The following is a 57,671-nucleotide window of genomic DNA, read 5'->3' on the forward strand; positions in this document are numbered from 1 at the left end:
AAAAGAGAAGGCGTTTATTACCAGTACTATAAAATTGCCAACTTAAAATCTACAACAATCAAAGTAGCCATTTTGAGTAAAATTCCATTTGTATATACACATGAAATTGCTGTCACCTCTTCCCATAGATATAGAAATATTTTAGAAGTGAAATTCAAAATAAACAATGAAGATTTGTATATTCTAATTAATCATTGGAAATCAAAAGCAGGTCCGGAAAGTATGCGTATCGTCTCTGCAAAAAAACTCAGAAAAAGAATTGAGGAACTGGGAAAAAACAAAAATATCATCGCACTTGGTGATTTTAATTCTGATTATGAAGAGTATGAAATTTTTAAAAGAAAAAGAAAACATAATGACACAGATGGAATAACAGGTATCAATCATATACTGGGTACTATCAAGTATCAGAATTCATCACAAAATATACATCTGGCACCTTATGATTTTTACAACTTATGGTATGACACTGAATTAGAAAAAAGATACAGCTATATCTATAGAGGTAAAAAAGAAGCAATGGACAGTATCTTAGTCACAGCTGCACTTCTTGATAAAAAAGGCATTGATTATAAACCACACAGTATTGCTGCTTTTGAAAAGCCCTATTTGTTTAAAGGAAAAGCAATTTACAGATGGCAAACAACAAGGAGCAGATTAAGACGTCATAAAGGCAAAGGCTATTCAGATCATCTGCCTGTCATAGCAGAGTTTGTTCTACACTGAGACACCATGCAACAGGCTTTTTCTTATGTTTGATCAAATACTCATTTGCTCTGGAAAAAGGCTTTGAATGAAAAAAACCTCTGTATGCCGAGAGCGGAGAAGGATGAGGAGATTTAATAATACAATGTTTTGTTGTATCAATTAGAAACTCTTTTTTTTGTGACGGGCCGCCCCATAATATAAAGACCAAATGTTCTTTTTCATCAGAGAGTTTTTTAATAACGGCATCAGTAAACTTTTGCCAGCCAAAATCTTTATGGGAGTTTGCCTTCCCCTGTTCAACAGTTAAAACAGCATTTATCAACAAAACTCCCTCTTTTGCCCATTGTGTCAAATCCCCGTTTTTCGGATATTTACAACCTATATCATCGACTAACTCTTTGTATATATTTTTTAATGAAGGTGGAATATTACATTTTGGACAAACAGAAAATGCAAGTCCGGTAGCCTGATTGAGACCATGATAAGGGTCTTGTCCTATAATTACAACTTTTACTTCAGAAGGGTTTACTAAATTAAAGGCTCTAAATATATTTTCAGAATTGGGAAACACAGTTTTTGATTTATATTCCAAAGATACTTTTTTCAAAAGTTTGATAAAATATTCTTTATAAATTTCATCATTGAGAAAATTTTTCCATTCGTTTTCTAATAACATTCTCTTTCCATTTTTTTATAATTATATAGAAATAATACTATGGATAAGGTTAGTGGTTACATGTAAAGAGTGTTAATGATTGTAAAATAGTTGGGGTGTGAATAAAAAATCTGATCAACTAGGCAGCGACCTACATTCCCACAAGTGAAACCTGCAGTATTATCAGCGATGAGAGGCTTAGCTTCTGGGTTCGGAATGGGGGCCAGGCGTTTCCCTCTCTCTATAGCCACCTAGACAAGATCAGATATAAAGACATGAGTTACATGTATTTATATCTAATCTCATAAGGATCAGTTGAGTGAGTAATGAGTAAAAACTCATTAAGTTAAAATTGGTAAAATCAACAACAGTTAAATTAAATAACCTGACAAATCTTTCTCTTATTTAATGTGTTTATTAATCTGCTTCGTAAGAAGCTAGCTTTAGTCGCCTCAGCGGCGCAAGCGAGTAAAAGGGACAAGTTCCTTTTACGGACTAACAAATATATACACTAAATAAGGTAGTGAAGCAATTGTGTTCACTTAAGAACTTGGTAAAAAGACAAACGTACTATTAGTACTGGTCAGCTAAACACATTACTGTGCGTACACATCCAGCCTATCAAGCTTGTAGTCTTCAAGCGTACTTCAGGGAACGTTCATCTTGGAGTTGGCTTCCCGCTTAGATGCTTTCAGCGGTTATCTCATCCGTGCGTAGCTACCCAGCTATGCCCTTGGCAGGACAACTGGTGCACCAGTGGCACGTCCAACCCGGTCCTCTCGTACTAGGGTCAGCTCTCCTCAACGTTCCTACGCCCACGGAAGATAGGGACCGAACTGTCTCACGACGTTCTGAACCCAGCTCGCGTACCGCTTTAAATGGCGAACAGCCATACCCTTGGGACCTGCTCCAGCCCCAGGATGCGATGAGCCGACATCGAGGTGCCAAACCTCCCCGTCGATGTGAGCTCTTGGGGGAGATCAGCCTGTTATCCCCGGCGTACCTTTTATCCTTTGAGCGATGGCCCTTCCACACAGAACCACCGGATCACTATGACCGTCTTTCGACTCTGCTCGACTTGTATGTCTCACAGTCAGTCCGGCTTATGCCATTATACTCTACGAAGGATTTCCAACCCTTCTGAGCCGAACTTTGTAAGCCTCCGTTACTTTTTAGGAGGCGACCGCCCCAGTCAAACTACCCACCAGACATTGTCCTCGCACGGGATAACCGTACGGAGTTAGCTATCAGAATATTCAAGGGTGGTATCTCAAGGATGCCTCCCCTGGAACTGGCGTCCCAGGTTCAACGGCTCCCACCTATCCTGCACATGAATATCCCAATAGCAGTGTCAAGCTATAGTAAAGGTGCACGGGGTCTTTCCGTCTTTCCGCGGGTAGGAGGAATTTTCACCTCCACTACAATTTCACTGGATCCCTTGTTGAGACAGCTCCCATCTCGTTACGCCATTCATGCAGGTCGGTATTTAACCGACAAGGAATTTCGCTACCTTAGGACCGTTATAGTTACGGCCGCCGTTTACTCGGGCTTCAATTCATGCCTTCGCTAATGCTAAGCAATCCTTTTAACCTTCGAGCACCGGGCAGGCGTCACACCCTATACATCCACTTACGTGTTAGCAGAGTGCTGTGTTTTTGGTAAACAGTCGGGAGGGACTCTTTGCTGCGACCTATAAGTGCTTTGAGAAGCAAGTTCTCTAACACTACAGGCACACCTTATACCGAAGATACGGTGCTAGTTTGCAGAGTTCCTTAACAAGGGTTCATCCACGCGCCTTAGAATACTCATCTCACCCACCTGTGTCGGTTTACGGTACGGGCAACATTACATCTCGTTTAGAGGCTTTTCTCGGCACGACAGTATCAAGGGTTCTGGTCGCTCTCCGAAAGATTGACCAGCCTGTCAGATCTCGGTCGCTTGACACACGGATTTGCCTATGTGTCGACCTACGTCCTTCGAGCCACAATTTCCATCAGTGACCCCCTTTAACTCTATGCGTCCCCCCATCACTCAAACGATGTAATGTCGGTATCGGAATATTAACCGATTTGCCATCGTCTACCCCTTTCGGACTCGACTTAGGTCCCGACTAACCCTACGATGACGAGCATCGCGTAGGAAACCTTGGGTTTACGGCGAAGAAGATTCTCACTTCTTTTCTCGCTACTCATGCCTGCATGCTCACTTCCATCCGCTCCAGTACTCCTTACCGGTATACCTTCAGCGCTGAATGGAACGCTCTCCTACCACTTACAGTAAACTGTAAATCTAAAGCTTCGGTGTTTATCTTAGCCCCGTTATATTTTCGGCGCAGAATCGCTAGACCAGTGAGCTGTTACGCTTTCTTTAAAGGATGGCTGCTTCTAAGCCAACCTCCTGGTTGTCACAGCAACTCCACATCCTTTTCCACTTAGATAAAACTTTGGGACCTTAGCTGTTAGTCTGGGTTGTTCCCCTCTCGACATAGGATTTTATCACCCTACGCCTGACTCCCGAGGTTACACGTATAGTATTCGGAGTTTGATAGGGTTTGGTACCGCGGTAAGCAGCCCTAGCCCTGTCAGTGCTCTACCCCTATACGCTAATGCTCGAGGCTATACCTAAATATATTTCGGAGAGAACCAGCTATCACTGAGTTTGATTGGCCTTTCACCCCTATCCACAAGTCATCCCAAGAATTTTCAACTTCTACGGGTTCGGTCCTCCACTGGCTCTTACACCAGCTTCAACCTGCTCATGGATAGATCACTCAGTTTCGGGTCTGCAGCATCTGACTATGTCGCCCTATTAAGACTCGCTTTCGCTACGGCTTCTCGTTCGATTAACCTTGCCAGATACCACAACTCGCAGGCTCATTATGCAAAAGGCAGTCCGTCACACTTATTTAATAGTGCTCCGAATGATTGTAAGCCATAGGTTTCAGGTTCTATTTCACTCCGCTCACCGCGGTCCTTTTCACCTTTCCCTCACGGTACTTGTTCGCTATCGGTCTAGTAGTAGTATTTAGGGTTGGAGGGTGGTCCCCCCATATTCAGTCAAGATAACACGTGTCCCGACCTACTCGTTCCATACCTTAGTTCCACACATATGTTTTCGCTTACGGGAGTATCACCCTCTATGCTCATCCTTTCCAGAATGTTCTGCTAACAAATGTGCTAAATGTATGCGCCCTATTCCAATTTCGCTCGCCGCTACTCTCGGAATCTCGTTTGATTTCTCTTCCTCTAGGTACTGAGATGTTTCACTTCCCTAGGTTCGCCCCACCCGAAGGTGGTAACGTGATTCGCACCACGTTGGGTCGCCCCATTCAGAAATTCCCGGATCAAAGCTTCTTGGCAGCTCCCCGAGACTTTTCGCAGCCTAGTACGTCTTTCATCGCCTCTACTAGCCAAGGCATCCACCTATGGCCCTTAATATCTTTTTATGTTATTAGCACGCAATCTGAACAAAGTCCAGATTACTACGTTAGACACTAGGTCACTAAAGTACAAAAAAGCTTTCGGCTTTTTCATAAAAAAGTTCTCTAATCTCCAACTAACTAATTATTCTATGTTGCGTTCACTACCTTATTTAATGTACTAATACACTAAACAAGATGAATGATCTGTTATTGTAGTTATTTAATTTATAATAAATCTCTTTATTATAGTTGTTGACTTTAACAATTGTAATTTAATGAACAAGACTAATATAAATAAAAGTCTAATTTAAATTCTAAACACTTAGAACTTAAATTAAATTTTTACTTTTAGTAATGGTGGGCCTAGGAGGACTTGAACCTCCGACCTCACCCTTATCAGGGGTGCACTCTAACCAGCTGAGCTATAGGCCCTTTCTGGTGCTTTTAACTTTATTCTGCGTCAGAACCTTTACTTCAGTTGTCACGTACATTTGTACGCTCCGCCTTCAGCAAAGAACCTTTCTTGACTAAAGCTAAAATCCCTCAGAAAGCAAAGCCCTCTCAAGGTTACACCTTTGACATAATCGTAATTCAAATGAACACAGATCACTGAAAACTAAGCAAGTAAGATTACTTGAAATAACTAATGTCTCTTGTGAGATTTTCTTGTGTTGAGCCAATCAAACGAATGATTGCTCTTTACTCTAGAAAGGAGGTGATCCAACCGCAGGTTCTCCTACGGTTACCTTGTTACGACTTCACCCCAGTCGCTAATTCCACCGTAAGCGGTAGCCCCCCGAAGGTTGGCTTCCCGATTTCGGGTGAAATCAACTCCCATGGTGTGACGGGCGGTGAGTACAAGACCCGGGAACGTATTCACCGTAGCATTGCTGATCTACGATTACTAGTGATTCCAGCTTCATGGAGTCGAGTTGCAGACTCCAATCCGAACTGAGAGACGCTTTAAGTGATTAGCTCCACCTCGCGGTATCGCAACACTCTGTACGCCCCATTGTAGCACGTGTGTAGCCCTAGCCATAAGGGCCATGATGACTTGACGTCGTCCTCACCTTCCTCCTCCTTACGAAGGCAGTCTCCTTAGAGTGCTCAGCTTAACCTGCTAGCAACTAAGGACGAGGGTTGCGCTCGTTGCGGGACTTAACCCAACATCTCACGACACGAGCTGACGACAGCCGTGCAGCACCTGTTTTCGAGCTCCCCGAAGGGCACCCCGCCATCTCTGGCAGGTTCTCTCAATGTCAAGGCTAGGTAAGGTTCTTCGCGTATCTTCGAATTAAACCACATGCTCCACCACTTGTGCGGGTCCCCGTCTATTCCTTTGAGTTTTAATCTTGCGACCGTACTCCCCAGGCGGTTCACTTAATCTGTTAAGTGCATCACCGCCCTGACTAGCAGAGCGACGACTAGTGAACATCGTTTAGGGCGTGGACTACCAGGGTATCTAATCCTGTTTGCTCCCCACGCTTTCACGCCTTAGCGTCAGTTATGTTCCAGGAGATCGCCTTCGCTTTCGGTATTCCTAGTGATATCTACGGATTTTACCCCTACACCACTAATTCCATCTCCCCCTCCCATACTCTAGGTCGGCAGTTTCAAATGCAGTTCTACAGTTAAGCTGTAGGATTTCACATCTGACTTGCCAACCCGCCTACGCGTCCTTTACGCCCAGTGATTCCGAATAACGCTTGCACCCTCCGTATTACCGCGGCTGCTGGCACGGAGTTAGCCGGTGCTTATTCATATGCTACCGTCATTTTCTTGACATATAAAAGGAGTTTACACACCGAAATGCGTCATCCTCCACGCGGCGTTGCTGCATCAGGGTTTCCCCCATTGTGCAATATTCCTCACTGCTGCCTCCCGTAGGAGTCTGGTCCGTGTCTCAGTACCAGTGTGGCGGATCATCCTCTCAAACCCGCTACCCGTCATCGTCTTGGTAGTCTCTTACACTACCAACTAACTGATGGGATATAGACCGATCCCTTGGCGGAATCCATTTCCCGACTACTCTTATGAGCAGAAGGAGTATCCGGTATTAATCATCGTTTCCAATGGCTATCCCGGTCCAAGGGGCACATTATCTATATATTACTCACCCGTGCGCCACTCGTCAGCATAGTAGCAAGCTACTATCTGTTACCGTTCGACTTGCATGTGTTAAGCACGCCGCCAGCGTTCATTCTGAGCCAGGATCAAACTCTCCATAATTGGTCGGTGTCGGAAGTAATTCCGTCACCTACGCTAACGCTTGGTTTCGCTCAGCGCGAGGCTCGAAGCACTGCTGCTTCTTGTCTTTTGCTTATTGAACTCTACTTTACTATTAACTTTTATGAAAAGATAAGTAAACTTATTACTGATCTTTTGCCCAAGATTATTAAATCATTGGCTTTGTTATTTTAAGTCTTAATAAAACTGCTTAAGGTTTTATTACTAGACTGTATAGTTATCTATTACTATTAAGGGAACCATTCAGGTAAACCTGTATGGATTTCAAAATAGAATAGACGGTTGTTGTTTATTAGTTATTTCTAAGTAATTTATCTCTTTAACTCTAAAGTCAAAAAGTCTCTTACTTGCTTAGTTTTCAATGATCTCAAACATATTCAGCGGCTTCAACTCGAAGTCTCTTTAGGCCTTTTAAACAAGGTCTCTCTGTTTGTGGATGGGAATTATAGGAGAGTCTTGCTTAGAAAGCGCTTAATGTTTGGTGGGTTTTTGAAAAAGTTTTTGAAACTGATTTTAATCAATATTTTTTCACTGTATATCTACAAGATATGTGCATATCCTGTTTCCGGTTCTATTTTAATTACTATCTCATTCTTATTGTTGGCACTTTTTTTTGGATTAATACAAATGTCTGTACACAGTTTTATATAAACTGCTGAAGTTGTAATTCTATCTCCAGCAGAATTTAAAGCAGCTGCTGAAGTTGAACTTGTATTTCCTCTATAGGGTCTTCCCATATGATCAAATAAAATTCTTCTTGCACTTGACCCTGTACTGCCACCGCTGACAGTAATATTTTTAACAGCATATTTTTTACCGATATTTAATTCATTTGAAAGTTTTTTTGTTGCAGAATTGTCAAAAGAACCAAAAGGCACACCAATTAGATATTTATTTTTTTTGAGAGGATTGCCTGCAACTTCTACATCCGTATATGTACTATTTGCACCAGGATTTCCATCATAGGCTCCACCGACTGTAGCAGGAGAATCCGAAAATATCATGTAGGAGTTTGTTCCGGCAGCCGTAGAAAATGCCAATTGCCATTTTTGCCGAAACCAATATGGTTCATTCCGATCAAACTTATCACCGATAGTTGCCAAGTGTTGTGTATACCTTATATGAGAAACCAACTGTATTGCAGCTTCCTGTAAAGGATTGGATCTTGTTTTTGGAATTATGACTGCTGCTAGTATACCAATCATTACTACAACAAAAACAAGTTCTAAAAGTGTAAATGCTTTTTTCATACTTAGAGTATATCAAAATAATTGCAATTTTTAAGAAGAGGAGAAGGAAAGAAAGTCAGACAAAGAGATGCACTCTTTGTCTTAAAACAATAATTAAATTTTTTCTGCTTTTTTTACATCGTATAGAATATCATCCATCGGATGTCTGTACATTGGCATAGCAAGACGTTTTTCATCAAGAACATGCCCGATGAAACCTATTGAACGACCAACAATAAAGAATGAATTGAGAGTACCTGATTCGATAAATTCATTAATTTCTTCTTCAGAGTATCCCAGTGCTCTCCACATATCAACCATCAAAATACCTATAGTACCATCAACATTTAAGATAAGATTTTCTTTTTTACTTGTTGTCAAGGCTTCAACAGTTTTTGCATAATCAAGCAATGGAGTACTTGGAAAATGTTCTGCTGCGTAATTCATAAGACCGGTTACACGAAGATCCGGATTTTTAAGAGATTTAATACGGTGACCGATACCTGGAATTGGCACACCTTCACTTTTCATATATGCTAAAAACTCTTTTGGAGAAAGATTGTTGTCATCAGCATATTTAAAATATTTAGCCGCACCGTCAATTGCACCACCAAATCTCGGACCAATTGTCAATAAACCTGTTACAAGTGATTCAACAACTGATTTGCCTGCACGTGCTGTTACTTTTGCATTATGCGCACCAGAAACCGCAGGACCATGGTCTGCTACTGTTTTAATAACAGTTTCTATAAAATCTGTAGCCCATTTTGGATACTGTTTTTTAAACCATAGAAGTGAAATAACATCACCGATACCTTTACCTGTATCTGGAGTTGCAACAGATGAAATAGGGAAGCCTGCATATGTAGCCTCTTCCCCTCTGTCATCAGAAATAGTACAGATAAAGTTTTTAGAACGGCGCATTTTAGGAATAACATTGATTTCAGGCTCTTCAATCTCTCCTATAATTCCTTTTGTTTTTAAATCATCATAAACTTCCATTATCGTTGCCGGTAAATCGTTAAATGTAGCCGGTACATGTATGCCTGCTTCAGCCATCGCTTTGTTTTTAGCTTCGGCAGTTTCACGCTCAGCATTTGCAGAAGCACCTGCATGTCCGAATTGAACACCGGAATCATAATATTTAGCGATTGTACCTATACACCATGCGATGATTGGTTTTGTAATTTTACCGGATTTTACCGCTTCGATTACCTTATACTCTTCAGTACCACCGACTTCACCAAGTAAAATCATATATTTTACATCCGGATTTTTTTCCATACGTAACAGGTTGTCAATAAATACCGAACCGACAAATCTGTCACCACCGATAGCAACACCCTCTGCAATACCGTCAGCATTAATTGCAATAATATTTGAAAGTTCGTTAAAAAGTCCACCAGAGCGTGTAACAAGTCCACATGAACCTGCACGGTGAAGTTTTGAGTTGATAATATTTTCGATAGTACCACCGATATTGGCAATTTTAAATGCACCCGGAACTATAGCACCAACAGTTGCCGGACCGATTACAGTAACATTTAACTCTCTTGCATATGCGTTCATTCCGCGAGCCAGTCTTTCCGGAATTCCCTCAGCTGTGATCATGATTGTTTTAAATCCGCCAAGATTTAATGCTTCCATTGTCACATCATATGCCGTTCTGAATGATGCAAAATTTAAAAGTACATCAGCCTGTGGCTGCGCAGCTTTTGCCTCTGCTGTACTTTTGTAAATAGGCACCATAATCTCATCTGCACCCCAAAAAAACTTTTCAAATTTGTTTGAACTTGTAGGTGCGACTATTGCCGCAACAGATGGTGTTTCTCTTTTGATTGTGTAATCATAGTCAAGCATTCTCTGGATAGCAGTTTTGTTGTTATTCCAAAAAATTGCTTGTGTATCTCTAGTAAATAATTTTCCCATCTCTTCTCCTTACTTCTCTTCTAATGCCATACGCACGATGTCTGTCACATGTGTTTCCGGACCATATACTTCAATGTTTAAACCTAATCTGTCAGCAGCTTCTTTAATGTCTTTTAAACCTTTTTCATAGTTTGGACCACCACGTCTGACATAAATTTTTATACCTACATCTTTCATTTTATCAGCGTAATTTTCAAAAGCCTGAATAATACCTGTAAATGTTTTTGCAACATCTGTAAAATTTGCAATCGCTCCACCAATGATTAAGATTTTATCACGACCTTCGGGATCTTTTTCTCTTGTCATTAAATCAAGAAGCGTTTCAGCATAAAATTTTGTTTCACCTGTTGTTGGACCACCTGAGTATTCACCATAGTTCGCTAAATCTTCAATACCCGCAAAATCAGCAATAGTATCAGCGTATACAACTGAAGCACCACCACCGGCAACCATAGTCCAGATTCTAGCTTCAGGCTTCAGTAGTGTAAGCTTGAGTGAAGCACCTGTTTTTGCATCTGCTTCCTCGATTGCTTCAACTTCCGGAGATTTTGCTTCCATACCAAATGCAGTTGGATATTCAACATCACCCCACTCTTCTACCATCATAAATCCGGCAGTATCATCCAGTTTTGCAACCATGTCTAAAAGCTCAATTTTTGTTCCTTGCATAACAAATGGATTAATTTCAAGGTATGCAAAATTTAGTTCACGATACGCTTTAAAGAAACCGATTGCAAATTTTGCAAAATTTTCTTTATCTTCTTCTTTTACATCTGCAGGAATATTTGCTTTTATTTTCTCAGCGATCTCTTCTTCTGTAGCAGTAATTGGGAATGCAACTTCGGTAACTTTTTCATCCCATCCCTCTTCAACTTCCATACCACCTTCAGCTGACATGTAGAGAACATCTTCATCGCCTACCACAGTTGCTGAAATATAATACTCTTCAGACTGATCATGCGGAGTAAATGGCTCAACAATAAAGTGAGTCAACCTGTCTACTTTTGGCTCACCAGTTGGAGTGTCACCATCAAAAGAAAAATAGACTGCCACATCTTCTTTCGCCTTTTCGTCAATCCATGCGGCTGCTTTTTCTAAAGTAACATCACCCGGCTTTTGATCTTTAAAAAGCACTAAATTATTTTTACCACGTTTACCAAACAGCATATCCGGTTTTACAACTAATGGTTTTTCTTTTAACCATGGTTTTTCTTTTGCAGCTTCAAGTAGTTCCGCACCTGATGTCACCAGAACCGTCTCGTATGCATAAGTGAAATCTGGAAAGTATTTATTCCAATGTTTTGCTAAAATTGACTTCGCGTCATATTCTCGTATCGCTTTTTGAGCCATAGAAACTCCCTATTTTGATATTTGTGGATTATTCTATCATAAAGTATCCAACAAATATCTTTGGTTTATATTAAGCATTAAATAGATTTATTTATTGTTTATTTTAGTAACATTAGCCTTATACAGTATTTTATTTTTGTAACGTATCGTAACATCACTTCTTATACTTGAATGAGGTTGCAGTTCTTGTAAAACATTTTCATCACATTTATCAATAAAATAAAATTTTAATCTTTTTTGCATATCCTGGCTGGTTTTCACACACGATATATTCATTGCTTTTAACTTGGTTGCAAGTTTTTTGGCAATATGCATTTTATATGCAAAATGTTTTTTTGGATTGTCTAAAAGTAAATACAGTTCTTTGTTAAACATTACAATTAAGGTATTAAAAATTAAAAATACAAAGGCCAACACAAATATTGCTCTGTATCTTTTTCTGAAGTTTGTCAGTCTTACCCTGTATGAATGTGCAAAAGTTTTTGCCGCCAAGGGCAGCGCTAAAATCAGATAAGGTGCAAACAGTTCAAGTTCAACACGTTGTCTAAATGACAGGAGTAAAGAAAACAATAAGGCAGTTGATGCTATATACCATATTTTGTCATTCTCGTCATTAAGGTAACCACGATACAGCGTATAAAAAATATATATAAAGATAACAGGGGTAAAAATAGCACTGTAAACTCCGATTGTATCTAAAAAATGACCACTTGGCACACCCGATATATTCAAACCGTAGATATAAACAGATAAGCCTGCAAGAAAAAGATTGTATAAAAACAATATTTTATTTTTTTGAAATAAATAAAATATTGCAAGTCCTACAAACAAATAAACAAAACCCGCATCTAAAAGTGCATACAGGAATAACAACATATTTACATAGTAATCATTTAATTTTTGACTTACATATACATACAAAAATAATCCGAAAATAATCAAGCCGGCATGACTGACGACAAGAGCAGCACTGACAACCCCAGGCAAAAGTACAAATACTGCTACTAACCATAACCTGTTTCTCTCTAATGCCAAGTATTTTGCAGAAATGACATATAAAAGCCATGCGCTTAAAAGATGTAAAAGTATCATCACAAACCGTAATGCAAAATCATTTTGTCCAAATATTTTTAATGAAAGTTTCACCAGTTGCTGTAAGAAAGAAGCATCTCCGTACAAAAGTGATGCTTCAGAGGGAGAAATGGAAATTTGTGTAGTTTGAAAAATAAGAATAGATGCATCCAATCCAAGTATCAGGAATAAGATGATTCGATATTTCATAATTTTAGAAAATTTCCAATAATTTCATGTCCGTATTCACTCATTATTGATTCAGGATGAAACTGCACACCGTAAATATCTTTATCTTTTATTTTTAATGCCATTATTTCATCATCATCCATACTGAAGGCTGTCGGTTCGATACTCTCTGGTATGCTCTTTTTATCAACTATCAGAGAATGATAACGTGTTGCCGTAAATTCATCCGGCAGAGTCTCAAAGAGTTTACATGGAGAGTGTTTAATCTTTGATGTTTTACCGTGCATCATATTTTTGGCACGTACGATATCTGCACCAAAAGCCTGTGCAATACTCTGGTGCCCTAAACATATACCAAGAATCGGCAATTTGTCCTGAAAATAATTTATCACTTCCAGGGTTACACCTGCCTCATCAGGAGAAGCCGGTCCGGGAGAAATTATAATTTTTTCCGGATGAAGATTTTCTATCTCCTGCACACTCATCTCATCATTACGTATAATTTTCAAATCCGCTCCAAGTTCCCTGCAATACTGAACAATATTGTATGTAAAACTGTCATAATTGTCTATCATTAAAATCAAAATTTTTCCTGCTGAGTAATCTATATATTTTTTGTAGTATAGCTATATTGCTCTTGTATTTTACTTATTAGCTTCTTTATTCAATTCAATATTCTCACCTGTTCCAAGCAGGACTCCTATCCATTGTGTATTTTGATTGGCATCAAAAATAATCTTTGCCATTATAGTTAAAGGAATGGACAAAAGCATGCCTACTATGCCCAAAAGCCATCCCCAAAACATGAGTGAAAGAAAAATTATCAGGGTGGACAGTCCTAAACCTTTTCCCATAATTTTAGGTTCAACAATTGATCCTATGACTATATTTATCACACTATACAACACCATTACTGCCAAAGCGCTCATGCCTCCTAGTTGTACTAAAGTAATTAAAACTGCAGGAATAGCTGCAATTATTGAGCCTATATTTGGGATAAAGTTGAGCATAAAAGCCAATACTCCCCATAAAAAGGCATAATCTGTACCTAAAAAATAGAGACTCATCCATATGATGGCACCGGTAAACAATGAGATGAGTGCTTTGAGTACCATATAGTTTTTTATTTTAGAAAAAATTCTTTCTATATGAGCCATTGTCTCTTGATGTCCGTCAGCCAGTTCCACTTTTTTTACAAAATACTGTGATTCAAGCAGCATAAATATTACTGTTAAAATAATGATAAAACCATTTGTAAACATAGCACCCATACTTTGAATAATACTTGTTGCGAATTTCATCGCCTGTTTCATATTTATCAGGTTTGCGATATCTTCAGTTGAAATTTCTATGCCGAAAGAAGCGGTATAGTGTGAAATAAGCTGATAATATTGCGCAAGTTTTTGTGCATATGTATCAATATTGGCACTAAAATCATGCACTGAGTTGCCTACAAGTTTTGCAATCAGTGCCAAAAACAGAATAAAAACTGTTATTACCAAAGTAACTGACACAATATCCGGTATCGACTTTGACTTAAAATAATTATACAAAGGAGAGAGGATAATGGCAATAAACAAAGAGAGTAAAAACGGAATGATAATGACTGATGCACTTTTTATGCCTGCCAGAACAATCACAACACTTGCCATAACTATAAAATAATAGCCTATTTTATGCTCTTTCATAAGTTCGCCTTTAAGTTTTTATCTCTTTCTGGTTTGTAATCTGCTGTAAATAGTTTGAAATATTAATAAGTGAAAAAGTGACTAAAAAAATCATTAAACCTGGGAAAAAACTCACCCACCAGGCAATGTCAATAACATCTTTTCCTCCACTTAGAATTGTCCCCCAGCTCATCTGCGGGGCGACAATTCCCAATCCCAAAAAGCTCAACCCTGATTCCGCCAAAATAGCACCGCCCACACCGAAAGTAAAACTTACAAAATAGATCGGAGCCAAAAGAGGGGCATAATATTTTAAAAGTATTTTTAATGTATTTACCCTTGCGATGTTGAGTATTTTAATATAAGGCTGGGAAGTAATCTTAAAACTCTCAGAGCGTATCAGCCTGGCAGTTGTCATCCACCCTGTTATTGATATGATAACAATCAGAACCAAAGCAGAAGCATTGACATAACTGACCAGTGCAAGCAGTAAAAAAAATGTTGGAAATGTCAAAAACAAGTCAACAATGATAACAAATGTTTTATCTACGCTTCCTTTGAAATATCCGGCCATCGAACCCAGAATCAGTCCAATAAAAGAAGCGACAAAAGCACTCCCTACCCCAATAACAAGAGAAACCTCTCCTCCGGCAATAAGCCGAGCCAATATATCTCTTCCCAGCCTGTCCGTGCCTAAAGGGTGCATCAAAGAAGGCGCCAACAAAATTGCTTTTGCATCTAAAACATAGGGGTTGATATGGTATAGTTGTGATCCGAAAAACGAAAACAGAAAAATAAAGATAAGGATAAATATACTGAATTTAGGCATAAAGCTATTGTTTAATGCCTAAAAGTGTCTGCATCATCTGATCAACAGTAGTAATCACTTTTGCCGCAGCACCATAGGAAGTCTGATACTTGATGAGATTTGTCATCTCTTCATCAATACTTACTTTTGTAATAGAATTATACTCCATCTCTGTCGCATTAAATTGCGTAGAAACAGTTTCATTCCTTGTTATGGCTGAATTTGTCGAGATGCCTACATAGGTACTGGTAATATCAAACATCCCGTATGTTGTCGTATCATACTGTTCATTTCCTACCTGAAATTTATAGGATTCAAACTGTTGCTGAACCATATCAAGCGCGACTCTGTTATCACCTGCATTGGATGAATAGCCAGCATGTAATTGTGTCGGATTGTTCCTGTATTGTGTATTTAGACGAATATCTCTTGCATTACTCCCCTCAAAAAAGGAACCAAGCCCTATCGCACCTGCAAAATTTGTTCCTGATGCAAATGTATTATCAGGCAAGTTGTCAACAACGGCAAATGTATACCCTTGCGAATTGGCAGCTGCATTCATACTGAGTTCAAGTTTTATATCACCATTCGCATTGGGTGCATAATTAAACACCATATAATCATCAACATCATTATTGGCATTTGCATCACTGTTGTCATCTTTATTTGCGATAATTTGTCCCTCAATTGAGTTGGAACCACTGATACCCGACATAGAAGTTGCAGCATCAATGTTTATCGTCCTTTTTGCCACTTCATTGCCATCTATATCATACACTAACACATCAAAAGAACCGGGATTAATATTTAAAGGGGAAGTCACCAAAGGAGTTGCCGGATTAATATTGATATAATTTGATTCCATTCGGGATCTGGCACTTTTTGCATACAGGTTATTTGTTGATTCAATAAGGCCCTTGGCAAAAGCATCAAGATCTGAAACAACATTTTGCAATACACCATCTGTTGGCATGCCACTTGTTGTATCTATAGCCCGACCTCTGAGATTAAAAATTGCTCCTATCTTTCCATTGTTTATCTCTTCTTCCATAGGAATAAGTGTACCGTCCTGTCTTTCATATGAAAGTTCATAAAATCCATACGGATTATTCCCTTTTTCAATAGTGAGCGGATGATATGTACTGCCGTCAACAAGATTAAAACCATTAACACTAAGCGTATAACTTCCGGTTCTTGTATTTGAATTGGAATCTATCTGAATATTTGATTCTAACTGTCCTTGATTTACCTCAGCACCTATCAGCCTGGATAAACTTCTTTCTATAACATTTCTTTTATCCCGTAAATCATTTGCAGTGTATCCTCCGCCTGCTTCAGCGACATCAATGGACTTATTGAGATCTGCCAACTGCTGAGCCAGGCTGTTTACCTCAGTAATGTTAACATCAAGCTGGTCATTTACCTGCATTTGTAAATTTAAAACCTGGTTTTGTGTTTGGGTTATATGCTGTGTCAGTGTTTCGGTCTGTTTTGCCAAAGCAACTTTGATGGAATCATTATTTGGATTATCAGCAAAAGTCTGCCACATATTATAGTATTCGGCCAGATCCGCTTTAATACCGACACCATCTATTTCAGGAAAATATGTTGAAAGTTCTTCAAGTGTTTGTCTTTCAAAATCACTGTATTCTTTATCTGCAGAAACACTGCTGTATCTGTCAAACACAAAATTGTCAAATACTCTTTTGATATCCTGTATTTCAACGCCATTTCCAACATTTCCTGCACTCGTAATCAAAGGATTTGCAGCTGAAGTGATTACTCTTTGACGAGTATATCCTTCATTTTCCGCATTTGCTATATTGTTTCCTGTTGTATTTATCCCGACCTGTGCTGCGCTTAGTCCGCTGTATCCGATACTGAGTGTATTAAAAATTGAAGCCATTTTAAACCCTTACTTCCAATATTGTAGAGTCTTTGGATGCAACCTTGGTGTACCCCTGCATTTCAGTCGGCACCAATCTTTCCAGGAATGTATTGTATAAATTACTCACGACAACTACTAACTTTGCATACTGTTTATTCACTGTTCTGAGTTCTGATAAGCTTTTTTTCAGTTCATCCAGTAGTTGATGCTGTGTTTCATCTAATAATTGGGGCAGTTCGACATCCGGATGGGATGTAATTAACGCAGAAATTTCATAATCTATCATTGCTTTTTTTGATTCAAAGCTTTTTAGTTTTTCTTCTTTTATGGAGAGTCTTTCAAATTGATGGTCATGTTGCGCTTTTTGGATATCTTTGATATCTGATTTTGTTATTGAAATTAAATCTTCTAAATCCTGTAAAGCACTCTGCAAATGATGACTCAACATGCCATTCTCCTGTTAATTTATTTCTAAAGTAACTCATCTGCCATTTTTTTAGATAATGCAGACAAATCTACTTTGTATTGTCCTGAGTCTATAGACTCTTTGATTTGTTCGACTTTACTGCTTTTGTTTTCCATAGCAGTGACTGAAGTACTCTCTTTTTTTTGTGTGTTTGAAAGTGTACTGTTCATATAGGCACTCCCCAACACTGAATTATTTACTTTTGAAATCATAATTCATCCTTTATATAATAAGTTTGTTTTATTGCTATTGTTATATCGGCAATAACCAGAACTTATTAAGTTGATTTTATGAATTCTTTTGAGATAAATAATCATAAAGCATTTGCGAAAACCCGAAACTTCCGGCACTTGCTTTAGAAAGCTCATCTCTGTACATTGATTTATATATTTTATCTCCCGGATCATTTTGTGATGAAAAAAGATTCTTCTCATCTTTCATCGCATTATCCATCAGCATTTTCACTATAACAGCTTCAAAAGCATCTGTCTGCTCTCTCAGAGCTTTATCCTGCGCCTTTTCATCAATCTTTGGTATTGCTTTATTTGCTGTAGCCATTTGTGCCTGGGCATTGACAGCATTCATTGCGTAACTCATCATATCACCTTCAATTCTGCAGATATACTGCCTGCACTTTTCATCGCTTCAAGTATAGATATAATATCTTTTGGTGAAGCTCCAAGTTTTTGCAAAGATCTTACAAGATTTGCCACTGTTGTTGTTCCCTCTTTGGTATAAACTTCATTCTCGTTTAAACCGATAACCAGATTATTATCAACACTCATTGAACCTGCAGGCTTTGAAAGCTTTTTCTGTTCAACAATTTTTATAGTAATATCTCCGTGTGTTAAAATTACCGGCTTGAGTTCTATATTTACTCCAGCAACAATTGTTCCTGTTCTTTCGTTTATGATGATTTTGTCTTTTGGGTGATAATCCATGTTGATCTCTTGAACCTCAGCCAAAAACTCTATCATAGAACGATTTTGTGGACATTTCAGTTTTATACTTCTTGAGTCCATTGCTATTGCTAACTGTGTATGATAATAATCATTGATCGCCTTTTGGATTCCAACAGCATTCCTGAACCCTGATTCTTTAAGAGACAATGTTGCATATTTTTGATGAAAGAGGTCAATATTGATTTCTCTTTCAATTATCCCTCCGTTAAAAACAATTCCTGTAGTAGGGTGTGACGCATTTCCTGCACCTCTTGTGTTGAGTCCGCCTATACTGATGGCTCCTTGTGCCAAAGCATAAATTTTCCCGTCAACCCCTTTTAAAGGTGTCATTAAAAGTGTTCCCCCTTCTAGGGATTTTGAGTCTCCTATAGAAGAAACGGTCACATCTATTTTATCACCCTGTCTGGCAAAAGGTTTCATAGTAGCGGTTACCACAACAGCAGCAACATTTTTGGACATGATGTCAATTGGATTCATGTTTATATTCATTGCACGAAGCATATTAGAGATAGACTGAAGAGTAAACCTTGAGGTAGTCCCGTCTCCGGTTTTTTTCAATCCCACAACAAGGGAATAGCCTATAACCTGATTGTCTCTGACGCCTACAATATTTGACACATCCGATATCTTTGTTGCATAAAGAGTAGAGAAAAAGAGTATAAACAGTAAAATAAATTTCATTGGCAATCCTTACATGTAAAGATAAACCAGCAAATTTTATTCCATATTATTGTTTATGAGGTATGTTAACGTGGTATTACCAAATTTTTTTGATTTTTTCACCTTGTATATGCCTAAAAATTCAGGAATCTTTAGACCGCTCATATGTTCCACAATAATCATCTTTACATGTAAAGCAGGCAGTTTTTCTATAAGTTGCATAGTTTTTTCATAAATCTCTTCCATGCCCTCACGGATACTGAAGGGAGGGTCTACGTAAAAGAATGCGTCTTCATTCGATTTTTTCAGTCTTGAGAGAACTGACTGAATATTTTCAAAACTGTCTCCTGCAAAGACTTCACAGGCAGATGGGTCTGTCTGTGAAATATTTTTTTGCAGTGTTTTTAATGCTTCTTTGTCTTTTTCCATAAAATATATTTTTTTTGCACCACGGCTGAGTGCTTCAAGACCAATTGAGCCACTCCCTGAAAAAACTTCAACAAAGTTTGCATCAATTATCTCAAACTGCAAAGTATTAAAAAAAGATTCCAAAACTATAGACTTGGAACTTCGTGTAGTAACTTTTGACGGGAGCAAAAGTTTTTTCCCCTTATATTTTCCTGCAATAATCTTCTTGCTCAGTTGTTTACTTTTCATAAAATGCTTTCACCGCTCTTAAAATATTTTTCTGATACTCTTTTGTTAATAACTCAATTCTTTTTTCCAATACTTCAAAGTTCATTCTCTCACTTGTATTCTCATCTTCGGACTGAGTATTTGTACTCTCAGGATAGAGTTCATTATATTTTTTTTCCAAGGCCAGAATAAGCTGTGACTTTGAAAAAGGTTTTAATAAATCTGCTCCTTCTTTCGTTGAAATATAAAAACATCGGCGCTCATTCAAGCACTCTTCATCACGAATGATTATGTCACTTTTTTTTGGTGAACTTAAATACTTTGCCAAAAAAAGTTCTAATGACTTTTGCAAAAGCGGAGACTGGCATTCAACAGCTACTTTCATAACACTATCCTCTCAAATAATACTCAAGCGAGTACTTTAAATCTTCATCTAAATCTTCTAAAGAGAACATCCAGTTCACATAATTACTATCATGTTGGACTATCTCTTCTATATATTTTCCCATATATTTTCCAAAAGGAAATTTTTCTAAAAGCACTTTTTGAAAACTTAATTCTTTCATCTTTTCTACTGTTGCATACTCAAGTAAATATTCAAACAATAATTTTGTAACAAATACATCATTGAGTGCATTATTGGAGCATAAAGCATCTTTAATTCCATACTTCTGTTTAAGTGCATCCTCTTGTCTGTACAGCTTGAGTTCATAGCGTAAAAACTGCAATGAAAACTGTTCACACTCTTTGATAAGATGTTTTGTAACTTTTAATGTATCTATTACATCCCCTAGCCATTGCAGACCAGAAACAGCAAATTTTTCCAAAATAAATTGTACATTATGTGCAATTAAAGTATTTTCAAAAGTACTGTTTTTTTGTAATACTTCATATACTTGCGTCATTTTAAAAGTTTTTTTGTCTTTGATCATTTCATTGGTAATATGATGAATACTTGAAGCTGACGGCGGTATCTTTTTTCCTTCGTTTATAAGTTCGTAAAATACCTTTTCATCTTCTAATAATGCAACAGAGCACACAACATCGTCTGCCTCAATCCCTGTAGTCTGCACATCTGTAAAAATCAACATTTTTTTACCTGAACTTTTTTACATTTTACACTGAGTACAATGAAAGAAAAAAAACCGGCAATTAGAATAAATATATGCAGAACATACATATTAAACCATGTAAATACACTCTCGTATGAACTAAAAAGCTTCATAACGATCACTGCTACAATCATTTCTCCCGCAACTGTCCATATCATCAGCATAAACCATTTTCGCCATACCTTCAATAAATCACCATATCCAATTTTATCTATGGTTTTTCCAGCTTCTTCATTCGTCTCTTCTTTCGAGCAACCTAACAAGATAAACATATATCCTTGTATGCATTTATTAAAAATATATTTTAAACTTCTAAATAAAATAACCAAAAGAGCAAAATTCCATGACACCATAAACCAGAATTTAAATATAGTCAAAAGTGCCATTTTTATTTCACTGTCCAATGTACCTGTTCCCTGGCTTATGTATATCACCAGTGTTATACAAGCGGCAATAAAAAAAGTCAGCAACGCTGTATACAATGTCAGTTTTAGCGCCCACTGCAACCATATAGAAAAATAAAACCTACTCATTCTCCTGCCCGAATCTATTTAGCATGTCATGATAATGTTCAAGTGTCATAAAACTTTTTTCAAACCTGTAGCGAATGACAAATTCCACTACCTTCTCTTTTAATTCAGTGGTAACATTCTCAACTCTTCCAAAATATGCCAAAGAGATATTTTTACTTTTTTTTATTGCATTTTTGTCATAGTCAATTGCTAAAATTTGTAAATACTTTCCTTTTTTAATCGTACCAAGATTCTCCTCGTTGAGCGATACACCCGAAAGGTTCACAGCTTTAAAATGAAATAAATCTTCAAATTTTGCTACTTTTTTATCTATATCCAACTCCCCAAACAGCTTTTGTAATATTTTTAAATTTTGCTTTCTTGCCGTCTCATAACCGGAAATTTTATTTGTTAAATGTTTCAATCTGTCTAATGCGGAACTCATTTGTAAATCCTTTAAAAAATTAAGTATATCAAAAATAAACTGTTTATATAATCATATTAATTAGATATAATGCCAATTATAAAATTTATGAAAATATAAAGAGACCTATGGATTATTTAAAAATAAAAAACAGTGCTTCACTCGAAGGTACTATAAATATCTCAGGTGCAAAGAATGCATCTTTACCTCTTATTGCTATGTGCATACTAGCCAAAAACAGTGTACATATGAAAAACTTGCCACAGGTTGTAGATATAAAAACGCTTTTAAAGCTCCTGTCAAATCTCGGTGCTACCTGTGAATTTTCACAAGACAGCGTTATAGTCAACACACTGGATCTGCACGAAACAAAAGCCACCTATGATATAGTAAAAACCATGCGTGCTTCTATTTTGGTTTTGGGACCGATTTTAGCACGTTTTGGGCATTGTGAAGTCTCTTTACCCGGAGGATGTGCAATTGGACAGCGCCCAATTGATCTGCATCTTAAAGCCTTGGAACAGATGGGGGCAAAAATAGCTATCAAAGCAGGATACATCGAAGCAAGAACGCCAAATGGTTTGCATGGATGTGAAATAATTTTTGACAAAGTCACCGTTACAGGTACTGCAAACATTGTTATGGCCGCCGCCCTTGCCAAGGGAGTAACAACGATTACAAATGCAGCCAGAGAACCTGAAGTTGTCCAATTATGCGAAGTACTCAATGCCAGCGGCGTGAAAATAAACGGCATAGGCACAGCAATACTCGAAATACACGGCACAGACGGGCAACTGCTCAATATCAATGAGTTTTCTATCATTCCCGACAGGATAGAAGCCGGAACATACCTTTGTGCGGGAGCCATAACAAAATCACAACTCACATTGACGAATGTTGAACCGAAACATTTGGGCGCAGTTTTATCCAAACTTGAAGAGATGGGCAGTACTTTTACCCTCACAGACACTACAATTACAATTCACCCTGCCGCGCATATCAAACCTGTTAAAATTGTGACACAGGAATATCCCGCATTTCCAACAGACATGCAGGCACAGTTTTTGGCACTTGCTACACAGGCAGACGGTGTTTCAATTATAGAAGAACGACTTTTTGAAAACAGATTTATGCATGTCAGTGAGTTACAGCGTATGGGTGCCGATATAACATTAAACGGTCATATTGCAACAGTGAGTGGAAAAAGCAAGTTGTGTGGGACTGATGTCATGGCAACGGATTTACGTGCATCAAGCGCATTGGTCCTTGCTGCACTTGTTGCAACCGGAGAAACACATGTACACCGCATCTACCACCTGGATCGTGGATATGACTCACTTGAGAAAAAACTTTACCAAGTCGGCGCCAATATACAAAGACTTAAAGAGTAAGTTACCTACCCTACTCTTTCCCTACTCTTTAAAAACTATCATCTCATATAAACTTTTTTTCGTTACAAGTGACTTTTCGGGAGCAACAGAATGTGCATTTTTAGCTACTTCAACTTCATGACGAAGTTCTGCTATCTCTTTTTCCATTGCATCTATTGTTTCTTTCAAATTAAGAATAATATCCACACCTGCCAGGTTCACACCCAATTCACGTGTCAATCGCAAAATTAATTTAATTTTATCAATATCCCTTTGCGAGTAGAGTCGTATCCGTCCGTCAGAACGAGATGGATTTATTAAGTTTTCCCTCTCATACTGTCGTAGAGTTTGAGGGTGTATATCTAATATTTTTGCAACAATGCTTATCAAATAAACCGGTTCATCATAATGGTGCATAGCGATACCCTCCTTTTATACTGTCTTTGGTAATTTTTCTTTCATAATTTCTACTAATTCAGGGTCGAGATCTTCAACTTTTGGTAATACAATATTTGCTTTTAGATACAAATCACCTCTTTGTTTCGTTTTGCGATTCATAGCCCCCATACCTTTGACACGAAAGCGTTGTCCGTTTTTCGTATTTTGCGGTATTTTGAGTTTAATCTCTTTTTCCAGAGTCTGTACAGATATTTTGTCACCAAAAAGTGCCGCATACAAAGGCACATCAATAGTTTTGACTAAATCATCCCCTTCTCTCTCATACTCCGGACTCGGTGCGACATGTATACGCAAAAAGAGGTCTCCGACTCTGCTGTTTTGCGCATGTCCTTTGCCTTTGACACGCATCCTCTCACCGTCTTTTACACCGGCAGGAATTTTGATGTCAAAACGCTCGCCGTTTACCGAAACAGAGTGAGAGCCGCCTAAAATTGCTACGGCAAACGGGATGGTAACATTTGCTTCTATATCAAGGTTTGGTTCTTGATAGCGTTGCCCTCCGCCAAACCCGGAACTGCTAAAACCTGAGGCTCCGCCTCCTGCACCGCCAAAGCCTCCAAATCCGCCGCCACCGGAAAACATCTGACGCAGTATTTCATCAAGATCTACATTTCCACCCTGACTTTGAGAAAAATCATGGAAATTCTGACCACCGAACATTGCATCACCGTACTGATCATACTGTGCTTTTTTCTCTTTGTCACTTAGCACTTCATAGGCTGCATTTATTTCTTTAAATTTTTCTTCCGCACTCGGATCTTTATTAACATCCGGATGATATTTGCGGGCTAACTTTCTGTAGGCTTTTTTGATTTCTGATTCACTTGCATTTGGAGATACTTCCAATGTATCATATAATGATTTGCTCATATTTATTCCTTCTAATTTATTTAATTATTATAGATTCTCATTAGTGGAATTATATCATATTACTTGAGTGTATGTCAATCAAGGTAAAGAAACCTTGATAGATTTAATGTAAGAAGTGGCGGATACCTGAAAAGTAGAGACTCATACCAAATTCATCGGCTGCGGCTATTATTTCTTCGTCACGAATAGAGCCTCCTGGCTCTATAATGTTTTTGACCCCTGCTGCCGCGGCTGCATCAATAGAATCACGAAACGGAAAGAATGCTTCACTTGCAAGGGCTGCGCCTGTTACGTCAAGCCCCATATCTTTTGCTTTTTTAAGCGCACACTGCGCAGCATCTACACGACTGGTCATGCCCATACCGACAGCAACCATTGCGGAATTTTTCACATAGACGACACAGTTTGATTTTGTCAGGGATGCTACCTTATAGGCAATTTCAAGATCTTTCATCTCTTCAGGTGTTGCTGCATTTTTACTCATAAGTTTTGCATTTTTCACTTCATCATCCTGTACCTTGTCCGCATCCTGAAAAATAAATCCGCCGTCTATATGTTTAAAGTCTTTTTTATCATTCGCCAAAATTAAGTTATCCGCACCCATCTCAAAAAGTTTAATTCTTTTCTTTGCTGCAAATACTTCCTGTGCTTCTTCGGTAATACGTCCCGCTATAATCACTTCAATGAATATTTCATTCATTTTCTCAGCAAGCGCTTTATCAACTGTACCGTTTACTGCAACCACACCGCCAAAAGCAGATACCGGGTCACACTTGAGTGCTTCTGTATATGCTTCGAGTAATGTATCTTTGATTGCAAAGCCACAGGGGTTGCCGTGTTTTGAGATACAAACAGCATTTTCATCCCCAAAGGCGGCCGCAATTTTAACTGCACCGTTTAAATCATTTAAGTTGTTAAAACTTGCTTCGCCTTTGAGCGTCTTGAAATTATTTGAGAAATGTTTGTCAAACTCATACAGTGCACCTTTTTGATGAGGATTTTCACCATAACGGGTGTTCATTACTTTATTGCCGACTACAAACTGCTTTTCACCAAAACCTTCGTTAAATCGCTCATTCATGTAATTGGCTATCATAGAATCATAGGCTGCAGTATGCTCATAGGCTTTTATCATAAAAGCTCGGCGAAACTCTTTTGTGTTTTTTTCATTTTCAATCGCATCTATGACAAGATCATAATCATTTACATCTGTGACAATAATAACAGAATCAAAATTCTTAGCAGCCGAGCGTACCATTGCCGGACCGCCAATGTCAATGTTTTCTATAATCTCATCAAAATCATCAGTCCTCTCAATTGTCTCTTTAAAAGGATACAGATTGACACATACCAGATCAATCGCTTCCACCCCAAGCTCTTTTGCCTGATCCAAATGCGACTGTTTGTCACGACGATGCAAAATCCCACCGTGAACAAAAGGATTCAAGGTTTTCACACGCCCTTCAAAACATTCCGGGAACTTTGTTATCTCATCAATTTCAACAGCATCCACCCCGTTTTCTTTTAACAACCTGTATGTTCCGCCGGTAGAAATTATCTCATATCCGTTTTTTACCAATGATTTACAAAAATCTACAACACCGTTTTTATCACTTACACTTACTAACGCTCTTTTTTTCATTTGACGCCTTGATTTAAAATATTACTGTTATTTTATCTAAATAGAGTTTAGAAGATGGTAAACTTAAAAAAATAATTTAAGGAAGCTATAATGAAGCAAAATATTGCCATACTCTGTTCTGGCGGAGATGTCTCCGGCATGAATCCGGCATTGAAAAGATTTGTTGAATACAGTTTACAAAATAATTTAACGCCCTACTTCGTATATGACGGATACGAAGGACTTATTGATAACAATATTCAAAAAGCAAGTTATTGTGATGTTTCGGGCATTATTAATCGTGGAGGCACTAAAATAGGAAGTGCCAGAAGCAAAAGATTTATGCAGGTGGAGTATAGAAACATAGCAAAACAAAACCTCGATGCGTTACATGTAACAATGCTTATTGTTCTTGGGGGAGATGGTTCTTTTCGTGGTTTACATCAGTTTTACAAAGAGCATAACATAAAGTTTTGCGGTGTTCCCTCTACTATTGACAATGATATTTCAGGCACAGACTACTGTTTAGGAGTAGACACGGCACTCAATATGATAAAATTCTCAATAGACTCCATCAGAGATACGGCATCTTCTTTCAAAAGAGCCTTCGTTATTGAAACCATGGGAAACAAATGCGGCTACCTTGCGCTTGTATCTCATTTGACATCCGGTTCTGAGCTTTGTTTAATTCCTGAAACAGCATATAATTTAAATGAGTATGAGCAAAAGTTCAAACAAGAGATACAAAACGGACGAAGATATTTTATTGCTGTTGTAGCAGAAGGAATAAAAGAGGATTCTAAAGAAATAGCACGATGGTTTGAAGAAAAAATCGGCATTGAATCAAGAGTAAATGTGCTTGGTCACCTGCAGCGAGGAGGAAACCCGACAGTAAAAGACAGACTTATGGCATATAAATTTATAACCTATGCGATAGATGCTCTACTGGATAATAAAAATGAAACTATAGTTTGTTATACAAAAGAGGGGTTCAGGTATAAAGAGATTAATGCGGTTGTGAACACACCCTATCAATTAGATGAAGAGCTTATAAAATTTATAAACTCTCCAAAAGCAACCGAGTGACTAGAAGTCACCTTGTGCAGCACGAGCAGGAATTCCTTCCATTGCGTCTTTTACTTTTAAAGCAGCTTCTAGCATTTTTGGAGGTAACGGGTATCCGCCATGAATTGCAAGAGTCATATCCATACTGATTAAGTAAGCATCACCATTACCATAACGAACATACATAATTCTACATGGCATAAAACCACCATAGTAACGTGAATAATTTAAGAATATTTTTGCAGTCGTAAGGTTACACAAAGACCAGATTCTCGCTTCTGCCACTTCATTCGGCTTAGCATCCTCTTTTGTATACATTTTCACATAACCAGTCAGTCTCATGTTGTACTCTTCAGTAAGTGCCGCAATTGATTCTTTTACATCATCACCACTCACACCTTCTTCAACTTTCCACTCTTTCATCATCGCACGTGCAGGATCACCATACTTTGCAACTTTTGTGAACATGTCATCATATGCATCCATAGCTTTGTCATCAAGTTTATGCTGACTCGTCACTGCCGTCCAGCCCATATGCATTGTAGAACATCCTGTTGCAAAAAATGCAACACTCAGTGCAATTAGTGCAGTTAATATATTTTTTTTCATTTATCTTTTCCTTTGTGATATTTTCGTGATAATTATATACTGAAAACAATTAAAGTTTTATAAGTTTTAACTATTACTACAAATCTTGCTCTATGATTTTCTTGAATGTATGAAAATAGTTCTCTTTAAGCTCTTTCATACTCATATTTACATCATTTATGCGAACATTCTCTCCGCCGACTGTTCCAATCTTTTCAAAAGAGATTGCTTCACGCATCATTGCTTCAAAAGCTTCACAGTTTTCAGGTTTTACTTCAATAATTGCACGGCTCATACTCTCTGCAAAAATATCTCTGTCATCCGCAACACTCATATCGACATCACAGCCAAGTCCGCTTGTAGCAGCCATTTTGGCAAGTGCTATTGCCACACCGCCGCTGCTTGCATCTTTTGCACATTCCAGAAGATGTTTTTTGTTTGCTTCTATGACCAAATCCCAAAGAGCCAGCTCTTTTTTGTAATCAATCTCCGGTATAACACCCGCAACAGTATTGTAAAGTTCTTTCATATATAAGGAACCGCCAAACTCTGATTTGCTTTCACCAACAAGATAGAGTGTATTGCCCTCAGTTTGAAAACTTGACATAAGCACGTTGTTTTGATCATCATTTACACCGACTGTTGCAATAGAAGGTGTCGGAAAAACAGAAACACCGTTTGTTTCATTGTATAATGAAACATTTCCACCGATAACCGGTGTAGTAAGCTCGGCACATGCTTCTTTAATACCTAAACATCCCTCACCGAATTGCCACATAACTTCAGGATTTTCAGGATTTCCGTAATTAAGACAGTCGGTAATGGCAAGCGGTCTTGCACCACTCATGGCTACATTACGCCCGGATTCAACAACAGCTGCCGCTGCTCCCATTTTTGGATCTATATAACAATATCGAACATTACAGTCAGCTGACATGGCCAAAGCTTTTTTGTTCTCTTTTACGCGAATGACTGAAGCATCGAGCATACCTCCGTTTTTCACGGTATTTGTCTGTACCATAGAATCATATTGTGTGTAAATCCATGATTTGTCAACTACTTCCATAGATTTTGTCAGTTTTTCAAATGCTTCCTGATTTGACACTCTGTCAAAATCATCAATACTTACTTTGTGAATATCATCAAGATAAGCAGGTTTTTTCATAGGACGGTTTAATTCAGGAGCTTCCTCGCTCACAGGATCAACCGGAACCTCGGCACATTTTTCTCCATGCCAAAAAAGCTCCATTTTTCCGGTATCTGTTACTTCACCTATGACAGCAGCATCCAAATCCCATTTTTCAAAAATATCAATAATTGCCTGCTCTGAGCCTTTTTTGGCGCACAAAAGCATACGCTCTTGCGATTCACTGAGCATAAAATCATAAGGAGTCATATTTTCTTCACGGGCAGGAACCTTGTCAAGATGCATAATCATGCCCGAACCTGAACGTCCCGCCATTTCAAATGAGGACGAAGTAAGTCCGGCAGCTCCCATATCCTGAATTCCGATGACATGATCCGTTTTAAAAAGCTCCAGACATGCTTCCAAAAGCAGTTTTTCGGTAAAAGGATCCCCTACCTGAACCGTCGGACGCAAAGATTTGCTCTCTTCGGTAAAACTGTCCGAACTCATAACAGCTCCGCCAAGACCGTCACGACCTGTTTTTGCTCCTACATAAAGGACTGGATTTCCTGTTCCCTCTGCCTTGCCGTAAAATATTTCGTCACTTTTGGCAATCCCTAAAGTAAAAGCATTGACAAGGATGTTTCCGTTGTAGCACTCATCAAAACTGGTTTCACCACCGATGGTCGGAACACCCATACAGTTACCGTAACCACCAATTCCCTCAGTCACACCACGGACCAGATAGCGTTGATGCTTGGAAACATCGTCTTTGTTTAAAACATTACCAAAACGCAGTGCATTCAAGTTGGCAACAGGACGGGCACCCATTGTAAAAACATCACGCATAATTCCACCGACACCGGTTGCCGCGCCCTGATAAGGTTCTATAAAACTCGGATGATTATGTGACTCCATCTTAAAAACTGCCGCATATCCATCACCAATATCAATAACACCGGCATTTTCACCAGGTCCCTGAATAACCCATGGTGCTTTGGTAGGAAACCCTTTTAAATGGACTTTCGAAGATTTATACGAGCAGTGTTCACTCCACATGGCTGAAAATATACCCAATTCAACCAAATTCGGTTCACGTCCTAAAATCTCTTTAATGTGTATATAGTCTTCTTGCGAAAGCTTATGGTTGGCTAACTGTTCATCAATGTTTTGTAATTGTTGGCTCACGGGGGTTTCCTAAAAATTGGTTTTTAAAAATGAATTATATCCAAGCAATGGTAAAAGTTGTTTTAATGAAAAGAAAAATCACTTTTTGTACACCCCAATCCTAAAAAAACAGGAATTTAAAAGAAGAACAATAATTGCTTAAACTCTAAAAAACTAAAGTGATTACATATGGCAACAAAAACAAGAGAAAAATTAGCGAAAAAGCGTTCTATAAGAGGGTATGCAGATCAAGCCCAATCAAATCAACTTTTAAAATTGTTTTCAGAGGTGACAGACTATCGGAAACCTCAAGGTAAAAGACACCGACTAGAACATATTTTATATCTTTCAGTATTGGCTGGATTGATGGGAGCAACTGACTATAAGCAAATATCTATTTGGATAGAGAAGCATATTCAAAAAGAACAAGTTAAAAGATTATTAGGTGTAGAGTTTATATTAACACCAAAGAAAAGTTTGGTTTCTGATGTGTTAGCGAAAGTTGATAGCCAAGAAGTTGAAGTTGTTTTTAGGAAATGGATAAGAACCTATGTCGATACAAGAGGAAAGCACCTGAGCGTAGATGGCAAGGTTATGAATGGCAGCAAATACAAAGATAAGAGATCAATAGAAGTAGTTGGTGCTGTTTTATCTGAGATAGGGGTAATAATTGCTCATCAACAAATAGCAGAGAAGTCGAATGAAATACCTGCCCTTCAGGCTATGATAGGGGAATTGGGAGATGAATTTATCTTTACTTTTGATGCAATGAATACCCAAAAAAACTCTTGATGCTATCGAAAATAGTGGTTCAAAATATATTGCCAAGGTAAAAGATAATCAAAAAACCTTACTTGATAAAATAGATGAAATTTCAAGAGATATAAAACCGACAAATATTTACAAGGCTAAACCTGTCCAACAATCTAATGAATGGATTAATAGGAAGGTGTTTGTATATCAACCAACTACTTTTTATCATAATGGCATAACTCATATTCGCTCAATAATAAAAGTTATAAAAAAAGTAGAGTCAACAAATCATAAAACTGGCGAGATTACTAATAGCACTAGAATTCAATTCTGTATTGCAAATTTTCATGAAAGTGCAGAATTCTTTCACAATAAAATTTTACACCATTGGAAAGTGGAAACCATGCATCAATACAAAGATAATTCACTTTTAGAAGATGCTCATAATTGTCATTTAAATCCATTTTTAATGACTATTCTTAGAAGTATGATTTTGAATATTTTACACCTTAATGGTGCAAAATCTATACAAGAACAACTCATCAACAATAGATGGGATTTGGATGACTCTATCGCTCAAATATTAAAATTGAGTTTTTAGAGGATTGTGGTGCTTTTTGTATAGGTAAATCCCACGAAAAATAAAACAAATCTTAATCAATATAGTTTGATTCAATCAATTGAACACTAAAATCATCACGATAAAGAGCATTTCTTTTAATATCTGCCATTGTAGTTTTACCGGTTAGGAGTACCTTTTTATCTTTGTTCTCATTTAAAAACAACTGATAAAGATTAACAGTAAAACTTCTAAGAATAGCTATAGAGAAAGGCTCTTTATATGCTATATGGTCATCTTCTTCAGTAAGCATATCTAAGTGATAGTGATATGTTTCCACTCTCCAATGTTGCAGTATCTTTTGAAGAAACTCTTTTGCAGTTGTTTTAAAGTTAGCCATTAAATATTGAGTTGAAATTGTAACTTCACCAGTCTGTGCATTTGTTAATGTTTTCGTCACTTTAATGAGTGATTGAATATTTTGAAAGTTCTCATGATACATAACTAAATCAGCACTTTTATTTTGAAAAACTTCTACTTTTCGAGAGACTCTTTTGTTGTTTTCAGTTAAATAGCTATCTTCATCATCAACTCTATCTGTAGGCTGATTAAACTCTTCTATGGTCTTTATAGCTTTCTCTTTGAGGTGTTTCTGGTTATCTTTGAGTTTTGCTATATATCTGTTACCTTGCTCATCAATAGTGTTGAGAATCTCTGATTGAGTAAGCAGTGCATCAAAGGAAAATATCTGTCCTTCATTGCTAAAAATATTATCGTTTAAAACCTCTTTGAGTGCAGTAATTTCGCTACTCTTATTTTATCTAAAAACTTGTGAGCAAACACTATTTTTATATCTTTATCCAAGATATTTAGTATTGCTTTATGTCTTTCCTGTGTGTATTGACCATTCACGTCGCTACCTCTCAGCCACTTCCCGTCAATAGCAATATTTTCTTGTGCAATGAATGGAAAAAGAACTCTCTAAATACTTTTTCCAAAGCATTATTATCTGTGTTTATCAATAAACGATGATATGTTGATTTGGAAGGAATCGTTATCTCTTCTTTATCAAAAATCTCTTTGAGTATTGCATTGTCTTTGTTATATATCATCCATGAAAATATATCCTTAAAAGTTGTATTTCCTTTGATAAGTGCAAAAAGTGTCATGAAAAGAACTTCGTGCAATGGATATTCTATCTTCCCTGTATCTACTCTATAGTCTGGGATACTTTTTAGCGATTCAAGTAAGGCTTTTGTGCGTGTTAATTTGATGGTAAACTCCTTGTTTTAGGAGTCTAAGCAATATTTCTTCCAGTTCTTTTGAATCTATTGATTAAGATTTATTTTATTTTTCGTGGGATTTACCTACTTTTTGTACGAATATTCTTTTTCAAAGAAAAGATATTTTTATACTCTATTTTTTCAATTTCATACTCTTTTGTCTGATTTGGCAACTTGACTTTGATCTCATCACCTACACTTTTGCCAAGCAATGCTTTTGCTATAGGAGAATGAATAGATATAAGTCCGTTTTCCGGTTCACTTTCAAGCACACCACACAAAGTATAAATCTCTTTTTCGTCAGTTACAAGATCAACAAGTGTAACTGTACTGCCAAAAGCAACGCTTTTATGTACATGTAAAGAAGGGTCAATGATTTGTGAGTTTTGAATCATTTTGTTAAGATAAAAAAGCCTCTTGTCAATAAAGCGCAATTTCTCTTTTGCAGCTTGATAATCGGCATTTTCACTTCTATCACCCAATGCTGCTGCTACAAGTTTTTCATGAGCCACCTTGGGTTTTTCAACTTCGAGCAAATATTTAAATTCTTCCGTCAGCTTATCATACCCTTCAATGCTCATAGGTTCTTTCATCAACTGTTGTTCCTAATGCTCGTACCCTATAATATAATATGTTTCTTTATTTGGCAACTTGTCTGTTTTTACCTTGAATTTTCTACTGAAATGCTGTATTTTTTCATGTGCTTCCTGCGCTAACTCAGGAGTAGGTGATTCTACTTTTATTTTAAAGTAGTCTTTTGTATTGGATAAAGCGACATAGGCATTATTTACTTTGAGATGATCATTTAAATCCAAAATATGCTTCTCTATTTTTTCATATCCTGGAGTATTTTTTTGAATTCTTTTGAGTTGCTGCACTAAAGCTTCATTTGGTACATATCGCAGTTGCGTCAACATTGCATCATTTTGCATATCTGTTTCCTTGTAAAATTTTTATGAAAAATAATAACAGTTTTTTGTAAACAGGTATAAAGAACTGTTACTGCTTCAGTATGTATTTAGCTATTGAGACTATAATTACACATAGGGTTCTTGAAGATACTCTATAAAGACTATATTTTACAAGAGAGAAATTAAATGACTGAAGATATATTAAAAAAAATCAAACAACTCCCACCGCTTCCGGAATCTGCTCTTCAAATAGAGAAAGTTTACAAAGATCCAAACTCTACATTTAATGATATGGCAAAAATTTTAGAAAAAGACCCTCTTTTGACAGCCGATATCCTTAAAGCGGCAAATTCGCCTCTTTACGGTTTTTCCAGAGAAATAAATGCTATCAGTCAGGCAGTCGGTCTTTTTGGGATGGGTACTGTTCGCGGATTTGCATTAGCTTCAATCGTGAAAAAAAGCTTTGCACTGGATCTCTCTCCTTACGGTATTACAAATGAAATGTTCTCTGAACTCTCAAAAAAACAGCATGCGCTTACTACTGCATGGTGTCTAAAAAGAGAAAACAGGCTCATGGGTATTTTATCGCCTGCTGCCTTTTTGGTAGAAATCGGAAAAGTACTTATTGCACAGCAGATTATAACAGACAAAAAAGAAGCAGAGTTCAAAGCAGCTATGCAGGAGTTACAGGATGTTGAAGCTGCCGAAAAAGAGATTGTAGGCGTAGATACACCTGAAGTCAGTGCTACAATATTTGCACAATGGAAATTTGAAGAGGGACTTGTTGATGTTATACGCAACTGTCAAAATCCTGACGCAGCCAAAGAAGAAGATAAAAAAGCTGCACAGATTCTTCATGTAGTACGTATCACTGTTCCTATAAACGGCATAATCACAAACGAGAGTATTCAAGCTGCAAAAGAGTTAATAGAAAAATACGGACTTGATATGGAGAGTTTCGATCAAGCCCTGGAACATATAAAGAGTTAAATGCATTGAAATCACTACTTATACGCCTCACTCATGGACTCAATGAACAAGACATCACGGAAGAAGAACTCCCTGTAGTACGCGAATGGCTTGCAAAAAAATACCTGACACACAAGCATAATATATATAAATTCAACTCCAAATACCGTGCCGGAGTTCTAGGACTTGTCCAAAAAGGAACAGCATATTTACATGTAATAGGCGAGAATATTAAAGACCTCTATATCAATGAAAACAATCTCGGACTTGCCAATGAAGGGGATTTGGTCATTGCGCAGAGACTTTTAGGCCACAGAGGGCAGCCAAGTGCCAAAATAGTAGAGATAGTCGGGAAAGAACAGACCTACAGTGTCGCCTATATTATAGAAAAAGAGGGACGAAAAGCTTTGGTTGATCTTAAAACCGAGTATCCCGTCGGTGCTGAAATGGCAACAGAAGAGCTCAATAACTGTGCGATGGGTGACCTTTTTAAAGTTGACAACAATGAAAATAAAATCATGGAAAAAATAGGCAACATCAAAGACCCGAAATCTGATGAGAAAATTGTTCTTGCCCAGTTTAACAAGCATGATGCATTTGATGAAGAGGTTTTAAAAATCGCCCGCTCTTTCAAGCCTGTTGATGCTTCAAAATATCCAAAACGAAAAGATTTAAGAGATTTGACATTTTGTACGATAGACCCTGTGACTGCAAAAGATTTTGACGATGCCATCTACTGGGATGACAAAAACACAACCCTCTATGTTGCCATCGCAGATGTCAGTGAATATGTCACACCTTTTGGTCCCATAGATACCGAAGCAATTTACAGAAGTTTTTCTATTTACCTGCCGCATCGTTCTATTCCTATGCTGCCAAGAGAGCTCAGTGAAACCTTATGTTCTTTGCAACCCCATGTTGACAGACTTGCCTATGTATTTGAAATCAAACTTGATGTAAAAACTCTTGAAGTCGTAAAATCTGAAGTTTATGAGGCACTTATGCACTCTGACAGAAGATTTAACTATGAAGAGATTGACCTCTTTTTAGAAAATAGACTCCAGGCAAAAACACAAGAAGAAAAAGAGATATTTGCCTGGATAAAAAAGCTCAAAACAGTCACAGACAGATTACGGGCAAAACGTCTGCAGGAAGGTTTTGACTTTCATTCTACAGAAATAGAGATGACTCTGGATGAAAACACAAACCTTGTAGCCACAACCCTTGCCCAAGAAACTCCTTCTCACGGGCTCATAGAAGACTGTATGCTCTTAGCAAACAAAGAAGCGGCAAAACGCTATAAACGGGGGCTTTTTAGGATTCATGAACCGCCAAGTCAGGCAAAACTTCAGAAGCTTTATCAAGAACTGGCCGGCATAGGCATACATGTAGAGATTAAAAACACTATCAAAGAAACGATAGATTCCATCCAGAAACAGGCCAAAGAGATGGGTATTGAAGCGGAAGTGGATACCCTTATTATTCAGTCTCAGATGCAGGCACGATATTCCCCTGTAAATGTCGGACACTTTGGGCTGGGTTTTAAAGAGTACACCCATTTTACCTCGCCCATCAGAAGGTACAGTGATTTAATTGTGCACAGACTTTTAAAAGCGATTAACAGAGGCGACACACAGGAACAGTCTTATGTTTTAAGAAATATTGAATCACTCAGTATGGCTATCAGTGAAAAAGAGCGTGAGGCGATGATCATAGAGTCCGAATACAAAGCACGCAAATATGCAAGATGGGCAGCGCAGAATCTGCACAAAGAGTTTAAAGCAAGAATCACGAGCACAGATCCGGAGCTGCGGGCAGAGCTGCATGATGAAATCATTGGCGCAAGACTGCATTTTACCTCGGGTGCGGATGTGACACTGTTTGAAGATGTCATTGTACGAATTGATAAAGTCAATATAGCAAGAGCACGAATATATGCCTCGGTAGTCGGGAAAATAGAAAAATAATGTATAAAAACGAGTTTGACAAACATATACAGAACAAGAGTATCTCAAACAGCTTTATTTTTTTTGGAGAGAGTACCTTCTTGATAGATATGTACACAAAAATGCTGACAAATATAGAAGAAGCAAATATACTCAGCTATTACCATGACGAATATGATTTTAACTCTGCAAAAGCACACCTTTCACAGGGTTCGCTCTTTGGAGACAGAAATATCCTTGTTATAAAAAGCGAAAAAAAAATTCCAAAAAAAGAGCTTGATCTGTTTTTATCATTATGTGACAAAAACAGAGAAAATATTTTTGTCTATGCCTATTATGGATCAGACCATAAAACCTACAATAATAAAAAAGCTTTTGCCAAAACAAATGTCATGAGTGTAAGATTTTTTCATCCAAAAGAGTATGAAGCACAAAATATTATTTATGCACTTGCCCAAGAAAAACATGTCAATATTGATAAATTTACAATTTCACATCTGCTAAAAATTCACAATGGAGATGTTGCGCTTGCATCGAATGAAATAGAAAAGTTTCGTGTTTATGACAGAACCATTACCACTAAAGATGTTGACAATCTGGTATATGGACTTGCAAGTATCAATCTTGACGACTTTATAACAAAACTGCTTGACAAAAAAGATTTTCGTCCTGATTTACTCAATATACTGGAGCATGGCGAAGATGAAATAAGAATTATTACAGCAATTACCGCCTATTTAACGCAGCTTTATATGTTTAACATATATATTCGCATAAACGGTGCACCTAATGCTTTAGAAATTTTAGGTTATCCTGCACCCTCTTTTGTAGTGGAACAAAAAGCCTCTGCAGCAATTAAGATAAAACCGCAGACATATTCAAAACTACATGAACTACTCTTAAACAGTGAGCTTCAGATGAAAAGTTCAAGTGGTGACAAAAGCGCAATTCTCTTTTCAAGCTTAATCCGATTACAAAAACTGCTTTAGAAAACTATTTTTAAATATTTGTAGTGTATAATCCTATTATGAATAATTATACAGATATATTACGTCAACATCGTTTAAAAGCAACACCGCAAAGATTAGAAATTGCAAATGCACTTCATACCAATGGACACATGACAATAGAAAGCCTGTATGAAGTCATGCTCAAAAAATTTAATTCTATCTCCCTGGCTACTATTTATAAAAATATTAATCTTATGCTGGAGAATGCTTTTATACAGGAAGTGAAAATTCCAAATGAAAAATCAGTATACGAGCTCACCAAAGAGACACATTCCCATGTAATCTGCAGACAATGCCATACAATTCAAGATATTGTACTGGACTTATCACAAACTGCACAACTTGCTTCGCAGGCTTCTCATTTCAAGATTGACAAAGCCGACCTGGTTCTCTCAGGACTTTGTCAAAAGTGTCAACAACTTTAACATATACTCAGTACAATTGCTGTATAATACAACATTAATTTTTCCAAGAAGGAACTCCTATGCGTGGTTATAAAATTTTTGCAGGATCTGCCAGTGTTGATTTTGCGAAAGAGATTTGTAGTATTTTAGATATTCCCTTAGCGAAAGCTGATGTTAAAAAGTTCAGCGACGGTGAAATTTCGGTCCAGATTGCAGAATCTGTCCGTGGTCGTGATGTATTTATCGTACAGTCGACCGGTGCTCCCTCAAATGACAATCTTATGGAACTGTTGATTTTGACTGATGCGCTTAAACGCTCATCAGCTTCAAGTATTACAGCGGTTGTCCCTTATTACGGTTATGCGAGACAGGACAGAAAGGCGGCTCCCCGTGTCCCGATTACTGCAAAACTTGTAGCAAACCTCTATGAAACTGCCGGCATAGACAGAGTCGTAACTATAGACCTGCATGCCGGACAGATTCAGGGATTTTTTGATATTCCTGTTGACAATCTGTACGGTTCCATTACCTTTGAGCAGTATATAAAAAGCAAAAACCTCAAAAATCCCATTATCGCTTCTCCTGACATCGGCGGGGTTGCACGTGCGAGATACTTTGCATCCCGAATGGGTCTTGAAATGGTTATCGTTGACAAACGCCGTGAAAAAGCAAATGAAAGTGAAGTGATGAATATCATCGGAAATGTCGAAGGACATGATGTTATTATGATAGACGATATGGTTGACACGGCAGGAACAATGGTCAAAGCGGCTACTGCTCTTAAAAACAAAGGAGCTGTTTCTGTGATGGCATGTGCGACACATGGTGTTCTCAGCGGAAATGCCTACCAAAATCTTGAGAACGGTGAGCTTGATGAACTCATTATAACCAATACTTTAGAATCAAAACCTCATTCAAAAATAAAAGTCTTGAGTGTTGCACCGCTTTTTGCCGAAGTAATTCGCAGAGTCTATCACAACGAGAGTGTGAACAGTCTTTTTGCATAGGAGTATCATTGAAAAACATTAGAAACTTCTCAATCATTGCCCATATTGACCATGGAAAAAGCACCTTGGCTGACAGAATTATACAAGAGTGTGGTTCTGTTACCGAGCGAGAAATGGGTACGCAGATGATGGATACCATGGATATAGAACAGGAACGCGGCATCACCATCAAAGCCCAATCCGTTCGCCTTGATTATGTAAAAGACGGAGAACATTATATTCTCAATCTTATAGACACACCGGGTCATGTTGATTTTTCGTATGAAGTGAGCAAGTCTTTGGCTTCTTCTGACGGAGCCCTGCTTATCGTTGATGCCGCACAGGGTGTTGAGGCACAGACAATTGCCAATGTCTATTTGGCACTCGACAATGACCTTGAACTGATTCCCGTTATTAACAAAATAGACCTTCCTGCAGCTGACCCTGACAAAGTTGCCGAAGAGATAGAAACATCCATAGGAATAGATGCCACAGATGCTGTCCTTGTGAGTGCTAAAACAGGTGTGGGAATTCGTGAACTTATTGACGCCATTGTTGAAAGAATTCCTGAACCGAAGGGAAACCCTGATGCACCGACAAAAGCGATTATTTACGATTCCTGGTTTGACCAGTATCTTGGTGCCCTGGCACTTGTTCGTGTTTTTGACGGAGAAATAAGAAAAAACCAGACAATTAAACTGATGTCAAACGGTGAAGAGCATCAGGTACTTGACTTGATGTACCCGCATCCTCTGAAAAAAATCAAAACACAGGCTATAAAGAGCGGTGAAATAGGCATCGTGATTTTAGGACTTAAAGAAGTGAGTGTGGTAAGTGTCGGAGACACCATCACTGATGCAAAAAATCCCACTGCCGAACCGGTTGGGGATTATGAGCCTGCAAAACCTTTTGTATTTGCCGGACTCTACCCTATAGATACCGACAAATTTGAAGACTTAAGAGATGCACTTGACAAACTTAGACTCAATGATTCTTCCCTCTCTTATGAACCTGAAACATCTATAGCACTTGGCTTTGGTTTTCGTGTAGGCTTTTTGGGTATGCTGCATATGGAAGTTATTAAAGAGCGCCTCGAGAGAGAATTCGGACTTGATCTGATTGCCACAGCCCCTTCGGTTGTCTACCATGTGTACCTTAACAACGGGGAGATGGTAAAAGTGCAAAACCCTTCAGAGTTACCTGAAGTCAATCATATCGACAGAATAGAAGAGCCTTATGTGAAAGCCACAGTAATTACTCCTAGTGAATATCTGGGAAACATCATGAATCTTTTGGTTTCAAAACGCGGTATTCAAAACAAAATGACCTACCTCAACGAAGAGAGAGTAATGCTTGAGTATGAAATCCCGATGAATGAAATAGTCGTGGATTTTTATGATACGCTCAAGTCCATCTCCAAAGGCTATGCTTCTTTTGACTATGAACCGACCCAATTCAAAGAGGGCGACCTTGTCAAACTTGATGTCAAGGTTGCCGGAGAGGTCGTGGATGCGCTCAGTGTGATTGTCCCGCGAACCTCTGCGCTTTCTCGAGGACGAACTCTTGTAAAAAACATGAAAGAGCTTATTCCCCGTCAACTTTTTGAAGTAGCTGTGCAGGCATCTCTGGGCAATCAGGTCATAGCCCGCGAGACAGTCAAATCAATGGGAAAAAATGTCACTGCCAAATGTTACGGCGGAGATATTACCCGTAAACGAAAACTCCTTGAAAAACAAAAAGCAGGGAAAAAACGTATGAAATCCATAGGCAAGGTGCAACTGCCGCAAGAGGCTTTTATGTCTGTTTTAAAAATGGACTAAAGCAGATTTTATGAAATGTATAGTGTGTGAAAGTTATGCTTTTGCACATATATGTTCTACATGTAAAACAACTTTTCTCTCCCCTGCTCTTTACAAAAGAACTCTCGCTAACGGTGTTGACATCCTCTCTTTTTACAAATACGAAGAGATAAAAGAACTGCTGTTTACAAAACATACAGAACTGGGTTTTTATGTTTACACTATTTTGGCAAAACTCAGTTTTAAAAAATTTGCCAAAGAGTTTCATACAAAAGAAAAATTTGTCTCTTTGGCAGTGGATGATACCAGCAGAGGCGGCTACTCACACACAGCCATACTCAACAATCATCTAAAAACCTACAACATCCAACCCCTTTTTAATAAACTCAGAGCCACCAATCAAATATCCTATTCCGGACAGACCAAGCTTTTTAGAGAACAAAATCCAAGAAATTTTCTCCTGAAAAAGTTCAAAGGCGACAGTATCATTTTAGTCGATGATATTGTCACAACAGGGCAAACACTTACACAGGCCTGTACAAAAGTTGAAGAACAGGGCAAAACCGTCAGTTTCTGCCTTACGCTCACAGATGTAAGTCTAAAATAGTCCTTTTATGAGATTCCCTACATCTTTTCCTATTCTTTTTTGTATCTCTTTTTTAATGGCTTTTGTTGCCTCTTTTTTGATAATCTGCTTTGCGTCTACCCCGATTTTTGGTTTGTTAATATTTCCTTTTAACGTAACGCTCAAAGGGTTACCGTTCGCATTAATATCTATTTTTGCATCAATTGTATTGGCTTTCGTGTCAATTTTTGTATTTTTTGCCACAATGGAAGATGTATTTGACTTTAAATCCAAAGAGGCAACAATTTTTTCTTTCTTGATTTTTGCATACACATCCCCTTTAAAACGCTGTTTGTACAAATCTATATGTGCATATTTTTTTGTCAAATCAAGCACCTGGTTAGGCATAAACGCACCTTCAAAAAATAATCCTTTAAAGTCACCTTTTTCATCTGCGAGATTATAAAGAAATTTTCCGTCTACAGAAGCCTTAAATATTTTAGGATACAGCAGCATATCAAGAATATCCAAAGTCTGTAGTGATTTTAAATTTGCAACAAAATCATCATTGTGCAGTTTTACATCAAGTTTGCCACCGGCTACATTTGAAAAAAGTGTAAAATCCAAATCTTTTGCTTTTTTCAATACTCCATTAGCGACCAAAGCACTTTTGAGATGCCGTTGCGTTGCAAAATAGAGTTGCTCAAGATTAGGAATTTTTACGGCATAGTCAGTTTGGAAGGAAGCCTCTTTTGTATTAAAACGTGCTTTTTTAATGACAAAATTTGCAAGCGTTGAAGAAAAATTTAATTTTGTGTCAATGATATTCTTGCTGAGTACTGTATGGGTTGTAGCATGAAACTTTGTTCTTGGCATCATACTTTTAAACTTATATGCTTTGGTGATGTACCTTGTGTCTACCAATCCTTTTGTAATCTGAGATGTCACAACACCCTGCAGATTTTTCGGATCAGCATTGCTGATATTTACATGCATAGTAAACAACGCATCTGCGTAATGAGGCTGTTTGAGCATATAAAGCAGTTTTTGAAGTTTAAGACCTTTTATATCCGCTTCAATGCTTTTTGGTGTAAAATCATGCAGTGTTGCTACAAATGCTGTGTTTGAAGCGGCCAAATCACTTTTTCCTTTGAGCATCATTTCTTCTTTATTACCGACTACTGTTCCGTTGAGATTTAATTTTCCTCTTATATCAGCCGAAGTTATCGGTTTTAAAACAGCCAGCTCTTTTACACGCAATGCGTATTTTGCCTTTACATGTAACGGTGCCGGAACTATATTGCCTTGCGATGTCATTTTGGCAAGGTTTGAATTGAGCTTGTATTTATAATCAATTGCATCGCCTTTGAGCTTTGCATCCAAATTCATAGCAAATGCTGTTGGAGGAATAGTGATATTGAAATCTTTTTTCATCACACTTGCGTTTAATTTTCCGTTTTTCGTAACAAGAAAAATATCACCGTCAAGTTGATGCGGTGTGATGTTTTTAAAATTGACATTCAGATTCACATCCGCACCTGCATACGGTTTTTGATTAAGCATATGCAGTAAAGAGGCTAAATCAGCCGTATCTACTTTGGCTATGATTGCACTTGGATTGAGATTTGCCATAACAACTTTATAGTCTGTTTTACTTTTGGCAACATCACTCTTTCCTAACACAGTAAACAGTTTGTCATTCCCTTTTACGGTTCCGTTCGTAAAAAAAGAATCTTGCAGCTGTATTGAAGTCAAAGGCTGCAGCGTTGCAAGTTCCCCAAAATCAACACTGTATTGAATATCAAAAGATTTTGAAAGAATCGAATATGTTCCTGCAGCTTTAATTGTATTGTTCTCATTTAACTGCAAAACTATTTGAAAATCATTCATTGATAAAGAAAAAACCTTTAGTTTGGAATCAAGTTTCGTCTCTTCTCTAATTTTGCTCTCTATAGCGGGTTTTATCAATGAGTTGCCAAAACCCGTAAACAGTATGACATACACGAAAATAAATATACCTACAATGCCAGCAAAAAACCAAGTTAAATATTTCATAATATTTCTCCATAAATTTGTAGTATAATGATACTCAAGTGAAGCTTCATTACAGTTTTAAAAAGACGAAAAACAAACTTGATATAATGTGACTAAAGTTATTTTATATAAATTACACAACTGTTACTTGACATTATTACACTCAATGTGTATAATACGTTATCTTTTCAAGAAAAAAGGAGATATGAATCATTATGTCTGAAAAAGAAAATACGAATACAAATAATAACGAGATAGAGAATGATGAAGTCGCTGCTGAAGCTGAAGCAGTTGAAAACGAATTAGATTTACTGCAAAAAGAACTCGCAGAACTAAAAGACAAATATGCACGTGTTCATGCTGATTTTGACAATATCAAAAAGAGACTTGAGCGTGAAAAATATACTGCGGTTGAATATGCAAACGAAAAATTTGCAAAAGATATGATTCCTGTAGTGGATTCTCTTGAAATGGCTTTAAAATCTGCCGAAGCAGATGCTGATCCTCAGGAACTTATAGAAAAACTCAAAGAGGGTATTGAACTTACACTCAAGCAGTTTACTACAGCACTGGAAAAACACGGTGTAACAATGGTATCACATGAAGAGCCGTTTGATCCAAATATTCACAATGCGGTACAGAGTGTTGACAGTGATGAAGTTGAAAGTGGACAGATTGTTCAAACTTTTCAAAAAGGTTACAAGTACAAAGAGAGACCATTAAGAGAAGCTATGGTTGTTGTTGCAAACTAACTTGCAGTAAATGCAACCTAGGTTGCAAAAAAAAATTTTAAAAGAGCGTACAATTACACTGTTTTAAAAAATATAAAATTCAATTAAACTTAAAAAAAGGAAGAAAAAATGAGCAAAGTAATAGGTATAGATTTAGGAACAACAAATTCATGTGTGGCAGTATATGAGGGTGGTGAAGCGAAAATCATTCCAAATGCAGAAGGGAAAAACACAACACCTTCAGTTGTTGCATTTACAGATAAGGGAGAGGTTTTAGTCGGAGATCCGGCAAAACGTCAGGCTATCACAAATCCGGAAAAAACAATTTCATCTGTCAAAAGAATCATGGGTCTTATGATGAATGAAGAGAATGCAAAACTTGCACAGGAAAAAGTAACATATAAGATAGTAGACAAAGACGGTATGGCAGCAGTTGATGTTGCAGGAAAAGTCTACACACCACAGGAGATTTCAGCAAAAATTCTTTCAAAACTAAAAGAAGATGCAGAAAGCTATCTTGGAGAAAAAGTTACTGATGCTGTAATTACCGTTCCGGCATACTTTAATGACAGCCAAAGAAAGGCAACAAAAGATGCGGGAACAATTGCAGGACTGAATGTGCTTCGTATTATCAATGAGCCGACTGCATCAGCACTTGCATACGGTTTAGAGAAAAAATCTGATGAAGATGTATTGGTATATGACCTTGGTGGTGGTACATTTGATGTAACTACACTTGAAATTTCTGACGGAACATTTGAAGTGCTTTCAACTGATGGAAATGCATTCCTTGGTGGTGATGACTTTGACAACAAAATTGTTGACTGGTTAGCAAGTGAATTCAAAGGAAGTCACGGAATTGATCTTAAAAATGACAAAATGGCACTACAGCGTTTAAAAGATGCTGCTGAAAATGCGAAAAAAGAGTTAAGTTCGGCGACAGAAACTGAAATCAACTTGCCGTTTATCACAATGACAGAAGCAGGTCCACAACACCTGGTTGTAAAACTGACTCGTGCAAAATTTGAGGGAATGATTGAGCCACTTGTTGATGAGACTATGGATCATGTTCAGATTGCAATGAAAGATGCAGACTTAAGCAAAGGTGACATCAAAGAGATCATCATGGTTGGTGGTTCTACTCGTGTTCCTTTGGTACAAAAAAGAGTTTCTGACTACTTTGACGGCAAAGAGTTAAACAAATCAGTAAACCCTGATGAAGTTGTTGCAGCGGGTGCGGCTATTCAAGGTGGTGTATTACGCGGAGATGTAAAAGATGTTCTTTTACTTGATGTTACACCATTATCACTTGGTATTGAAACACTTGGCGGTGTTGCAACAAAAGTTATCGAAAAAGGAACTACAATTCCTGTAAAAAAATCTCAAATCTTCTCAACTGCAGAAGACAACCAGCCGGCCGTTAGCATTAACGTTGTGCAGGGTGAGAGAGAGTTTGCAAAAGACAACAAATCTTTAGGTCTGTTTGAACTGACTGATATTCCGGCAGCACCACGCGGTGTACCTCAAATTGAAGTAACATTTGATATTGATGCCAATGGTATCTTAACAGTCAGCGCAATTGACAAAGGTACAGGAAAAGAGCAAAAAATTACAATCTCAGGTGCTTCAGGATTGAGTGAAGAAGAGATTGAAAAAATGGTTCAAGATGCAGAAGCACACAAGGCTGAAGATGAAGCGAGAAAAGCTGTTGTTGAACTCAAAAATCAGGCAGATGCATTGATTGCACAAACTGAAAAATCAATGAAAGAGATGGGTGACAATCTTGCAGCTGATGAAAAAGCAAAAATAGAAGCAGCCATCAATGATCTTCAAGATGTTCTAAAAGATGAAAACGCTACAAAAGAGCAAATTGAAGAGAAAGTAAAAGCTCTTACAGAAGCAAGCCATAAAATGGCAGAGCAGATGTATAAAAAAGAGCAAGGCGGTGAAGCCGGAGCTGCAGATGCGGCAAAGAAAAAAGAGGATGACGACGTTATCGATGCTGAGATAGAGTAATTTACTCTATCTCCATCCCTCTTTCTTATTTAAAATCCTTCTTGGCAATCTGCCAAGCAGAATAAAAATCAACTATTTTTCCACCGTATTTTTTTTGAAATGCTTTTGCATTATCTAAAGATTTAAATGCATATTTACTCACTCTACTCATAGTTGCAGGTTTTTTACTCCCGACAACATAATAAGCTTCAGTAACCGGTATAAATTTTAAAGAACTCACATCAACAACCTGAGGATTTTCAAGTTCAGCACCCTCTTTTATATCTTTTGTTAAACAATGAATAGAACAGTATTGATGTGTTATCCCGTTCTCTTTTGCCGCATGATTTGTTTTATAGAACTTTACCAAATTCATACCGCATATATGGCAAGATTCTTTATCTTTTCCTTTTTGTAATAAAACAGCTTTTTCCTTAGAAACACTTTGGAACATTCTATGCACCGTTTTTTTTGTTTTATGAGGGGTTGCTTTGTGCAATGAAGTGCTACATCCCGTCATCAATACGAGAGACAGTGAAACAAGTAGTGTTTTAACCATGTATTTTCCTTTATTTTTTTAACATTTTATCAGTTTATTATTACATTAGTGTTAAGCTTGTCTTATGCTAAAAAAAATAAAACACTACCTCAAAGAAATTATCTTTTTTGTAATTACGATGACTCTTTTTGCAAATGCTTTAAGTTTGTACAGAAGTCAGGATTTATCACATAGTCCCTTAAGTGTTGAGAGCTTTAAACTTATAAATAATCAAGAGTATCAAGTAGTAAAAAACAAACCGGTTTTAGTACACTTTTTGGCCAGTTGGTGTCCTACATGTAAGCTTGAAGCTTCAAATATAGAATTTTTATCACACTATTTTGAAGTCATTACCATAGCTGTGAAGTCAGGGAGTGATGAAAAGCTTCAAAAATATCTTGATGAAAACAATTACACTTTCAAAGTTGTCAATGACCAAAATGGAAAACTCTCCTCAATATTTCATATTTCCGGATTTCCCACTACATTTATCTATGACAAAAACAAAAAAATGGTATTTAGCGAAGTTGGGTACACTTCAACACCGGGGCTCTATTTAAGAATGCTGTGGGCAGGTAAATAACTGTAGGGCATTGATATATTAAAGCATCATATATCCAATACCCCGTATGGTTTTTATGTACTCTTTTGTATTTGCAGGATCAATTTTCTCTTTTAACCTTTTAACCGCAACGTTAACAGTTTTGCGGTGAATGTTTTCTGAATCTTTCCATATATGTTTCAGCAGGTAATCTCTGTCTAAAACTCTGCCTCGATGTTGTATAAGAAGTTGCAAAAGAGCTGTTTCCTGTTTTGTCAGATTAATATTTTGATCTTGTACAGTGAGTCTTTGTAAACTGAGGTCCAACTGCATATCTTTATACCGTAATTGTTCCACAATATTTTTTGTTTGCATGTCAGAACGTTTCAAAACTGCTTTAACACGCAGAAGAAGTTCCTCTATATCAAATGGTTTTGTCATATAATCATCACCACCTTTTAAAAACCCGTGTTTAATATCTTCTTGTGAGTTTTTAGCAGAGAGAAAAATAACAGGTATGTTAATATTTTTGTTACGAAGCATTTCAACATATAAGCTGCCTTCAATTTCAGGAAGTGATCTGTCCATCAAAATCAAATCAATTGATTCTTGCACTAAAGCTTCCCGTACATGTTTTGTATTCAAAAATCCCATAACATCATAACCGGCTGATTGCAGTGTATACTCCAACAGCTCTAATATATCACTGTCATCATCAACAATAAGAATATGCTTTTTCATAGAAGCTCCATTATTTATTTTTCTCTGCATTTAAATTTTTACATCACTCTGTAAAACAAAATGATGTTTAATACTTATAGCTGAAGGAAAAGCTATAAAACCGGCCGGTACGGAATTTTTTGGTAACATTGGATCGGCTTCCCTGATACCAAATTGTCTCTTCGTCAAGAAGGTTCTTTAATCTTAGTCTCAGGGCAATATGGTTCTTAAATTTTTCTATCCAAACAAAATCAACAATTTGCGGAGGTACCTCATAATGGTCAGGATAACGCTCACCTGCATCAATCATACCGACTTTACGGATACGTTCACCCATTTTATTGTACGAAAGTGTTACACTTCTATCTTTCTTTTCATAACCAACGGTTACATTCACAACAGTAGGCGAGAGCCCTTGCAACTCTCTTTTATTTGTTGTATACAGTTCTTGCTGCTGAGGCGTAAGATTGACTTCTGATTTCGTATAGGAAAAATTTCCAGAAAAATACCATCGTTTAAAAGAGTTGGCAATAAAATCAAAATTTTTTCTCCCATCAAGTTCAATCCCATAAAGTGTTGCATAGTCTGCATTGGCATAACTGTATCTTGGCAAAGAAGAGGTGGGTAACAAAACATCCTCAATAGGTTTATCTAAATATTTGTAGAATGTACCAAAAGTTATATTCTCTGTTGATGAAAAATAGTGAGAAAATCTCAGATCATAGTTTGTTATGTCTGTATTTTTCAAATCCGGATTCCCCTTTACTGTTGCTATGTCATAGGGATGAAAATACTCGGTATCTGTAAATTCTCTTAAATCCGGAACAATATACGTTTGTGAATAGGCAAAGTTTATCTGATTCTTTTTATCAAAAATATACTTGAATGTCATACTTGGTAAAACAGAATTGAAAGACAAGTTTTCAGGCACTTTTTCTATTGGTATAAACAGGTTGTTAAAATTTGTATACTGATAAACAGTTTGTTGAAAGTCTGTACTTCTGGCACCTATCAGGAGCTCTGTCTTCTTTGTAGGTTTTAAGAACAGGTTTGCATACGTACTCGTCTCATCAACCTCAGCATCATACCAGTACGCTGGTTGAAAAGAGATATCAAGAGAAAAATCATCAAGATATTTATTATAGATTGTATCTATATCCTCAGTTAGTCTTCCTGCATTGCTTGACTGATTCACACGATATTTGTTATAACGGGATTCTCTTGTTTTTGCACTGTTGCTCCAACCGATTTCGAGATAATCATCCTTGCTCAGAAGTTCAAATTCTGTTCTGTTTTTAAGATAAAATGCCATCAGGTCATCATTTGTTGTAAGATTTAAAAAAACATTTGGTGCATATCTGTCCAGGTAAGGATCTCCAATCTGTACACCATCCAATCCTATATTTCTAAAATAGGTATATCGGTAGTTTGAAGGCTGGTCAAGAAGGGCCTGCGTTATTTCAGCACCAAAAGAAAATTTATTTTTTAAATCAACAACACTGTAAAGCATATCTCCTGAAAATTGACTGGCAAGCAGTGTTCTTTCTTCCCAGTTTAAATCATAAGTAATTCTCCAGTCGTCATTTGATCCTGCAACACCATCTGTAATTTTCGTTACCTTTTCAGATATTTTGCTGTAAAGCTGTGTGAACTTTAAATTTAAAACATTGGCATAACTATAATGAACATTTAAAATTGCAGAGTTTTTATACTGATCAACCGTTTTGTATACATCTCCTTCTTGATTTGGTGTTTCATAGAGTGTATCAGTTGCCTGGTTATAATTATAATTGTAATACTTCTCCTCTCTATACGTATGATCCTGACCATAAGAGTAGTTTGCAAAAACTGCAATATGCCCTCTGTTAGCAATATCTTGATTATACGCTCCTTCTATTGACACTTTTCCGCCAGGAGCTAATGTCTGTGGAGTAATATTAAAACTTCTCTGTGTAATCTGTTGCATATACTCAGCATTATTTGCCGGATCAAAAGAGGGAACACGCTCACCTACAACAATTTTTGAATCTTTTAAAATATCAGAAGGTATAGCTCTGTACCCGTTATCATACCCAAGCCAATCAGTAGAGCTGCCTTCATAGTTTGCTACCTTTTTTCCGGTATAAGAGTTCATTTTCAGTTCTGTTGTAATTCTAAAATAGTTCTCTTTTGCCTGTTCTTTTGTTCGGATATTCACATATCCTCCGCCAAAGCTTGCCGGTATATCTGCCGTTGCACTCTTTTGCACCTGCATAGACCCAATAACCGCTGCCGGAAATATATCCAAAGGAACCGTTCTTCTTTGCGGGTCCGGAGACGGCAGTGGCATAGAGTTCATTTCAACATTTGAGTATCTTCCTCCCAAACCACGGACATAAACATCACTTCCGTCAACTATCGTCACACCGGTAATTCGCTTTAATGCTCCGGCTGCATCACTGTCTCCTTGTCTGGCAATCTGCTCATTGCCCACAATATTTGTAATAGCATTGGCATTTTTTTCTTCATTCATGGTTGCAGCAATACTTCCCTTTACCTGAGGCGCCAAAACAATAAATTCTTCAAGTTCCATACTTGCAGGTGTCAATTTTACAGTGACTTTATGTGTTTTGTCTTTTTTTACTCTGATGTTATTCAGGGTTTGCGCACTGTATTCTGAATGGACTATTGAAATACTTAGATTTGTATCCGCCGGTATAGTAATACTGAAACTGCCGTTTTCATCAGTTCTTGCATCTATATCAGTACCTTTGACAAAGATTCTTGCATTTGCCACACCTTTGCCGTCTTCCTCACTGAGAACGCTTCCTTGCAAGATTGCAAAATTTTTGGCAACTATACTGTTTGTATCACCTACCGGTGTATCAATTTCCACATAGGGTACAGCACTGTTTTCTTTAAAAGTCGCAATAAGCTGTGTATCTCGGGAATCTTTAATAGTAACAGTTTTTTTTGTATATCCGAGATTATGGTCTTGATTATCTTTGGCAAAAATCTCTATCTGATGTTTTCCTGTTTCCAAAACAATCTCTACACTTCCATCTTCATCAGTATAATATTTATATTTTCCATCGACTAAAATCTCATTGTTTTCCAGTGGCATCCCGTTTAAAAAGGAAAATACGGAAGCCGAACCCGTATCTTCTGCATAAAGACTGCCTATGCTACACAGAGTTATCAGTAATATCTTAAATAACTGTTTCATTTATAAACACTCCAGACTGTTGTTTGTACATTTTTCTATATTTTTTCTAATGATTGTTGCTTTATTAAAAAGCTCGCTGTTTGAAATATGCTTCAGCTCTTTTTCGGCATTTTTGTAATCACCTGCCATATAATACGAATAGGCAAGAGCATACCGAAGATTATCATCATCAAGCATTTTATAACGAAGCAGCGCTTTTTTCAGTCCTATAATCTTTCTAAACTCTTGCGCATCAAGGTAAAGTGCTATTTTTTGTTTCAATTTTTCCACCTTGTCTATATTGTGCGTATTAAGATAGAGTGCATGTGTAGTTTGTCCCACACGTCTATTCATCTCCACAGCATCCTTGAGATACTTTTTGTCAAAATAAGAACTCTCTTCAAAGAGATTTGCTGTCGTAAATTTCATATCTTTTTTAAGATATAAATGCCCCAGCAAAAAACTTAATTTTGCATTTTTTGGAAATTTCAGTTTCGCATCTTCGAGTATTTCAACAGCACTGTCAATCTGGTTTGCCTCAAGAAGCATCTGTGCAAGTGCTATATACTCTTTTGGACTACTGTTGACTTGCTGCATATACTCTTTTGCTGTTTTTATGGCGGATTGATACAATCCAAAATCAGCAAGATAGTAAAATTTTTGTTTCAGCAATACAGTACTGCTTTTTGGAAAGAGTTTCATACCTGTACTCAATGCTTTAATGGCACTGTCATACGCTTTGGTTTTGTAATAACATTCCGCTCTCAAAGTAAAAAGCTCAGCACGGTTTTTTCCTTTTTCACCTGCATTGTCAAGACTTTTGACTGTGTTTTTGTAATCTTTAATCTTGTGATACTCTGAAGCCAGATACATGTAAAGCTGTTCTAACTTTTCCTGTCGTTTCTTTTTAGGATTAAATTCCGGTTGTCTGCTTTTTTCCTTTTCATGACTTCCTATAGAAAAAAGATACTTCTCCTGTATTTCAACTTTCGGAGCTTTAAACTCTTTTATTTTTGTAGCTTCTATTGCCTCTCTATAAGCTTGTATTGCCTCTTTTGTTTTTCCTTCTTTAGAGTATAAAACACCCAGGACCGTATAATATTTAGCCGCATCAAAAGTTGGAGATTTTTGATTTACAATATCCAGTTCCTCATGTGCTTTTTCATATTTCCCGTCATATATCATTAATGTCGCAAGTGCAATATGATCAATAGAAACCGCATCATCCTTTTTGGCAATAACATGACTGCTTAAAAGCAGTGTTAGCAACAAACTCTGTAATATTTTTGTAAACATTTGCATTCCCTACTGAAATCTAATTTTTTGTTTAGCCCACATTTTCACAGGCTTACCTTTATATCTAGCAGGGCTAAATCTCCATGAGTAAACAGCATCAAGCGCTGCTTGGTCAAATATTCCGGTTGGCTGAGATTCTAAAACTTTGGCAATCTCGACATTTCCGTCTTTTCCAATAAGAATATTAATAACCACATACCCTTTGATACCATTTTTTGCAGCATCTTCAGGATACTCCAATGGTGGTCTTGATACAATGCTTGGTTTTACATCCACCGTATTTTCATTCATAATTGTATCTTGCACAATATCTTCAAGCAGTTTATTCGCATCACCTGCGATATTGTCAGTTTGAAACTCCGGAATATCCATAGCAATACCTGCCAATGATGAGTCTAAATTTGGCAACGGTGCTTTTGGCTGCGCCTTTTTTGGCCTTGGTTTTTGTTTAGGTTTTGGTTTTTCAGGTGTTACTTTGGTTTTCACACTTTTTATCTGTCGTATCTCTTTTTTAACAACAGGCTCTTTTTTTTCGATATTTTTGTTAAAGGAAACAACAAGCACAACCATCAAAATTCCGCCAAAGAGCATAATAAGAAGTGCTGATAAAGTTCTTCCTTTTGTTGAATATTTTTTTTCAGGCATTATTTGTTTATCCCATCTCTTTAGTGGTAGAAACCGCGACATCTTTAGCACCACTTTGGCGTATTTCATCTACAACATCAATAAGAACATTGACGGCAATAGTGTCATCGCTTACAACCAATACCGATTTTTCTGTTGATGCGCGTAAAAGGTCTCTGAGTTTGCTCTGTATCGCCCATAATTTTACCGGTTGGTTATCTATATAAATTTCACTGTTATTATCTATATATACCCGTATAACCTTTGTTGACGCAAGCGATGCTGATGCTGCTGAAGGACGGTTTAAATCTAATTTCATATCTTTTACAAACGTCGTCGTCACCATAAAAAATATAAGAAGAATAAAAACCATATCTATTAGTGGCGAAACATCAACAGTATCTACGTTTTGGCTTTTTTGTCTAAATCTCATTTTTCATCCTTTGTACTGAGTATGTCCACAATTTGTTCAAATTCAAGTATGAACTGCTCTTCTTTTTTATCTAAAATTTTTCCTATAATCAAACCCGGTACGGCGACAACAAGACCAAGCTCTGTTGTAAACAAAGCTTTTGAAATACCGCCGGCAATAGAGTCTCCCTGTGAAAACATAGAGCTTGACTGCAGTGCGTCAAAAGTTTCAATCATTCCTGCAACAGTTCCCAAAAGTCCTACAAGAGGAGCCAGAATGACTATTGTTTTTACCAAAATTGAGTATTTTCCTATTAGTATTATGTATGGAAAAATCGCATCATAAATAAATGCCCGTGGCTTTTTACCAATACTTTGCGCTGTTTTATATGCTTGTATCGAATCAGCAACAACATAGTCTAAAAGACCGGAATATTTTTTTTCGCTGCCTCTTTTTTCATGTTTTTCTATAAGACGTCTTACATTGCCACGCGTCCCTCTTTTAAGAGTAAGATAGCGATAACCGATGCCGTACCACAAAAGCAGATTCAGTGCGAAAAGTACCCACATGATGATTCCACCAGAGTTCATAATATTTATGAACTGATTCCAGTAGACTAATATCTCGTTCATCATTTTTCTTTATGAACCTCATATTCATTCACGATATGCAGGGCAGCCTGTTCCATAGAATCTTTGATATTCTGTGCCCAACCACTGAGTAAATTTCCTAAAAGCAGTAACGGAATGGCTACTATCAAACCTAACATTGTTGTAACAAGTGCCTCTGAAATACCCCCTGAGAGTAATTTTGGATCTCCCGTACCAAATTCTGTAATGATGTCAAAGGTAGCTATCATACCGGTCACTGTTCCAAGCAGTCCCAGAAGCGGTGCCACAGCAGCCAAAACCAGTACAAAGTTACCAAATCTGTCAATATGGCTTGATTCGTTTAAAATATTTTCTGTCACAATGTCTTCTATGTGGTCTCTGTCTTTGTCTATGTTTCGGAGTGTTGCTTTAATGACACGGGCCGTTGAACCTTTATAGCCTTTAATCGCTTCGAGTGCTTCTTGCGGCTTGTTATTTCGAAGCTTTTCTACGACTGTATTTGTAATTTCTTTTACATTGGAACCCGCACGTATCAAAAGTACGGTTCTGATGAGTATAAGCAGTAAACCTAAAGCACCCAGAATTAAGATGATATATCCAATCGTACCACCGCCCTTAATAGTATCTTCCAAGGTCTTTTCTTTCTTGTACTCTACATCTTTATCAAGATTTTCATAAATAAATATTTTAATATCTTTTCTTGGAGTGCCTTTTGCAAAAGCCAAAGCATCGGCACTGGCATCCTGGTTCCAAATTTTATACTCACCGTTGCCTGCCGGGGCCAAGGCACCCTTTGCTTTGTCAGTAACTCCATATGCTGCGATATTTCCAATTTTAATGATAGTTCCATCTGTTTTTGTACCATCTGTAAGATAGAATTTTCCATTCTCTTTTTCTAAAGAAGAGAGTTGCTTATAAAGATGTGCTCCGTCTACAAAAGCCTTTCTCGTGACTTTTAGAATATCTGCATCTTTTTTGTCGTTTACTTCTATATTATACTCGTCAAGGAGTGATTTCGCTTGAATGAGTACACTTGCAATAATCTCTTTATTTGATCTTTTATCATCAAGTTTGACAGAAAGTTTTTGCATTTGATTTTCTAGGTTTTTCTCTTCCTGAGAAAGCTTCACATATCTGTTTTGCAAGTTCTGTACTTTTTGCTTTGTTGTGGCTACCTCTTTTGTTTGAAACAATTTCTCTTGGCGCAGTCTTTTTTCAAGTTCTGTTTTTTGTGCTTTTAAAAAAGTAAACTCTTTTTCGTAAGCATCTCTTAATTCATCTGCACTCAATAGTGTTGATAACAGTAAAAACAATGTAAGTAAAATTTTCATTTAGTTGCTCCCTTGTAAAACTAAAGCATTCGGTAATTCAAAGAAACCGGTTTTTATCTGTTTTTGGAGCGCATCAAACAGTGCAACTATTTTTTCTATATCTTTAGGGTCAGTTATATGTCTGTAGATATAATTATTATCTTCTTTCACAACATAGCCAACTTCATTGCTCGGCGTAGAAAAGAACAGAGCGACAGAACCGAGTTTTGCTATTTTTGCCAAAACCTGTTTTCCTTTAAAGTCAATCTGCTGTTTAAAGAGTCCTATCTCTTTTGTAATCCTGATAGTATCGTCATAGCTTGCCCATGTAAGTGCAAGAGCCTTTTCGTTTGTTATAAGGCCCTCATTCATATCCGTTTTAATCTTGTGCAGTGCATTCACTCTTTCCTGTACCATAAAGGGAATTCCCTCTCGTATGGATTTTTCCAATAAGGCAAGTGCATCGAGAACTAAGGGTTTGAGATCTTTGTTCCCGTCAGAAGTCTTTTTGATTTTCTGTTTTATCTTTTCAAGATCATTTTCTGTCAGTTTAATCGCAGTTGCTTTTCTATTAATTTGCGCCTGCAGATCAATAATCTGCATTGACAGAGATTTCATCTCAGAGTTGTATCTCTGTTTGTTTTCTTTGATGTTGGAATAAATTCTTTCAACATCCCCTCGCAATTTAATAATTGATGTTGCAAGCTCTTCATTGGGCGTAGCAGCAGATAGTGGTACAGATAATAAAGTTGCTGATAAAGCAATTGAATAGATTATCTTCTTATGATAAAAGATCATGTTTTCTCCGTCGTTATAATTAATTTAAGCGAAGAATATCAGAAGTAGGTTTTAGAAAGATTACAGGAAGATTACATAATGGTTACAATGAAAAACAACCAGACATTTAAATGCCTGGTTGTTCTCATAAAGACTAGTTTAATTTGTTACCCGCACCGTTTTCAAAAACAGCTTGAAGATCAGTAGCAGAATCTCCATTGAATTTTAATGGATTGGAACCGATCAAAGAGACATTCTCAAACGATGTATTTGCTATATCTGCAGTACCTACCGAATAAATTGCAGCATATGTGGAATTAATATCATACATAACCGTACCATTTTTAAAGTGTCCGCCGATACCGTCTTTTTTGAAATAGATTGCACCCTCTTTTGCAGTATTAGCAGCCGAAGAAGCTACATAAATATCAAAGTTATCAAATGTTGCTACAGTATTCCCTGACATTTCAATACCGGAGTTTCCTGTAGTCTGGTGAATTGTAAGGTTTGTTACCGTTCCGCTGTATCCGTCATCAATATCGAAGTGATCATCACTACACTCAGAAACATCTACATTTGTAAGGTTGACTGTACCGCCCCAGATCTCTATACAGTCGTCATCAGATTTGTTTACTGTGATATTTTCAACAACAGTGCCTGAACCAACACCAACCATAGACAAACCGTTCACCTCTTTATCTACTTCCATAGTAATACCGGAGTTAAGAATTTTTACATTTCTTAAAACACCTGAATTATCAGCCAAATCTGTAGAATCCGCAGTAAAAGCAGGATTTACTTCATATGGCTGTACTTGAGAATTTCCGGCTTTACCGATAAGTGTTAAACCACCCCATTGACCCCACTCGTCAGCACCACCGTCATAAGCAGTCTCACTCATAAATACAATAGGCTTGTCAAAAGTACCATCAGCAATAATTTTTGCACCTTTATCAATAATCATGTATGATGTAGCTGCACCTGTTCCTGATTTACCAATGATTACAGTTCCCGGCTCGATTGTAAGTGTCGCTCCGTTTGTTACCGTTACAAGACCGTTGAGTCTCCATACTTTGTCTGCTGTTAAAGTCATATCTGCTGTAATGTCTCCTGAAAGATCCGTTTTTGCGACTGTTGCATTCAGTTTATTCGTAGTATCACTTGTAAAAACAGTCTGAAGGTCAGTTGCAGAATTTCCGGCAGGGTCTCCATTGAATTTTAATGGGTTGGAACCGATCAAAGAGACATTAGTAAAAGATGTATTTGCTATATCTGCAGTCCCTACCGAATAAATTGCAGCATATGTGGAATTAATATCATACATAACCGTACCATTTTTAAAGTGTCCGCCGATACCGTCTTTTTTGAAATAGATTGCACCCTCTTTTGCAGTATTAGCAGCCGAAGAAGCTACATAAATATCAAAGTTATCAAATGTTGCTACAGTATTCCCTGACATTTCAATACCGGAGTTTCCTGTAGTCTGGTGAATTGTAAGGTTTGTTACCGTTCC

The 57,671-nt window shown here is 37.4% G+C and carries 52 protein-coding genes, 1 tRNA gene, 3 rRNA genes and 1 pseudogene (2 of these 57 only partly in view); 15 read left to right on the forward strand and 42 right to left on the reverse strand.

Annotated features, from left to right (window positions below):
• Positions 1 to 726 carry the 3' portion of an endonuclease/exonuclease/phosphatase family protein gene (locus tag FJR45_RS08980; protein ID WP_193150229.1) on the forward strand. 279 nt of this gene lie to the left of the window's left edge, so only the last 726 of its 1,005 coding nucleotides appear in the window; the start codon falls outside the window, past its left edge; the stop codon is at positions 724 to 726.
• Here FJR45_RS08980 and FJR45_RS08985 read toward each other — a convergent pair.
• The 22 genes from FJR45_RS08985 to FJR45_RS09090 all read right to left on the reverse strand — a co-directional run bounded on the left by FJR45_RS08985 (position 701) and on the right by FJR45_RS09090 (position 21,955).
• Positions 701 to 1,384 (reverse strand): uracil-DNA glycosylase, encoded by a 684-nt coding sequence (locus FJR45_RS08985; protein WP_193150230.1) that lies wholly within the window; start codon positions 1,382 to 1,384, stop codon positions 701 to 703. The genes FJR45_RS08980 and FJR45_RS08985 overlap by 26 nt on opposite strands.
• 117 nt (positions 1,385 to 1,501) lie before the next feature.
• Positions 1,502 to 1,618, reverse strand: a 5S ribosomal RNA gene (rrf, locus tag FJR45_RS08990).
• A 297-nt stretch (positions 1,619 to 1,915) separates the two neighbouring features.
• Positions 1,916 to 4,808: ribosomal RNA gene (locus FJR45_RS08995) — 23S ribosomal RNA — on the reverse strand.
• Positions 4,809 to 5,139: 331 nt separating this feature from the next.
• Positions 5,140 to 5,216, reverse strand: a tRNA-Ile gene (locus tag FJR45_RS09000).
• A gap of 276 nt (positions 5,217 to 5,492) precedes the next feature.
• A 16S ribosomal RNA gene (locus tag FJR45_RS09005) occupies positions 5,493 to 7,013 on the reverse strand.
• Together the 16S, 23S and 5S rRNA genes with 1 tRNA gene alongside form the textbook arrangement of a ribosomal RNA operon.
• Positions 7,014 to 7,570: 557 nt before the next feature.
• Positions 7,571 to 8,281 (reverse strand): pilus assembly FimT family protein, encoded by a 711-nt coding sequence (locus FJR45_RS09010; protein WP_193150231.1) that lies wholly within the window; start codon positions 8,279 to 8,281, stop codon positions 7,571 to 7,573.
• Between the two features lie 93 nt (positions 8,282 to 8,374).
• Entirely contained in the window at positions 8,375 to 10,189 is a 1,815-nt protein-coding gene (locus FJR45_RS09015; protein ID WP_193150232.1) for a citrate/2-methylcitrate synthase, read from the reverse strand.
• Between the two features lie 9 nt (positions 10,190 to 10,198).
• Positions 10,199 to 11,539 (reverse strand): ATP citrate lyase citrate-binding domain-containing protein, encoded by a 1,341-nt coding sequence (locus FJR45_RS09020; protein ID WP_193150233.1) that lies wholly within the window; start codon positions 11,537 to 11,539, stop codon positions 10,199 to 10,201.
• An 87-nt stretch (positions 11,540 to 11,626) separates the two neighbouring features.
• Complete coding sequence (locus FJR45_RS09025) at positions 11,627 to 12,820, reverse strand: hypothetical protein (RefSeq protein ID WP_193150234.1); 1,194 nt, start codon at positions 12,818 to 12,820, stop codon at positions 11,627 to 11,629.
• The gene (locus tag FJR45_RS09030) at positions 12,817 to 13,383 is read right to left on the reverse strand and encodes an anthranilate synthase component II (RefSeq protein WP_193150235.1); all 567 of its coding nucleotides are present in this window, start codon (positions 13,381 to 13,383) and stop codon (positions 12,817 to 12,819) included. The genes FJR45_RS09025 and FJR45_RS09030 overlap by 4 nt, the downstream gene beginning before the upstream one ends.
• A gap of 60 nt (positions 13,384 to 13,443) precedes the next feature.
• Positions 13,444 to 14,487 (reverse strand): AI-2E family transporter, encoded by a 1,044-nt coding sequence (locus tag FJR45_RS09035; RefSeq protein ID WP_193150236.1) that lies wholly within the window; start codon positions 14,485 to 14,487, stop codon positions 13,444 to 13,446.
• A gap of 10 nt (positions 14,488 to 14,497) precedes the next feature.
• Positions 14,498 to 15,295, reverse strand: coding sequence for an ABC transporter permease (locus FJR45_RS09040; protein WP_193150237.1), 798 nt, complete (start codon positions 15,293 to 15,295; stop codon positions 14,498 to 14,500).
• A 4-nt stretch (positions 15,296 to 15,299) separates the two neighbouring features.
• A complete protein-coding gene (flgK, locus tag FJR45_RS09045; protein ID WP_193150238.1) occupies positions 15,300 to 17,180 on the reverse strand; it encodes a flagellar hook-associated protein FlgK in 1,881 nt (626 codons plus the stop codon).
• Position 17,181: 1 nt separating this feature from the next.
• Positions 17,182 to 17,610, reverse strand: coding sequence for a hypothetical protein (locus FJR45_RS09050; RefSeq protein WP_193150239.1), 429 nt, complete (start codon positions 17,608 to 17,610; stop codon positions 17,182 to 17,184).
• Between the two features lie 23 nt (positions 17,611 to 17,633).
• Complete coding sequence (locus FJR45_RS09055) at positions 17,634 to 17,840, reverse strand: flagellar biosynthesis anti-sigma factor FlgM (RefSeq protein WP_193150240.1); 207 nt, start codon at positions 17,838 to 17,840, stop codon at positions 17,634 to 17,636.
• A gap of 76 nt (positions 17,841 to 17,916) precedes the next feature.
• The gene (locus FJR45_RS09060) at positions 17,917 to 18,225 is read right to left on the reverse strand and encodes a rod-binding protein (RefSeq protein ID WP_193150241.1); all 309 of its coding nucleotides are present in this window, start codon (positions 18,223 to 18,225) and stop codon (positions 17,917 to 17,919) included.
• Positions 18,225 to 19,271 carry a flagellar basal body P-ring protein FlgI gene (locus FJR45_RS09065; protein ID WP_193150242.1) on the reverse strand — a complete coding sequence of 349 codons (1,047 nt, stop codon included), beginning with the start codon at positions 19,269 to 19,271 and terminating at the stop codon, positions 18,225 to 18,227. Before FJR45_RS09065 ends, FJR45_RS09060 begins: the two co-directional genes overlap by 1 nt.
• Positions 19,272 to 19,307: 36 nt before the next feature.
• A complete protein-coding gene (gene rsmD, locus FJR45_RS09070) occupies positions 19,308 to 19,907 on the reverse strand; it encodes a 16S rRNA (guanine(966)-N(2))-methyltransferase RsmD (protein WP_193150243.1) in 600 nt (199 codons plus the stop codon).
• On the reverse strand, positions 19,897 to 20,271 hold the full coding sequence (locus FJR45_RS09075) for a hypothetical protein (RefSeq protein WP_193150244.1): 375 nt from the start codon (positions 20,269 to 20,271) through the stop codon (positions 19,897 to 19,899). The genes rsmD and FJR45_RS09075 overlap by 11 nt, the downstream gene beginning before the upstream one ends.
• Before the next feature lie 4 nt (positions 20,272 to 20,275).
• A complete protein-coding gene (locus FJR45_RS09080) occupies positions 20,276 to 20,977 on the reverse strand; it encodes an exonuclease domain-containing protein (protein ID WP_193150245.1) in 702 nt (233 codons plus the stop codon).
• Entirely contained in the window at positions 20,971 to 21,270 is a 300-nt protein-coding gene (locus FJR45_RS12470) for a hypothetical protein (protein WP_226966418.1), read from the reverse strand. The genes FJR45_RS09080 and FJR45_RS12470 overlap by 7 nt, the downstream gene beginning before the upstream one ends.
• A gap of 253 nt (positions 21,271 to 21,523) precedes the next feature.
• Positions 21,524 to 21,955, reverse strand: a complete 432-nt coding sequence (locus FJR45_RS09090; protein WP_193150247.1) for a hypothetical protein — start codon at positions 21,953 to 21,955, stop codon at positions 21,524 to 21,526.
• A 107-nt stretch (positions 21,956 to 22,062) separates the two neighbouring features.
• Here FJR45_RS09090 and murA point away from each other — a divergent pair, with 107 nt between their 5' ends.
• The gene (gene murA, locus FJR45_RS09095) at positions 22,063 to 23,325 is read left to right on the forward strand and encodes a UDP-N-acetylglucosamine 1-carboxyvinyltransferase (protein ID WP_193150248.1); all 1,263 of its coding nucleotides are present in this window, start codon (positions 22,063 to 22,065) and stop codon (positions 23,323 to 23,325) included.
• A 21-nt stretch (positions 23,326 to 23,346) separates the two neighbouring features.
• Here murA and FJR45_RS09100 read toward each other — a convergent pair whose 3' ends face one another.
• The 3 genes from FJR45_RS09100 to purH all read right to left on the reverse strand — a co-directional run bounded on the left by FJR45_RS09100 (position 23,347) and on the right by purH (position 26,275).
• Positions 23,347 to 23,721: a heat shock protein transcriptional repressor HspR gene (locus FJR45_RS09100; RefSeq protein WP_193150249.1), complete on the reverse strand. Its 375-nt coding sequence runs from the start codon at positions 23,719 to 23,721 to the stop codon at positions 23,347 to 23,349.
• Positions 23,722 to 23,736: 15 nt separating this feature from the next.
• Entirely contained in the window at positions 23,737 to 24,633 is an 897-nt protein-coding gene (locus FJR45_RS09105; RefSeq protein WP_193150250.1) for a DnaJ C-terminal domain-containing protein, read from the reverse strand.
• A gap of 103 nt (positions 24,634 to 24,736) precedes the next feature.
• On the reverse strand, positions 24,737 to 26,275 hold the full coding sequence (purH, locus tag FJR45_RS09110) for a bifunctional phosphoribosylaminoimidazolecarboxamide formyltransferase/IMP cyclohydrolase (protein ID WP_193150251.1): 1,539 nt from the start codon (positions 26,273 to 26,275) through the stop codon (positions 24,737 to 24,739).
• Positions 26,276 to 26,365: 90 nt separating this feature from the next.
• On the opposite strand from purH, the gene FJR45_RS09115 reads away from it, so the two are divergent.
• Positions 26,366 to 27,340: a 6-phosphofructokinase gene (locus FJR45_RS09115; RefSeq protein WP_193150252.1), complete on the forward strand. Its 975-nt coding sequence runs from the start codon at positions 26,366 to 26,368 to the stop codon at positions 27,338 to 27,340.
• On the opposite strand, the gene FJR45_RS09120 is transcribed toward FJR45_RS09115, so the two are convergent.
• Positions 27,341 to 27,928, reverse strand: coding sequence for a DUF302 domain-containing protein (locus FJR45_RS09120; RefSeq protein WP_193150253.1), 588 nt, complete (start codon positions 27,926 to 27,928; stop codon positions 27,341 to 27,343). It abuts the gene before it with no gap.
• Between the two features lie 76 nt (positions 27,929 to 28,004).
• Entirely contained in the window at positions 28,005 to 30,221 is a 2,217-nt protein-coding gene (gene purL / locus FJR45_RS09125; protein ID WP_193150254.1) for a phosphoribosylformylglycinamidine synthase subunit PurL, read from the reverse strand.
• Between the two features lie 168 nt (positions 30,222 to 30,389).
• Here purL and FJR45_RS09130 point away from each other — a divergent pair, with 168 nt between their 5' ends.
• Positions 30,390 to 30,992, forward strand: a complete 603-nt coding sequence (locus FJR45_RS09130) for an ISAs1 family transposase (RefSeq protein ID WP_193149934.1) — start codon at positions 30,390 to 30,392, stop codon at positions 30,990 to 30,992.
• A gap of 28 nt (positions 30,993 to 31,020) precedes the next feature.
• Positions 31,021 to 31,554 carry a hypothetical protein gene (locus FJR45_RS09135; protein WP_347402235.1) on the forward strand — a complete coding sequence of 178 codons (534 nt, stop codon included), beginning with the start codon at positions 31,021 to 31,023 and terminating at the stop codon, positions 31,552 to 31,554.
• 52 nt (positions 31,555 to 31,606) lie between these two features.
• On the opposite strand, the pseudogene FJR45_RS09140 reads toward FJR45_RS09135, so the two are convergent.
• From FJR45_RS09140 to FJR45_RS09155, 4 genes and pseudogenes are all read right to left on the reverse strand, one after another.
• A pseudogene (locus FJR45_RS09140) lies at positions 31,607 to 32,317 on the reverse strand (ISAs1 family transposase); the annotation flags it as partial.
• A 118-nt stretch (positions 32,318 to 32,435) separates the two neighbouring features.
• Complete coding sequence (locus FJR45_RS09145; RefSeq protein WP_193151934.1) at positions 32,436 to 32,786, reverse strand: transposase family protein; 351 nt, start codon at positions 32,784 to 32,786, stop codon at positions 32,436 to 32,438.
• Between the two features lie 89 nt (positions 32,787 to 32,875).
• Positions 32,876 to 33,388: a transcription elongation factor GreA gene (greA, locus tag FJR45_RS09150; RefSeq protein WP_193151935.1), complete on the reverse strand. Its 513-nt coding sequence runs from the start codon at positions 33,386 to 33,388 to the stop codon at positions 32,876 to 32,878.
• A 12-nt stretch (positions 33,389 to 33,400) separates the two neighbouring features.
• Positions 33,401 to 33,727 (reverse strand): hypothetical protein, encoded by a 327-nt coding sequence (locus tag FJR45_RS09155; RefSeq protein WP_193150256.1) that lies wholly within the window; start codon positions 33,725 to 33,727, stop codon positions 33,401 to 33,403.
• 165 nt (positions 33,728 to 33,892) lie between these two features.
• Between FJR45_RS09155 and FJR45_RS09160 the strand changes: the two genes are divergently transcribed.
• Genes FJR45_RS09160 through FJR45_RS09190 form a run of 7 tightly spaced genes read left to right on the forward strand, consistent with a single transcriptional unit; the run spans position 33,893 to position 41,427 of the window.
• Positions 33,893 to 34,696 (forward strand): HDOD domain-containing protein, encoded by an 804-nt coding sequence (locus FJR45_RS09160; RefSeq protein ID WP_193150257.1) that lies wholly within the window; start codon positions 33,893 to 33,895, stop codon positions 34,694 to 34,696.
• Positions 34,697 to 34,701: 5 nt separating this feature from the next.
• Positions 34,702 to 36,642: an RNB domain-containing ribonuclease gene (locus FJR45_RS09165; RefSeq protein ID WP_193150258.1), complete on the forward strand. Its 1,941-nt coding sequence runs from the start codon at positions 34,702 to 34,704 to the stop codon at positions 36,640 to 36,642.
• Positions 36,642 to 37,610, forward strand: a complete 969-nt coding sequence (holA, locus tag FJR45_RS09170; protein ID WP_193150259.1) for a DNA polymerase III subunit delta — start codon at positions 36,642 to 36,644, stop codon at positions 37,608 to 37,610. The genes FJR45_RS09165 and holA overlap by 1 nt, the downstream gene beginning before the upstream one ends.
• Positions 37,611 to 37,648: 38 nt before the next feature.
• Positions 37,649 to 38,056 (forward strand): Fur family transcriptional regulator, encoded by a 408-nt coding sequence (locus tag FJR45_RS09175; protein ID WP_193150260.1) that lies wholly within the window; start codon positions 37,649 to 37,651, stop codon positions 38,054 to 38,056.
• A gap of 59 nt (positions 38,057 to 38,115) precedes the next feature.
• Positions 38,116 to 39,042 (forward strand): ribose-phosphate pyrophosphokinase, encoded by a 927-nt coding sequence (locus FJR45_RS09180; RefSeq protein ID WP_151899843.1) that lies wholly within the window; start codon positions 38,116 to 38,118, stop codon positions 39,040 to 39,042.
• Positions 39,043 to 39,050: 8 nt separating this feature from the next.
• Positions 39,051 to 40,841 (forward strand): translation elongation factor 4, encoded by a 1,791-nt coding sequence (lepA, locus tag FJR45_RS09185; protein WP_193150261.1) that lies wholly within the window; start codon positions 39,051 to 39,053, stop codon positions 40,839 to 40,841.
• A 10-nt stretch (positions 40,842 to 40,851) separates the two neighbouring features.
• Positions 40,852 to 41,427: a phosphoribosyltransferase family protein gene (locus FJR45_RS09190; RefSeq protein ID WP_193150262.1), complete on the forward strand. Its 576-nt coding sequence runs from the start codon at positions 40,852 to 40,854 to the stop codon at positions 41,425 to 41,427.
• Here FJR45_RS09190 and FJR45_RS09195 read toward each other — a convergent pair.
• Positions 41,419 to 43,440 (reverse strand): hypothetical protein, encoded by a 2,022-nt coding sequence (locus FJR45_RS09195; protein ID WP_193150263.1) that lies wholly within the window; start codon positions 43,438 to 43,440, stop codon positions 41,419 to 41,421. The genes FJR45_RS09190 and FJR45_RS09195 overlap by 9 nt on opposite strands.
• A 194-nt stretch (positions 43,441 to 43,634) precedes the next feature.
• On the opposite strand from FJR45_RS09195, the gene grpE reads away from it, so the two are divergent.
• Entirely contained in the window at positions 43,635 to 44,171 is a 537-nt protein-coding gene (grpE, locus tag FJR45_RS09200; RefSeq protein WP_193150264.1) for a nucleotide exchange factor GrpE, read from the forward strand.
• A 108-nt stretch (positions 44,172 to 44,279) separates the two neighbouring features.
• Positions 44,280 to 46,166 (forward strand): molecular chaperone DnaK, encoded by a 1,887-nt coding sequence (gene dnaK, locus FJR45_RS09205; protein WP_193150265.1) that lies wholly within the window; start codon positions 44,280 to 44,282, stop codon positions 46,164 to 46,166.
• Between the two features lie 25 nt (positions 46,167 to 46,191).
• Here dnaK and FJR45_RS09210 read toward each other — a convergent pair whose 3' ends face one another.
• The gene (locus FJR45_RS09210) at positions 46,192 to 46,704 is read right to left on the reverse strand and encodes a nitrous oxide reductase accessory protein NosL (RefSeq protein WP_193150266.1); all 513 of its coding nucleotides are present in this window, start codon (positions 46,702 to 46,704) and stop codon (positions 46,192 to 46,194) included.
• A 64-nt stretch (positions 46,705 to 46,768) separates the two neighbouring features.
• Here FJR45_RS09210 and FJR45_RS09215 point away from each other — a divergent pair, with 64 nt between their 5' ends.
• Positions 46,769 to 47,266, forward strand: a complete 498-nt coding sequence (locus FJR45_RS09215; protein ID WP_193150267.1) for a redoxin domain-containing protein — start codon at positions 46,769 to 46,771, stop codon at positions 47,264 to 47,266.
• Positions 47,267 to 47,284: 18 nt separating this feature from the next.
• Here FJR45_RS09215 and FJR45_RS09220 read toward each other — a convergent pair whose 3' ends face one another.
• The 9 genes from FJR45_RS09220 to FJR45_RS09260 all read right to left on the reverse strand — a co-directional run.
• On the reverse strand, positions 47,285 to 47,995 hold the full coding sequence (locus FJR45_RS09220; RefSeq protein ID WP_226966419.1) for a response regulator transcription factor: 711 nt from the start codon (positions 47,993 to 47,995) through the stop codon (positions 47,285 to 47,287).
• A gap of 37 nt (positions 47,996 to 48,032) precedes the next feature.
• Positions 48,033 to 51,149, reverse strand: coding sequence for a TonB-dependent receptor domain-containing protein (locus FJR45_RS09225; protein WP_193150268.1), 3,117 nt, complete (start codon positions 51,147 to 51,149; stop codon positions 48,033 to 48,035).
• Entirely contained in the window at positions 51,150 to 52,424 is a 1,275-nt protein-coding gene (locus FJR45_RS09230) for a tetratricopeptide repeat protein (protein WP_193150269.1), read from the reverse strand.
• A 9-nt stretch (positions 52,425 to 52,433) separates the two neighbouring features.
• Entirely contained in the window at positions 52,434 to 53,069 is a 636-nt protein-coding gene (locus FJR45_RS09235) for an energy transducer TonB (protein ID WP_193150270.1), read from the reverse strand.
• 7 nt (positions 53,070 to 53,076) lie between these two features.
• The gene (locus FJR45_RS09240; RefSeq protein ID WP_193150271.1) at positions 53,077 to 53,481 is read right to left on the reverse strand and encodes an ExbD/TolR family protein; all 405 of its coding nucleotides are present in this window, start codon (positions 53,479 to 53,481) and stop codon (positions 53,077 to 53,079) included.
• On the reverse strand, positions 53,478 to 54,092 hold the full coding sequence (locus FJR45_RS09245) for a MotA/TolQ/ExbB proton channel family protein (RefSeq protein WP_193150272.1): 615 nt from the start codon (positions 54,090 to 54,092) through the stop codon (positions 53,478 to 53,480). The genes FJR45_RS09240 and FJR45_RS09245 overlap by 4 nt, the downstream gene beginning before the upstream one ends.
• Positions 54,092 to 55,402 (reverse strand): MotA/TolQ/ExbB proton channel family protein, encoded by a 1,311-nt coding sequence (locus FJR45_RS09250; RefSeq protein WP_193150273.1) that lies wholly within the window; start codon positions 55,400 to 55,402, stop codon positions 54,092 to 54,094. The genes FJR45_RS09245 and FJR45_RS09250 overlap by 1 nt, the downstream gene beginning before the upstream one ends.
• Entirely contained in the window at positions 55,403 to 56,179 is a 777-nt protein-coding gene (locus FJR45_RS09255) for a DUF3450 family protein (protein WP_193150274.1), read from the reverse strand.
• Between the two features lie 133 nt (positions 56,180 to 56,312).
• Positions 56,313 to 57,671: the 3' portion of a beta-helix domain-containing protein gene (locus FJR45_RS09260; protein ID WP_193150275.1), read on the reverse strand. Its footprint extends 792 nt past the window's final position; only the last 1,359 of its 2,151 coding nucleotides appear in the window; the start codon falls outside the window, past its right edge — the gene reads right to left on this strand; its stop codon occupies positions 56,313 to 56,315.

Source organism: Sulfurimonas sediminis (genome assembly GCF_014905115.1).
GTDB lineage: Bacteria > Campylobacterota > Campylobacteria > Campylobacterales > Sulfurimonadaceae > Sulfurimonas > Sulfurimonas sediminis.

Bases quoted from the DNA above. Each gene is read 5' to 3' on its own strand.
- FJR45_RS08985 (WP_193150230.1), bottom strand. From the start codon at position 1,384: ATGTTATTAGAAAACGAATGGAAAAATTTTCTCAATGATGAAATTTAT.
- FJR45_RS09010 (WP_193150231.1), bottom strand. From the start codon at position 8,281: ATGAAAAAAGCATTTACACTTTTAGAACTTGTTTTTGTTGTAGTAATG.
- FJR45_RS09015 (WP_193150232.1), bottom strand. From the start codon at position 10,189: ATGGGAAAATTATTTACTAGAGATACACAAGCAATTTTTTGGAATAAC.
- FJR45_RS09020 (WP_193150233.1), bottom strand. From the start codon at position 11,539: ATGGCTCAAAAAGCGATACGAGAATATGACGCGAAGTCAATTTTAGCA.
- FJR45_RS09025 (WP_193150234.1), bottom strand. From the start codon at position 12,820: ATGAAATATCGAATCATCTTATTCCTGATACTTGGATTGGATGCATCT.
- FJR45_RS09035 (WP_193150236.1), bottom strand. From the start codon at position 14,487: ATGAAAGAGCATAAAATAGGCTATTATTTTATAGTTATGGCAAGTGTT.
- FJR45_RS09040 (WP_193150237.1), bottom strand. From the start codon at position 15,295: ATGCCTAAATTCAGTATATTTATCCTTATCTTTATTTTTCTGTTTTCG.
- flgK (WP_193150238.1), bottom strand. From the start codon at position 17,180: ATGGCTTCAATTTTTAATACACTCAGTATCGGATACAGCGGACTAAGC.
- FJR45_RS09050 (WP_193150239.1), bottom strand. From the start codon at position 17,610: ATGTTGAGTCATCATTTGCAGAGTGCTTTACAGGATTTAGAAGATTTA.
- FJR45_RS09055 (WP_193150240.1), bottom strand. From the start codon at position 17,840: ATGATTTCAAAAGTAAATAATTCAGTGTTGGGGAGTGCCTATATGAAC.
- FJR45_RS09060 (WP_193150241.1), bottom strand. From the start codon at position 18,225: ATGAGTTACGCAATGAATGCTGTCAATGCCCAGGCACAAATGGCTACA.
- FJR45_RS09065 (WP_193150242.1), bottom strand. From the start codon at position 19,271: ATGAAATTTATTTTACTGTTTATACTCTTTTTCTCTACTCTTTATGCA.
- rsmD (WP_193150243.1), bottom strand. From the start codon at position 19,907: ATGAAAAGTAAACAACTGAGCAAGAAGATTATTGCAGGAAAATATAAG.
- FJR45_RS09075 (WP_193150244.1), bottom strand. From the start codon at position 20,271: ATGAAAGTAGCTGTTGAATGCCAGTCTCCGCTTTTGCAAAAGTCATTA.
- FJR45_RS09080 (WP_193150245.1), bottom strand. From the start codon at position 20,977: ATGTTGATTTTTACAGATGTGCAGACTACAGGGATTGAGGCAGACGAT.
- FJR45_RS12470 (WP_226966418.1), bottom strand. From the start codon at position 21,270: ATGTTTATCTTGTTAGGTTGCTCGAAAGAAGAGACGAATGAAGAAGCT.
- FJR45_RS09090 (WP_193150247.1), bottom strand. From the start codon at position 21,955: ATGAGTTCCGCATTAGACAGATTGAAACATTTAACAAATAAAATTTCC.
- murA (WP_193150248.1), top strand. From the start codon at position 22,063: ATGGATTATTTAAAAATAAAAAACAGTGCTTCACTCGAAGGTACTATA.
- FJR45_RS09100 (WP_193150249.1), bottom strand. From the start codon at position 23,721: ATGCACCATTATGATGAACCGGTTTATTTGATAAGCATTGTTGCAAAA.
- FJR45_RS09105 (WP_193150250.1), bottom strand. From the start codon at position 24,633: ATGAGCAAATCATTATATGATACATTGGAAGTATCTCCAAATGCAAGT.
- purH (WP_193150251.1), bottom strand. From the start codon at position 26,275: ATGAAAAAAAGAGCGTTAGTAAGTGTAAGTGATAAAAACGGTGTTGTA.
- FJR45_RS09115 (WP_193150252.1), top strand. From the start codon at position 26,366: ATGAAGCAAAATATTGCCATACTCTGTTCTGGCGGAGATGTCTCCGGC.
- FJR45_RS09120 (WP_193150253.1), bottom strand. From the start codon at position 27,928: ATGAAAAAAAATATATTAACTGCACTAATTGCACTGAGTGTTGCATTT.
- FJR45_RS09130 (WP_193149934.1), top strand. From the start codon at position 30,390: ATGGCAACAAAAACAAGAGAAAAATTAGCGAAAAAGCGTTCTATAAGA.
- greA (WP_193151935.1), bottom strand. From the start codon at position 33,388: ATGAAAGAACCTATGAGCATTGAAGGGTATGATAAGCTGACGGAAGAA.
- FJR45_RS09155 (WP_193150256.1), bottom strand. From the start codon at position 33,727: ATGCAAAATGATGCAATGTTGACGCAACTGCGATATGTACCAAATGAA.
- FJR45_RS09160 (WP_193150257.1), top strand. From the start codon at position 33,893: ATGACTGAAGATATATTAAAAAAAATCAAACAACTCCCACCGCTTCCG.
- holA (WP_193150259.1), top strand. From the start codon at position 36,642: ATGTATAAAAACGAGTTTGACAAACATATACAGAACAAGAGTATCTCA.
- FJR45_RS09175 (WP_193150260.1), top strand. From the start codon at position 37,649: ATGAATAATTATACAGATATATTACGTCAACATCGTTTAAAAGCAACA.
- FJR45_RS09180 (WP_151899843.1), top strand. From the start codon at position 38,116: ATGCGTGGTTATAAAATTTTTGCAGGATCTGCCAGTGTTGATTTTGCG.
- FJR45_RS09190 (WP_193150262.1), top strand. From the start codon at position 40,852: ATGAAATGTATAGTGTGTGAAAGTTATGCTTTTGCACATATATGTTCT.
- FJR45_RS09195 (WP_193150263.1), bottom strand. From the start codon at position 43,440: ATGAAATATTTAACTTGGTTTTTTGCTGGCATTGTAGGTATATTTATT.
- grpE (WP_193150264.1), top strand. From the start codon at position 43,635: ATGTCTGAAAAAGAAAATACGAATACAAATAATAACGAGATAGAGAAT.
- dnaK (WP_193150265.1), top strand. From the start codon at position 44,280: ATGAGCAAAGTAATAGGTATAGATTTAGGAACAACAAATTCATGTGTG.
- FJR45_RS09210 (WP_193150266.1), bottom strand. From the start codon at position 46,704: ATGGTTAAAACACTACTTGTTTCACTGTCTCTCGTATTGATGACGGGA.
- FJR45_RS09215 (WP_193150267.1), top strand. From the start codon at position 46,769: ATGCTAAAAAAAATAAAACACTACCTCAAAGAAATTATCTTTTTTGTA.
- FJR45_RS09220 (WP_226966419.1), bottom strand. From the start codon at position 47,995: ATGCAGAGAAAAATAAATAATGGAGCTTCTATGAAAAAGCATATTCTT.
- FJR45_RS09225 (WP_193150268.1), bottom strand. From the start codon at position 51,149: ATGAAACAGTTATTTAAGATATTACTGATAACTCTGTGTAGCATAGGC.
- FJR45_RS09230 (WP_193150269.1), bottom strand. From the start codon at position 52,424: ATGTTTACAAAAATATTACAGAGTTTGTTGCTAACACTGCTTTTAAGC.
- FJR45_RS09235 (WP_193150270.1), bottom strand. From the start codon at position 53,069: ATGCCTGAAAAAAAATATTCAACAAAAGGAAGAACTTTATCAGCACTT.
- FJR45_RS09240 (WP_193150271.1), bottom strand. From the start codon at position 53,481: ATGAGATTTAGACAAAAAAGCCAAAACGTAGATACTGTTGATGTTTCG.
- FJR45_RS09245 (WP_193150272.1), bottom strand. From the start codon at position 54,092: ATGAACGAGATATTAGTCTACTGGAATCAGTTCATAAATATTATGAAC.
- FJR45_RS09250 (WP_193150273.1), bottom strand. From the start codon at position 55,402: ATGAAAATTTTACTTACATTGTTTTTACTGTTATCAACACTATTGAGT.
- FJR45_RS09255 (WP_193150274.1), bottom strand. From the start codon at position 56,179: ATGATCTTTTATCATAAGAAGATAATCTATTCAATTGCTTTATCAGCA.